This window comes from Nocardia sp. NBC_00565 (assembly GCF_036345915.1).
Taxonomy (GTDB): Bacteria; Actinomycetota; Actinomycetes; order Mycobacteriales; family Mycobacteriaceae; genus Nocardia.
On the sequence record NZ_CP107785.1, the window covers coordinates 5,622,774 to 5,680,133 of the forward strand.

A 57,360-nucleotide genomic window follows, 5' to 3' on the forward strand; every position below is an offset into this window, starting at 1 on the left:
CATCAACTGCCCTTGCCACGGCAGCAAATTCAACCTCGACGGATCTGTCGCCACCGGCCCCGCCAACGAACCACTGTCCCGGCGCGAGGTATCCGTACAGGGCGACTGGATCGTGGCAGGCGCACCGGCGACGCCGCCGGTGATCAAGCCGTGGTGGTGCGAGGTCCCGATCTTCGCCCCCGGCAGCGCGGGCTGTTGACGACCCGAACGGCTAGGTCTTCCCGGCCGTTCGGGTGGCCCCGATGGAGGCGGCGACCACGCAGATGACGCCCGCCCATTGACCGGGACGCATGATCTGGCCGAGCACGATCAGTCCGGCCAACGCGGCGGCCGCGGGTTCGAGGCTCATCAGCACACCGAACACGCGTGGCGGAATCCGCCGCAGTGCTTCGAGTTCCACCGAATACGGCAGCACCGACGACAGCATCGCGACCGCGAATCCGGCGGCGAGCACAGCGGGGTGGAACAGTTGGGTGCCCGCGTCGGCGATGCCGACCGGGATCATGAGCACGCCGCCGAAGGCCATCGCCAGGGCCAAACCGCCACCGCCACTGGTCCGGTCACCGAGGGCGGCGCTGAGCAGAATGTAGCTCGCCCACAGAACTCCGGCGGCCAGGGCGAACAACACCCCCGACCACCCGACCTGCCCGCCCGCCTTGGTCAGCAGCAGCACCCCGCCGCCGGCGAGCACGGCCCACACCGGATCGGTCCAATGCCGCGAGCCCGCCAATGCGACAGCGAGCGGCCCGAGGAATTCGAGGGTGACCGCCATACCGAGCGGAATCCGCTCGATCGCCTGGTAGAAGCATAGATTCATGGTCGCGAGCACGGCGCCGTAGCCGAGCACCACCGGCAGCGCGCGCCGTTCGATCCGCAGCGCCGACCGCCACACCACCAACAGCACGATCCCGGCGAAGAACAGCCGCAGCGTGACCGCGCCTGCGGCCCCGGTCGCGGTGAACAACTGTTTGGCCAGCGCCGCGCCGACCTGCACGCTGACGATCCCGACCAGCACCAACGCCGTCGGCGGCACCCCGCCGAGTCCACGGTGGCTCACCGCGCGCAGTGCCATCAGCGGCCATGCGGACTTCGGACTCCGTTCGAGATCGATCGCGACCACTCAGCACCCTCCAGCCGATAATCCCCGAAATCCCATCATCCGCACACTGTCAACGCCGGTGGGCGTCAAGCGGGCCGAGGACCTGCGAGATCGATGAGATCGGCATCCTGCGGCGCGGAATCCGCCTCGACCGCAAGCGACTTCGCACGCCTGCTGCTCACCAGATACACCGCGACGAGCAGCACGCTCAACCACACATAGGTGTTGCCCCACAGGTGTTGCCAAGGCGTCCACGATAATTCGCGCCGATTGTCACCGGGCATCCAGTTCTGCGGGCCGTATACGAACGCCGCGACGGTCAGCGCGATGGCCACATACCATCCGACGGCCTGGCGGCGCGGCAATGTGGTCGCGTAACAGACCATCGCGAACACGGCGGGCGCGATCATCACCCAGTGATGCGACCACGAGATCGGCGATACCAGCAGCGTGAAGACCGCATTGATGGACAGCGCCAGCGCGGGCTCCCGCGCCGCCTGCCGCATGGCCGCGACCACCAGCACGAGCAGTACCGCGCTCAGCAGCAGCCACAGCACGGTGAACAGCGGCTTCTCCACGCCGAACCGGGCCAGCACGGCCTGGATCGACTGGTTGGTGTGGAAGGAGGAGCCGCTCAGGCCGGAGACGTTGCCGAGTCCGCCGAACCAGTAGTTGACCGATTCCTTGGGCAGGATCGCGAAGCTGAGCGCGGTCGCCACCGCACCGGTGATCGCGGCCGTGGCTGCCGCGCGATAGTCCCGGCGCACCAGGAAATACAGCACGAACGCGGCCGGAGTCAGCTTGATCGCGGCGGCCAGCCCGACCAGCATGCCGCGCCGCCATTTCGGCTTCTCGGTCAGGCAGTCCGCGGCGACCAGCACCATCAGCAGCAGGTTCACCTGTCCGAAGTCCAGCGTCGAGCGGACCGGCTCCAGCAGCATGGCCAGCGGGGTCGCACACGAGGTGGCCAGCAGCGTCAGGCGCAACCCGCCCTGTTCGGGCCAGCGCCGCCGCGCGACGAGATACAGCGTGACTGCCAGCGCCAGCGTCGAGGAGATGAAGAAGGCGAAAGCCGCGGCATCCCAGGGCAGCAGCGCGAACGGGCTCAGCACCAGCGCGGCGAACGGCGGGTAGATGAACGGCAGACCGATGCCGATGGTGGTCTGCGGCAGCTGGCCGTACATATCCGCGCCATCGCGCAGCGCCTCGATCCCGAGCCGGTACACCTGCAGGTCGATGAATCCACCGGTGATCCGGTGGAACGGCCACAGCGGCATGGTCAGACACAAGGTGGCGAACGCGATGAGCAGCACCGGCACCAGCCACACCACGCGCCCGAATCGTCGGTTCACGGGCTTCGGCCTATCTGGGGTGGTGACACTACTCATCCGCGGCGACTATACCGACCCGCGCGAACGTCGCCGAATCGGCGTTCCTGCTCGTGGCAACCGCACGGCCTCAGGACGCCCCGAACAGGCTCAGCAGGTCGTTCTTGCCGAACATGGCGGCCGAGGCCCGCGCCGAGGGCGTACCGGCGTCCGGATCCGCGCCCGCGGCGAGCAGGGCCCGCAGAATCTCGGTCTCGCCCTTGAAGACCGCACCGGCCAGCGGGGTCTGGCCCTTGTCATTGGGCCGATTCGGATCGGCCTCGCGCGCCAGCAAGACCTGTACGGCGTCCTGATGACCGTGGTACGCGGCCAACATCAGCAGGCTGTCGCCGTGATCGTTGGTGAGGTCCACCGGGACGCCGGCATCGAGGTACGCCGTGAGCTTCTCGGCATCGCCATGTCGAGCGACATCGAAGATCTTGGTGGCAAGTTCGGCCAATTCCGCGTCCGTGTTGTCAGTGCCCATCTGCCAGTACTACCACCTGCGGTTCGCCGGAGACGGCAGTTGCGGCCGAATACTCGCACCGGTCTGTTCGTGGGCGGTCACCGTCGATAACAGTTTCATAACTCGACGATTGGGTACTCCCTCGTTATGACAGCGACGCAGAACCGAGACCACCGCATCGCCGGTGTCGATCGCGGAACCGCGCTGCTGGCCTCGGCAACCTGTTTGATTTTCGTGGCCAGCATCGCCACCATCACCCGATCCTTCCCGACCACCGCCGCCGCCGCCGGATGTCTCGCGGCCGGACTGGTATTGACCATCGGCATCCTGCCGCAGAGTCGCTAGCCGCGTAGTTCGAGCCGGCGACTCCACCGAATAATTCGACTCCCTTCCCGATACGGCAGGCTTAGTGCCGTGCGTGTGCTGATGTTGGGTCCCTTCGAGGTCCGCGATGATGAGGACCGGCCGATCCGGATCGCAGGCGTCAAGGTGCGCGCCCTATTGGCCCGGCTCGCCATGGCACCCGGCCGGGTCGTCCCGGCCGATGTGCTCGCCGACGCGATCTGGGACGATCGCCCGCCGGACAATGGCGCGAATGCGTTGCAGGCGTTGGTCTCTCGGGTCCGGCGTGCGGTCGGCACGACACGCGTCGAGGGCCGGCAGCCCGGCTATCGGCTGGTCATCGATCCGGTCGATGTCGATATCGTCCGGTTCGAACGGCTGGCCGCGGCGGGGCGCGATTCGGGCGATCTGGCGACGTTGCGCGAGGCCGAGTCCTTGTGGCGGGGTCCGGCGCTGACCGAACTGCTGGAGCTGCGGTTCGCGGCCGACGCGGCGGTGCGGCTGGACGAATTACGGTTCGCCGCGGCCGAACACCGACTTGGGCTGGAGGTCGCCGCGGGCAACGATGTCCTCGACGAAGTGCGCGGGCTGGCCGAGGCGCATCCGCTCACCGAAAGCTTTCAGGCCCTGCTGATCCGCGCCCTGTATGCGGCGGGCCGGCAGGCCGATGCGCTGGCGGCCTACGAGCGCATCAGGGAGCGGCTGGCCGATGAACTCGGCATCGACCCCTCCCCGGAGCTGACCGAACTACATCTGTCGATCCTGCGTCAGGAATCGACGGGTCCGCGCCGCCGCACCAACGTGCGCGCCCAGGTGACGAGTTTCATTGGGCGCGACGAGGATGTAGCCGAGCTGAGCACGCGACTGGAGACCGCCCGGCTGATCACCATCGTCGGCCCGGGCGGCGCAGGTAAGACCCGGCTCGCCGTCGAGGTTGCCCAGCGAGCGGGCGGTGTGGTCTGGATGGTCGAACTGTCCGCGGTGACCGATCGGGAACAGGTCGCCTCCGCGGTGCTCACTACGATCGGGGTGCGCGAGGTCGGTCTGCTCGAGCCGTCAGCGGGCGACCCCGTCGACCGATTGGCGGAATACCTTGCGCAACAACGTGTCCTGCTGATCCTCGACAACTGCGAGCATCTCGTCGACGCGGTGGCGGAGCTCGTCGACCGGCTGCTCGGCGCGGGTCCGGAATTGCGCGTGCTGGCGACCAGCCGGGAATCGCTGGCCATCGACGGCGAACACATCCATCAGATCGGTCCGCTGCGCTGGCCCGAGGATGCCGCCGAATCTGCCGAAAGCGGCCCTGCCGTACGCCTTTTCGTCGAACGCGCGCGGGCGGTCCGCCCCGATTTCGCGCTGGACGCCGGCACCGCCCTCGCCGTGGTCGAGATCTGCCGACGGCTCGACGGACTACCGCTGGCGATCGAACTGGCGGCGGCCCGGCTGCGGGCGCTCTCGGTCGGCCAGATCGTGGCGAAACTGGATGATCGGTTCGCCCTGCTCGGTCGCGCCAGCCGGACCGCGCAGGCCAGACATCGCACATTGCGCGCGGTCATCGAATGGAGTTGGGCGCCACTGGCCGAACCCGAACGGGAGCTGGCCATGTGGCTGGCGGTATTTCCGGCGGGCGCGACGCTCGACGCCATCGACGATCTCGACCTGCTCACCGGCCTGGTGGACAAATCGCTGGTGGAGCGCGGCGGCGAGCGGTACCGGATGCTCGAGACAATCCGGTCGTACGCGCTGGAACGGTTGGTGGAGTCCGGCCGGGAAACCCTGATCCGCGGCAAGCACGCACACTACTTCCTGGAGTTGACCGAATCCGCCGAGGCCGAGCTGCGGACCGCGGCGCAGCTCGACGCGCTCGCCCGGCTCGATGCCGAACGCGACAATATCTCCGCCGCACTGCGATTCGCGGTCGACAGCGGTGATGCCGAGTTGGGTATTCGGTTGATCGCGGCGATGTTCTGGTACTGGACGTTGCGCGGGATCCACAGTGAGCGGCGGCGCTGGACGCGGACGGTGCTGGAGATTCGGAGTGCGGTGCCGGATGAGCTGCGGGCACTGCATGACGTGCTCGACGGGTTGTCGCGGTACGAGGGTGGGGCGATCGGGGACGGGATTCGGGCGGTGACAGCCGGTCTCGAACTCGCCAGGAGTTCAGAGGATGTGCCCACCGGACCCGCTCGGTCCGTGCTGTCGGTCGCGCCCGCCTTCCTGGAAGGTCCTGCGCTCCTGGCGGATTCGGCCGCACGGTGGCCCGACCCCACCGCATGGGAGCGCGGGATGGCGTTATTGCTCACCGGCACCAGCATCGACGAATTGACCATGGCGAGAACCGAGTTCGAGGCGGTGGGCGAACGCTTCGGTCTGTCGACGACACTCCAGTCGATCGCCGATGACCAGATGCGCCACGGTGATCTACCGCAGGCGATCACCTCGCTCACCCTCGCCGCCGACGCCTTCGAGGAGCTGGGCAGCTCCGGCGATGCGGCGGCCGTCAGCGCCGAGTTGGCCATCGCACTGGCCCGCCTCGGCGAACTCGACCGCGCCGAAGCCGCACTGTCGCGGGCTCGACGACATGTCGAGGCGGCCGGTGAGCCCGGCACCGCCGCGTACGTCTCGCTCGCCCAGGCCGAGTATCTGCTGCGCCGCGGCGACCGGAAGGCGGCACTGCGGGAACTCGACCGCGCCGAAGCCGGTCTCGCGCGGACCGCCTACGGCACCCGAATCCGCGCCAGGAGTGCGGGTCTTCGGGCGCTCATTGCGATACTGGACGACGACGCGGCGGCCGCTCGACGGGTGCTCGACGCCGCGACCAGGGGTCTGCTCGGAACATCCGCCAGTTCAGACGGATCGTCAACAATCGGAGCGCAACCCGACGACTTGGCCATGTTCGCGCACCTCTATGCCGCGCTGGCGCTGCACGACGACAACCCGACCGCCGCGACCCATCTACTCGGAGCGGCAGCCGCCTTGCTCGGCACGGAAGACAAGCGCGGCTACGACAACCTCCTCGCTCCCGCCGCCCGAGCCCGCGAACTCCTCGGCTCCCCTGCCTTCACCGCCGCCTTTACCACCACCGCAACCTCGTCCCCCGCCGCCGCCCGCCAATCCCTCCGCGACCAAACCGAACACACCTGAGAATGCACCGGTGCAGGTGAACGTCGAGTGGGCCATGCATCAGCGCATTCTCGACCTTTGGCGGGTTATGCGGAATCGATCGCCCCAGCGGAACTGTGATCAGGGGGCGGAAGGTGACGTCGAGGACTCGGACCCACTGCTTGTCGGTCATATCGACGACTGGGCCGCCGCCCAGCACGGCATTGTTGACCATGATGTCGATGTGACCCAATGCCGGTGCGGCGCTGCGGATCAGCTCATCGACGTAGTGCGGTTGCGAGCTGGGCGAGGTAGTGGGCGACTGGTTCGAGGGTGAGCAAGCCGGTGGTTGCTCCGGCCAGTTCTCGTGCGGCGGGGAGTAATTGGTGGTGCACGCGTCGCATCGTCGGCTTGTCGTCGAGTGCGATGGCGGCTCGGGCGATCAGGCATAGGCGTAGTTCGAGAAGTAGATCGTGGGGGGATTCGGGGGCCGTGCGGAGAGCCTGCCGTGCGTCGTCGGGCCGGTTCTGGGCGAGTAGGACGAGGGGTCGCACCCAAGGCTCGTGCGGGCCGAAATCCGATGGGGTGCTATCGATCGAACATCCGTATCGCAGGCGCAGGCAGAGCAGGGCAAGGGGGAGGATGCCGTCTTCGAGGCCCGGCATCGCGGCGCCGCGCAGGTCGGCGGCGGCCGCGCGATAGGCCGCCTCAGCGTCCTCGAAGGTGCCGGAGTGGGAGTCGCGGAGCGCGGCGTACCAGTGGGTGAAGATCGGGACCAAGGGTAGGTCGTATTGCTCGGCCAGACGGTCGGCGGCACTGGCGTGGTGGTCGGCCGCCGCGAAATCGGCGATGGCGCAGTCGGATTGGATACCGATGAGGTGGCCGAGGACCTCGAAGGTGACGAGATTGTGGGCGGCGGCCAGATCGATCAGCTCGGCGGCCAATTGTGCGCGCTCGGGTGCCAGGCCCGCACGTTCGAAGGTCGACATGAACCGGCCGTTGAGCGCGAAGGCGAGCAGCGCGGGGTTGTCGAGCTGTCTGGCAATGGCCTCCGCTTCGGTCGCCGCTACTCGACCCCGCTTGTCATCGGTGGCGCGCAGTTCCAGCGCGATGGTGGTGAGGAGACGACTGCGGACCTCCAGTTCGCCGGCTGGTAGCGCCGCGAGGGTGCGTTCGGCCGCGCGAACGACACGCTCGGCCAGGTCGGGATCGTCGTTATCGGTCCAGAGCGCCGGGACGTCGAAGGCACTGATCACCCGTGCGGTCAGGGCCGGATCGGCGAGCGCTTCGGCGGTCGTGATGGCCTGCGCGCGTAGGGTTCTGGCTTCCGCAAGTTTGCCCGTGACTGCGAGTGCGCGAACCAGACCCATGGTGGCATCGAGGCGTCCGCGCACATCGTTGTCACCTGCACGGTCGTGGGCGGTAATCGTCGCGCGCCAGAGCCGAGCCGCCTCGTGTGGCGCGAAGACGCGTTCGGCGGCGAGGGCAGCGAGGCGCGCGTAGCGCGCGGCACGGCCCGCGGTGGCGCGACTGTCGGCGCGGAGAAAGTGGTAGGCGAGGACGGCCGGATCGCTGACCTCTGCCTGCTCCAGCAGCTCGCCGACCGCCGCATGCCAGGCGGCGCGGCGTGGGGCCGCGATGTCCAGATAGAGGACATCGCGGACTACTGCGTGTTCGAATCGGACTCCGCTGGAACCGGATTCGGTGAGAAACCCGGCGCGCACACCGGCCTCGATCGCATCGAGGACGGGCTCCTGCGCTCCCACCAGTCCGATGAGCAGATCGCGATCGATATCGCCGCCGACAACAGCCGCCTGTTGCAGCACCGTCCGCTCCGCCCGGGACAGTCCGGCCAGTCGATGACGGACGATATCGCGCACACCGACCGGCACCGCATCGAGCGACGCGGCGCCCTCATCGCGCAACAGGCGGGTGATTTCGCGGACGAAGAACGGATTTCCGTTGCTGCGCTGATGAATTCGCCGGAACACCGCGATATCGACCTGCTCCCCTGCCAATTCCCGTACCAGGCCGAGGGTTTCGGTCTCGGTCAACCCGCTCAGGTAGATCCGGGTCGGCTCGGCGCGCGCCAACCGCGCCAGCGCCGCGGTCAACGCGGTACCTACCTCGGTTGCGCGATAGGTACCGATGAGCAGCACCGACCCGTCGACGGGCGCAGTAGCCAACGTGGACAGCAGATCCACCGTCTCCTCGGCCGCTTGGTGCAGATCGTCGAAGACCAGCAGTACCGGGCGATCTCGTGCCACGACAGCCAGATATTCGGCCGCCGCGCGATGCGCACGGAACCGCGCGACCGCGGGATCCGCCTCCGGTTGGGCCACATCCGGACCTTGCGGATACCCCGCTGCCGCCAGTCCGGCCAGTATTCGCGTCCACGGCCAGTTGGACGGCGTCCCCCGATCGACCGGACTCGGACCCCAGGCGGTCGTCCACCCCTGCTCTGCCATCAACATCGAAAACTCTTCGGCAAGAGCACTTTTCCCGACACCTTCGGTACCGGAGATCAGCACGATCCCCGACCGACCACCGGCTGCACACTCATCGGCGGCGCTCCTGAGCCGCGCCAGCTCATCCGCTCGGCCGACGAACGGTCGCGCGAGCGTACTGCGCCGCGCGATCACCGCCGAATCGGTGCCGGTCGTATCGTCGCCTGGCATCAAATGCGGTGCGTGGGAGAGAATGCCGGCTTCCAGCCGACGCAGTTCGGGACCGGGGTCCACACCCAGCTCCATGCGCAGATTCCGGCGGACGCGACGCAATGCGGCGAGAGCCTCACTCTGGCGACCGGAACGATACAGCGCCAATACCATTAGCTGCCAGGCTTGTTCGCGCAGCGGGTGCGCGCCGAGATGCGAATCCAGCGTGCGGACCGCATCCCCGTGGCGCCGTAACGCCAGCAGTGCGCGTGCTCGCTGCTCGCTCGCGAGCGACCGATGTTCATCCAATCGGGTGATCTCGGCACGCGCCCAACCCGTTTCGGCGAATTCGGCGTAGGCCGGGCCCTGCCACAGCTCGAGCGCCGCGTCGACCTCGCCCAGCGCGTCGGCGGCTCGCCCCGCCGCGAGCAGTTCGTCGACGCGACCGACCGCCGCCTCGAACCGCCACGCATCCACCTGCTCGGACGCCGCGCGAATCGCGTACCCGGGCGGTTCGGTCACCAGCACGCGGGCGGGTTCGCGCGGTTTGCGGTCCGGCTCCAGCACCCGGCGCAAAGCGGCGACGAAGGTCTGGATCGCGCCGACCGCATCCGCCGGCGGCCGCTCCCACAGATCGTCGACCAGATGCGCGACGGGTACCACCCGCCCTCGCGCGACCAGCAATCGTGCGAGCACCGCCCGATGGCGCGGCCCCTTCAGCGGCAGCCGACCACGCTCGTCCTCGGCCCACACCGGACCGAGCACACCGAACGCTATGCCCACGACGCCGAAGACCTGGTCACGCCCACCAATCTAGCCGCTCAGCGGGTGCTGACCAGTTGCTCAGTGCGGCCGGGCAGGGTCGTCGAAGGCGGCCCACCGAGGCCCTGCCGGAAAGGACTCCCGATGACTCAGCGAATCGCCGGATTCGACTACCAGCGTGTGACCGTCGCCGACGAGGTGGCGCTCAATGTCGCCGTCGGCGGCAACGGAAGCCCCATCGTGCTGCTGCACGGCTTCCCGCAGACCCACCTGATGTGGCGGCATGTCGCTGCGGATCTGGCGGCCGACCACACCGTGATCTGCCCCGATCTGCGCGGCTACGGCGCAAGCGACAAACCCGCCGACACCGACGGACAGACCTACGCCAAGCGCACCATGGGCGCCGATATCGTCGCCCTCGCCCGCGCCTTCGGCCACGACCGATTCGCCCTCACCGGGCACGACCGTGGCGCCCTGGTCGCCATCCGCACCGCCCTGGACCATCCCGACACCGTCACGCACCTGGCAGCACTGGACGTCCTGCCTACCCTCGACATGTGGGAGGTCATGCACGGCACGACCGCCGCCATCGGCTTCCACCTCTACCTCATGGCCCAGCCGCCCGGCCTGCCCGAACAGCTGATCAGCGCGAGCGCCGACACCTTCTTCGGCCATTTCCTCGATATCTGGACCCGTGACCCGCGCGCCATCCCCGCCGACATCCGGGCCACCTACCTGGCCGCCTCGCGCAACGCCGTCGCCTCGATCGTCGCCGACTACCGCGCCTCCGCCCACATCGACGTCGAACACGACCGGATCGACCGCGCCGCGGGCACCGTCTTGCGCATGCCCGTCTCGGTCCTGCAACAGGATTGGGGTGCCGCCCTCGGCTTCGACGCCCGATCACTGTGGCGCGCTTGGGCACCCGATCTGCACCACGAAACCGTCACCTGCGGCCACTTCATGGCCGAGGAATCCCCCGCCGAGGTGACCAAGGCGCTGCGTGATCTGCTGAACCGCCAGTAGCGACTACCGAGCCTGGTCCGCGACCTCGGCGCTGCGGCGCGCGCGGTGGGCGCGGACCCGGCCGCGGCTCGCGCAGGCCGGCGCCGGGCACCAGCGACGGCGGTCCTGCGGGTCGAGAAAGACGCCACGGCAATCGTGTTCCGGGCAGCTCTTGAGTGCGGTGCGCTCGGCTCCGGTCAATTGGCCGACCGCTTCGCGAGCGATGCGCGCCAAGGCGTCGTCCACCGTCGCAGGCGGTTCGCGACGCAACCGTTCGTCCGCGGCCAATCGGATGGGGTCCGGGTGGTCGGCCACGAAGGCGGCCAGCTCAGCGACGGCGGCCGCGGGCGGCGGCTGCCGGTCGACGGTGGCCAATGCCAAGGCGCGCAAGGTTTCTCGCAGCTGCCATACGCGACGCAGATCATCGTCGTCCGGAGTGCGCTGCGGGGCCAGATCGACCCGTTCGAGCCAGTCGGTGAGCCGCTCGGGCGTGGCGAGCCGTTCCACCGGGTTCGCGCTGAACCTGCGGCCGGTCGTGGCGAGCAGGTTCAACCAGGTCGCGCCGCAGTCGAAGCGGAAGGCGAGCTTGTCCTCGGTAGTCACCGAACAATTGTAACGCCCATCCCGTTACCATATGCTAGCGTTCCGTAACGGCTAGAGCATTACGAGGAACGAGGGATGACAATGACCGAACTGTCACAGCAGATGACACCGGCGCATTTCGACCGCGCGCAGGGCTACCGGATGCTGGACCTGCTCCAGGACGAAAGCACCCAGCAGGCCGCGCTACCGAGCCTGGAGCAACTCGCGCCCGGCTTCGGGGACTGGATCGTCACGGCCCTGTTCGGCGGCACCTATCAGCGCCCTGGCCTATCGCTGCGTGATCGCCAGCTGGTCAATCTGGCCGCGCTGACCGCACTCGGCGGCGTCGACCCGCAACTGTCCGGTCACGTCAAAACCGCACTGCGCGTTGGTATGACCCGAGAACAGATCGTCGAGGTGTTCGTCCATCTGGCGCCCTACCTCGGCGTCCCGAAGGCACTGGCCGGACTGCGTATCGCCGCAGCGGCTCTCGCCGATGCCGAGCAGGAGGCCGGGAAGTGAGTGCGCAGATCCGCACCGTACTCGGCGATATAGCTCCGGCATACCTCGGCATCACCGACTCCCACGACCATCTGTTCTTCCGCTCACCCACACTGCCCGGCCAGGAACTCGACGACCCTGCGGCCGCCCTTGTCGAACTGAAAGCCTTTGCGGCACTTGGTGGCCGCGCAGTCGCCCAGTGGACACCCTGGGGCCTGGGACCCAGACTCGACGAATTGCCGGACCTGTCACGGCAATCCGGCGTACACGTCATCGCCGCGACCGGCATGCACCAGGCCAGGCACTACGACCCGACCGAACTGACACCCGTCTACGACGGTCTGACCGAGCTGTTCATCCGCGAACTCACCGGGCCGGGCATCCGTGCGGGCATGATCAAGATCTCCGGCGCCTACCACCATCTCGACGAGCACACCCGCCATGTCGCCCGCGCCGCCGCCGCGGCCCACCACGCCACCGACTCCCCCATCGGTATCCATCTCGAAGCCGGGTCCGCGGCATTGGAGATGCTCGAGCTGCTCAGCGATACCCATGGCATCCGACCGCAGCGCATCATCCTCGGTCACCTACATCGCTTCCCGGACACCAGAATTCACCGCCGAGCCGCCGAAGTGGGCGCCTACCTCGCCTTCGACGGCCCCTCCCGCGCACACCACAACACCGACTGGCGGCTGCTCGACATCCTCGCGGCGCTCACCGACGCAGGTCACACCCACCGCATCCTCCTCGGCGGCGATACCGTGACGGCGACGGCCAGATCCACCGCAGACGGCCCCGGCATGCCCTTCCTGCTGACCACGCTGCGCCCTCGGATCGAACGAGAGTTGGGTCCGGATATCGCCACCGCCATTTTCATCGACAACCCGGCCAGCGCCTTCGCGGCGAACTGGCGGTCGAGATAGCTGTTATCAGCAAAGCGGGGGCGATCCGTAAGCAGGTTCTCAGGCCCGACGGGTTATCTGGAATTCATGAGCGCCTGCTGGCACAGGTCAACGACACAGTCGTCAAGGCCGCCCGGCTAGCGGGCGAGTTCCCGTGGCATCACCACGACGCGGACGAACTCTTCCTCTGCTGGGACGGCACCTTTCGCATCGAACTCGAAGGCCGTCCGCCGGCAATTCTCGATGCGGGCGAAATCTTCGTGGTATCCAAGAGGATTCGGCACCGCCCAGTGGCGGACACACCGGCACACGTCCTGCTGGTCGAGCACCCCGAGACCAAGCAATACGGCAACTGAGCTCCCTACTGCTCTAAATCGACTGATATAGAAGCGGATTCGGGAATCTCACCCGCGGCGATCATGCCGAGCAGGGCAAGTGCGCGTTCCGCGGGCGAGCCCGGCTCGGCGTGGTAGGCGATGAGTATCTGCCCCGGAGCGCCGTTGACGGTGAGGGTTTCATAGGACAGGATCAGCTCGCCGACGAATGGATTGCGAAAGTGTTTGATGCCAGCGGTTTTCACGCGGACATCGTGGCGTGCCCAGAGCCGTCGGAAATCCTCACTCTTCAGCGATAATTCGCCGACCAGTTCGGTCAGGCGCGGATCGTCCAGATCGGCGCCCGCCGTGGCCCGCAGACTGGCGACGGTATCGGCGGCGATGGTCGGCCAGTCGACGTAGCAGTCGCGCGCCTGCGGGTCCAGAAAGATGGCCCGCACCATATTCACTCCGGGCGCCGAACAGGAATTGACCGCGGTGGCAAGGGGATTCGCGGCAAGCACATCCATATAGCGGCCGAGAACCAGCGCGGGCGTATTCGGCCACGCCGCCATCAGCCGCAGTAGTCCGGGCGCGACCCGCTCCGGCCGCCGCGACGTCCGCTTGCGCCGCGTGGTCGGTCGCGCCAACTCACGCAGGTGTGCCATCCCCTCCTCATCGAGGGCGAACACCCGGGCCAGCGCCACGACGACCTGCTCGGACGGATGCTTATCGCGCCCCTGTTCCAGCCGCACGTAGTAGTCCGCGCTCATTCCGGCGAGCAGTGCGACTTCCTCACGGCGCAGCCCGGCCACCCGCCGCTGCCCGCCGCCGGGAAGTCCGAACTCCTCGGGACGCGCGAGCTCGCGGCGTGCCCGCAGGAAAACGCCCAACTGATTCGCGGAGTCCATGAACCGAGGGTAAGGCCTCCAGGATGAGCCTGGGTGGCCCCGCGACTACCAGGAAGTCCGCAGCCTGGCAGGTGGCGACTCCGGGCGCGAACGTTGTGGTCATGACAAACACACTGGAAGGCCGCACCGCGGTAGTCACCGGAGCATCGAGCGGCATCGGCGCGGCAACCGCCCGCCAACTCGCGCACCACGGCGCGCGGGTCGCGCTGCTCGGCCGTCGCAAGGACCGGATCGAGGAGCTGGCGGGCGAGATCGGCGGGCAAACCCTCGCCGTGGTCGCCGACGTGGTCGATCAACAGTCGGTGCGCGACGCCGCGGCGACGGTGCGCGCCGCATTCGGCCCGGTCGACCTGGTGGTCGCGAATGCGGGCGTCATGCTCGCCGCGCCGTTCGAATCCGCGCATACCGACGAGTGGGACCAGATGATCGGCACCAATATCAACGGATTGCTCTACACCGGACGGGCTTTCATCGATGACCTGCTCGCCGCGGCGGGTGCCGGCCGACCCGCGGACCTGGTGCACGTCGGGTCGGTCGGCGGGCACCTCGTCTTCCCGAACTACGGCGTATACACCGCGACGAAGGCCGCGGTCGCCCACCTGACCCGGAATTTGCGCGCGGAACTCGGTCCGCGCGGGGTGCGGGTGAAGAATATCGAACCCGGGTTCGTCGAAACCGAACTCGGCGACGGCATGCAAGACGCGCAGCAGCGCGCCGGTCTCACGCAGATGCTCGGCGACCTGGAGATCCTGGGCCCCGGCGATATCGCCGATGCAATCGCCTACGCCGTGGCCGCGCCGCCGCGGGTAAATGTCGCCGAGCTCATTGTCGTGCCCACCCAGCAGGGCTGAAAACTGATGCGGTGGGCGCTCTTTCGAGCACCCACCGCATGTCTGGTCGCCAAGATCAGTCGGCCAGCGCCGCCCACCCGGCCCACGGCCGTGGGCCGATATCGCCGCGAATACAGGCCAAGCGGAGATCCGCCTGCTGCTGGTAGACCGGATTCGCGGCGGCCGCCTGCGCGGCCATCGTGGCCATCCGGAACTCACGGATATCGCGCAGCAGATAGAAGCCGTCCCAGCGCATCACATCCCGGCCGTAGCCACGGCAATACTGCGCATACAGCTCGTCGCTGATCCAACCGAAGGACGCGCATTCGATCGCCGCGTGCACCAGATCCCATTCCGGCGGACCGATCGACAGCTGGCCGGGATCGAGCAGGATCACGCTGCCGTCCTCGGCCACGACCACATTGCCACTCCACGCGGCGCCGTGGATCACGCACCAGGGTTGCCCGGTCGGCAGCGCCGACCACCGCCCGCGCAACTCTTCCAAATATCCACGCAGCCAAGACCTATCGTCCGCGCTCGAGGTGTGCGCGGCGGCAATGCGCTCATCGAGGCCGACGAACGGCGCCACCCGCCCGAGCTCCAGATCGGTGGGCGGTGACAATCCGTGCAGCCGCGTCAGCGCCGCGGCCACCTCGGCGGGCGTGCCCGCGCGGTGGGGCGGTAGTGCGTGCCAGAAGGTCACCGCGTGACCGTCCACCACCACCGGCTGCCGAATATCGGATACGGCCTGCACCACGGGAATTCCGGAAAACGCCAACCACCGCGCGACATCGACCGCTCGCTTGGCGGCGCCTTCCTGTCCTCGCGCGCCGATCCGGACCACCACACCGTCGGGCAACCCGTAATCGATATCCTGGGTCACCCGAAGCAGTTGAGCACCAGCGGCATTGATGCCAACACCCACACAGGCGGCCCGTAGTATCGACCACGTCCCATTACCCAGCCGCATAGTGGTCATGAGCTCATCGTAGTGCTTCTATCCGGCGAATTCCGTTGATTCACAAGCAGTCTGATGGCTCAACTACGTCCGTCCGGGATGGCACGGTATGCGCAGGCCCGCTCCGCGGCGGCCCATTGATCGGCGAGCCGCTCGATACGGCCCGATGACCAGCGAGTTTCGATCGACTCGCGGTCCGCTCGAGGTCCACGCCCAGGTGCACGGAGCAGAGTCGGTACATGACCGCCAAATAGCTTACAGCCGTGATCATGACGTCCGTCGCGGAGGCGATCGGCCTGGACGAAGCCGCATTCGTCCGAGATCGACACTGATCGTTTGGCGGTGCGGCCGAAAGCCGGGCGACGCCAGTTCGTCCTCGGCCCCGACCGAGTCCGCGCCGAAGAATAGGTCGTCAGCGCACTGACCCGCTGCTGCTCCGGCATCCCCTGGTCACGCGAGTCGTCGCAGCCCGCGTCTGCGCGCATACTGGACCATCGTCGAACAACTCGCCGGAATGTCCGACGAAGAACAACGCCTCAACGAATTCGCCTACGGCTCAATAGATATCCGCCGCAGCATAGCAATCACCGTAAACCGATCTCCCCCACCGAAGCCCTACTCGCCCTGACTCGGCGCGTGCTGAACTACCAGCCGTAGACCGAGAACGACACCTCGTCGGCGAGGTACCGCATAGCATTTCGGCAGTAGTCGATCATGTGATCAGGCAGCGCATCCAGCGCGAACCAGCCGAGCGCACTGCACTTCTCGGGCTCCCGATTAACGGGTTCGCCCTCCCAATCCGTCACAGTGAAGAAGAACGCCACCCGGCCTCCCGACGAAGAGCTGTGCATGACGTGACTGAACCGCACATCCTCCGCTCTGATCACCACTCCAACCTCTTCCTCGGCTTCCCGAATCAGCGCCGCGACAACGGATTCCTCGGCCTCCAAGTGACCCGAGGGAAGATGCCACGCCCCATCCCCGAACCCAGTGTTCTGCCGTCGACCGAAAAGCACATTGTCACCACAGCGCAAAACCAAGTGAACATCACCAGTCACCTTGTGCCGCTGCGTCTTTGCCGCCGGAACGATCCCAGTCGCACCCATAAGCATCCCCTCTGGAAATAGTCGGACTCGTTGTCCGAACGGAATCCATGCTGTTCCATCGGCCGTGTAAAGGTGGCCACCGCCGCGGCAGATCACCGTACGCCCCAGTTGCGGGCCGGTACGTTCCGGCTCAGCTAGCGAAATCAAGTCCGCGGTCGAGGACGTCATGATCCTCACCTGCGCCTTCTCGTCTTCGCGGATTCTCGGCGCGGCTTGCACCGATGTGATCCACGTCTCATGTACCGTGCGACACCGACGCCGGACCATGAGCGGTCCGGCCGGTACAGCGAAAGGCGGGCATGATGAGCGGACTCTCGCGCGGCGCGGCCGGTGCGGCGCTTGCGGCGGCGTGTCTGGCAGTGCCGACAACCTTGGCACCCCAAGCCAACGCGGCCATCGCCCCGACCCTATCGGTGGCGATGACCGGCTCGGCGCTCGGTCCGACCAATCTCGCGGCCGTCGGCTGCGGACAGACCGCACAGGCGACCGCGCAGCGCCCCGATGGCACCCCGGTACAGAGCGGTGTCGTCGAATTCACGAGCCGCCTGCCCGGCCTCGGCGGCAATATCGTTGGGACCGTACCGATTTCCAACGGCACCGCGACCATCCTGTGGATTCCGGATATCGCGGGCCAGCACATAGTCAGCGCCGTCTACTACGACGGCTTCCCCGACTACCAACCAGCAGCCGGATACACCACAGTCACCGCAGTAAACCTCGCCGGCGTCTGCATATAGCGCAAACCTTCACTCCTCCCAACGACAAAGGCCCGGTCCTCACTGGACCGGGCCTTTCGAGTGGACACGGGGCGCTACGGGATCATCGCGAATGCGCCGTCGATCAGGCCGAAGCCGGTACGACTCACCGCGCCGTCGACATCGAACTCGAACTCGATCCGGACCTCGTACAGGCCGAAGTGGCCCATCAACAGTTGCGGCTCACCGACATAGAGCGTGGAGATGCCGTGGTGGCGGAAGTAGCCGACCACTATCTCCCGCATCGTGCGATACCGGTTCCCCGAATCAGTCAGCGGATGTAGCAGATTCGCGGTCGAGTCGAACACCGCGCAGGCCAGGTCCGGATCCGTGCCGGGCCCGGTGATGCGTTCATCTCCCGGCGATGGCAGCGTTGCGGCTTGTCCTCGCTGCAGAGCAAGACCGCATTGTCGAGCAGTTCCCGTGGAATGATGTCCGCGATGCCCCATTGCTCCATCAGAAACCTGCCGTATCTACATGCTTGCGATCATGGCGCGGGCACATGACAGGATCGGGCCACCGCAGTCGCGATGGGTCGCGCCGGGTGATCACGCATCGTTGGTGCGGTGGTACCTCAGACTGTCGCGGGCACTGCCGGATGCGGGTCCGCTGCCGCGCCAGTGCCCGCGGCGCGGGTGATGCCGAAGCCGACGACCACAGTAGCGATCGCGAGGACCGCGGCGCTGACCAGAAATGTCAGCCGGAAGTCTTGTGTCAGTGTGGATTCCGGCTGCAGGCCGGAATCCACGAGTTGGGTGCTGCGGTGAATGGCGACCGCGCCGAGGACTCCGAGCGCGAGGGCGCCACCGAGTTGCTACCTGGCGAACGCGGCCACGCGCCACGTAGTGCCGCTGCAGGTGGGGATACGGGGTCTGACGCGCTGAATCGTGGCGACACAGGACTGCTCGCGGTTCGCTCTCGTCAAGCGTTCGGTTAGGGCACTTGGGTCAGTAGCGGATCTTTGCTCGCACATCGACGAGCGTGACAATGGCGGTGGCGACGACTGCACATATCACGGCTGCGACGCCACGCGATACATCGGTCATCGAGGGTAGAAGGAGTTCAAAGATCTTGCTGAGCGAAGCGATGCCCAGCAGGAAGGTGATGCCATAAACAGCGATACGGCGGCGCAATAGGTGAGAAACGCTGGGCCTGACCAGTACTGGCCAATTCAAGTACGAACCCGCCGTTCGAGACAAGCCGAGCTCGTCCCGGCACTCTCGGTCGAGATAGACGCAGTTGATCTCCGGGTACTCTCTCGCCTGTCCGTGCCGGCCCTCTGATGTGTACACGCGGTAGCGTCCCGTCTTCGTCGTGACCTTGCGGTTCTTCAGTGTCGAACATTCGATCTCGACGTGCTCGCCTTCCTCCAAGCCAAGAAGGACGATATTCTTCGGATGCAGCACGCAAATTCGCTTCTCACTGTCCGTCCAGTTCGTCTGCCGAACCGTGAGGCAGAGGTTGCGGGGTTCCACTAGCGCCGGCATCACCCGCTTCCGCTTGACCGACCGGATCATTACAGCTTGGCCGTAGCACTTCTGGCCTGTGATCCCGAATGCATGGCGAAGGTTTTGGTCCATCTCGCAAATTCCGTCCGGAACCTCAGCGCAGGCGTCGAAGCTCGCTACCGTTGCCTTGCCGTCGAATTCGACCATCACTCGCTTAGTGTTCTTCGGCAGACCAAGCGAGGCGGGGTTCGCACGAATCAGATATCGACCGCGGGAGTTGCCGCGGGCGGTAGTCGCCAGTACAAGGGTGCCGCGTCGGAATGTGTCAGGGCTGGATGATTCAATGCATCGCTTCAGCCACTTCAAGAACTCCAAGTAGGGCACGAAACCGCTTGAGCCCTCAAGCGTTTCGATCATGCCTTGCAAGTAGGTCGACGACGGAATCTGCTCGTTTGCTTCCGGTGCACAGACCACGAAGGTCGAAGCGTGATATTCGCGGCGCTCTTTGAAGGAGTACACGCTGACTGCCACTTCGCGGTAGGCAGGGGGCTTCAGTCGCAGTCCTTCCTTACGTTCCAGCGCCGGCCATTCGGCGTCGGGAACCTCGTAGAGCATCCCCATTACACAGAAGTCCTCGGCCGGAACAACATCGGCCACGCCGGTATGCGACTTGATCGAACGCCTGCTGAACCGCAACCGATAGTTCGACAGCCGTGCTTGGCCCACCCGCTGTACACCAGGACAGACTTTGGCCATCGCCTCGAACGCCATGTTGCTGCCGTACGCGAAGTAGAGTTTCATGTGCGCTGGTCCTCATCGATAGCACTCGGGGTGGGACATCCACAGCAGCAACCAGAACGAACCTACGGTGGATAACAGCCTATTTCAACTACGACCGCGATCGTGTGCACAGTTACGTCTTCGAAGTTTTCGAGCAATGATCAAAACCTGTGGATGACCGGGAAGGAGTACCTTCCCGGATGATCTGAAAGTCAACGGGTTTGATCAGTCCCGGCGCGCCAACGCCGGGCGGGAAGGTACGTCCCATGCTCAAAATAATCGACGGCGGCGCCGAGTCCAATCAAGGCGGTGTGGCGGCCGGTGAGTCGCGTTCACCGATCGACGAGATCGTGCGCGAGGGCGCCCGTCAGATGCTCGAAGCCGCGTTGCGCGCCGAGGTCGCCGCCTATGTCGAACGGTTCGCCGACCAGCTCGACGAGAACGGGCGAAAGCTGGTGGTGCGCAACGGGTATCACAACGAACGCCAGGTGTTGACCGCCGCCGGCGCGGTGACGGTGACCGCGCCACGGGTCAACGACAAACGTGTCGATCCGGAATCCGGTGAGCGGCAACGGTTTTCCTCCGCGATACTGCCCGCCTGGGCACGTAAATCGCCGCAGGTCACCGAAGTGTTGCCGCTGCTGTATCTGCACGGACTGTCCACCGGGGACTTCGGTCCGGCGCTGGAACAGTTCCTTGGTTCCGGCGCCGGACTGTCAGCGGCGTCGATCTCCCGGTTGACCGGTCAGTGGCAAGACGAAGCCAAAGCGTTCGCCGCCCGGGACCTCTCGGGCACCGATTACGTGTATCTGTGGGTCGACGGCATCCACGTCAAAGTCCGTCTGGAGCAGGAGAAACTGTGCCTGCTGGTGATGATCGGAGTCCGCGCCGACGGCCGCAAGGAGTTGGTCGCGATCACCGACGGCTATCGGGAATCGGCCGAGTCGTGGGCAGATCTGCTGCGTGATTGCCGCCGCCGCGGCATGACCGCCCCGGTGCTCGCGGTCGGTGACGGTGCGCTCGGGTTCTGGAAAGCACTACGCGATGTGTTCCCGCAAACTCGTGAACAACGCTGCTGGTTCCACAAATCTGCGAATGTCCTTGCCGCACTACCGAAATCAGCGCACTCCGGCGCGATCGCGGCCATGAAGGACATCTACAACGCCGAGGATATCGACAAAGCACAGCTCGCGGTCAAGGCATTCGACATCGACTACGGCAAAAAGTATCCGAAAGCGGTCGCGAAAATCGTCGACGACCTCGATGTCCTACTCGAATTCTTCAAATACCCGGCCGAACACTGGATCCACCTACGCACCACCAACCCGATCGAATCCACCTTCGCCACAGTGCGATTGAGGACGAAAGTCACCAAGGGGCCCGGCTCACGCGCGGCCGGAATCGCCATGGCCTACAAGCTGATCGAGGCCGCCCAGGCCCGCTGGCGCAAGGTCAACGCGCCCGAGCTGGTCGCGCTCGTCCGCAACGGTGCCCTGTTCCACAAGGGCAAACTCCTCGAACGACCCCGCGACATCACACCCGCCTCGTCACCCAACCCGGCCGACGCCACCGGAACGGAGGTCGCCTGAGAATTGCTGATCCACAGGTCTTGACAATATCTCGAAGTTTTCATGTGCGTCCGTTGCACACTCTTCGTCAGTAGCACGTGGCCGATATTTGAATCAGGTCGCAACCCACAGGTCGAAAATCCGGCCTTCAGCTGAGCGCTTCCGGCGGCCCTGCCCACGTCCGACATCGAAGCCCACGTCCGGTCGCCTCCTTGTGCACGGCTGCCTCTCAGATTGACGTCCGACGACCACCGTACAAGGCGGGGCAGACATGCCGGTCTTCTCAGCTGCCGGGATACGACAAAGGCCCGGTCTGTGTTGGACCGGGCCTTTTGTGGACCTCGCGGGAACTTACTCGAACCGGACCGATCTGCTCGAAGTCTTCGCTGAGCTTCGGGAACAGCTGGATCGAGGCGGACCGCGCAGGTCAGTACCATCACATCCGCGGACGTCAGGTGGACCGAAGAGGCAGCTGACCTCCGAGGAAGCTGCCGAGATCGTGGCCAAGTATTAAGCCGGCGCGGCGATGGCTCAGCTGAAAGCTGAGCATCACATGGCCAGGCGAAGCGTGGCCAAAGTGCTACGCGACAACGGTGTGGAGATCCGGCCACGCGGCGGGCATCGTCGCTAAGCAAGGGGCTTGCCGTTTACGCCCGCCGTCCTGACCTGGCAAATAGGCAAAGTCCGCTGAGTACCGCCCGGGCCGGACGACTTGCCGCATGTCGTTGACGACATATACTCTTGGCGTTGTGGGTGAACTGTTCACCATCGAAATCGAGCCCGAGGTGCCGGACTGGCTGCAAGCGCTACCAGCCAAGCACTTCCTCAAGATCGACGAGTACGTCGGCCTGCTCGCCGAACAAGCAGAGTCGCTGAGCGAGCCCTACGCCCGATACCTCGGCGACGGGGTCCGCGAGCTGCGCCCGACACTGGACGGTGCAGCCATCCGTATCACTTACTGGGTTGCACCTGAACGGCGAGTGATCCTGCTTACGGTGTTCCGCAAGACCCGAATGCGAGAAGACGCCGAGGTCAAACGCGCGAAACTCGCCCAACAGACCTGCCAGGCCGAACACGAACCCGCCCATCAAGAATTCATCCGCACAATCGAGAAGGGAGAACTGGACCGATGAGCCACGCACGCTGGAAAACCCTCCGGGAACGCAAACTCGCCGAGGGCTACACCGAACCCGACGACGTCACCGAGGCCCGCCGCGAAATCCAGCTCTCCATGGCACTGGCCAAAGCCGTCTATGACCGCCGCACCGAACTCGGATTCACCCAAGCCGACCTTGCCGAACGCGCCGGCCTGACCCAAGCCAAAATCTCGCGCATCGAAGGCTCCGACACCGTGCCAACCCTCCCCCTACTCGCCAAACTCGCCGACGCCCTCGACGCGACGCTCAATATCGCCCTCGACGCCGACGACACCCGAGTCAACTTCACCAGTCACCGCACCGACGCAGCCTGAACACAAACAGTCGCTGCGGAACTACCTGCGCACGACCGTTCCCGAGGCGAACCACTGGACGAGGGTCACGGCAAGAGGCACTGCCATCTGCGCGGCCTCGTTCGTGATCGGAAGCGCTGGAGTAACCCCTTCGTGCCGATCCGTGTGCCCCTCCCAAAGCATCCGAATCATCTGCACCACTGCTGTCAGGGGGAGTGACACTCCCGCCCGGTCGCGTATGGCGACCTTGTACAAGTATCCCTGCCGGTCGAGTTGTGCCACGGGAAGCAGGAGCGACAATTCGGCAAAGGGGCGGGCAGCGACGACTGCCAGATCCACGTCGGTGTTTGCGGTCGACAGCGGACAGCTGATCGAGGCGATCGAACAATCGCCGTACCGGATCAAGGATCGGCTCGCCGCTGCGCAGTCTGCGCCGCACCAGCACAGCCACCGCGTAGTTAGGTGTCATACAAAAAGTATTGGGCCAAAACTTCACACGTCTGGCCCACATGCGAAGTTTCTTTCCATATGCCTTCTAGTCGGCAGGTTCGGTCCTGACCAGCAGTTTCAGGAACTCGCGGTTGATGAACAGCCGGTCGCGGCCGATCTTCGCGTCCTGAAGCAGGCCTGCTGTCACAAGGTCTTGAAGCCAAGCGGTCGCGGTCGGTCGTGAAACCTTGCAGCGCTCAACCACGGTCTTGATCCGGCAGTAGGGCTGCTCGAACAGGATCGACTGCAACTCTGAGTCGGAACCACCCTTCGAGGCTTCACGGGCCCGCTTGTTGAACTCATCCTGCAGCGAGCGGATGTCATCGATCTTCCGCAGAGTCGCGCGCGACGTCCGCTCGATTCCGGTCAGGATGTACAGAATCCACTCTTCCCAGGAGCCCTCAGCGGTCACACTGCGCAGGAGCCGGTAGTAGTCCTGCTTAGTGTCGATGATGTATCGGGACAGGTACAGCAGGGGCAGACGCAGCAACCCCGCCTCTACCAGCATGAGCATGTTGAGGATTCGGCCCGTCCTGCCGTTGCCGTCGCTGAACGGGTGGATCGCCTCGAACTGGTAATGCGCCACCGCCATACGAACAAGGGCGTCCATCCCGTCGTCAGCGTGGATGAACCGCTCCCACTCGCTGAGCTTCTCAATGATCAGATCCTGGCCTTCTGGCGGACTGTAGGCGATATTTCCCGTAGCCGTGTTACCGATCCGCCTTCCCGGCATCGCGCGGACCTTCATCTCCCGGTCCTTGATTGTGCTGCACACCGCTGCGGCCGTTGCGGCGGTGAGGCCACGATCGAGAGTCGTCTCGAATCCGACCCGCAGCGCAGTTCTGTAGCGCAATGTCTCCCGCGTCGCCGGGTCCGCACCCGCGTCATCCTCCAGGTGCCGGAACAGTGCGTCGGTAGTCGTCACGATGTTCTCGATCTCGGAACTTGCCTGCGCTTCCAGCAAGGGGATCGTGTTGATCAGGACTGTGGGATTCGGGATCGACACAACAGCTTGGTCAAGTTGGGCCAGTGCCGCGTTCGCACCGATCGCTGCCTTGAGCACGGCTTTCGTCTCAAGTTCGTCTACCGTGGTGCTTGGTTGCGCGAGAGATCTGCTCGGCAGCTGTGCACACCTCCGAACAAATGACCTTGGCCTGCAGCGTGAGAACTGATTTGAGATCCTTGGCCAGTTTGGAGGCATCGGAGCGCGCTGAGGTGCCACTCAGCTGCGGCACTGCCCGGAAGGCGTCGAGCTCGGCGCGTGCATCAGCAATGTCGAGGCCCATCGTCAACGTCGACACGGAAATCCATCGACTTCAGTTCGGCTTCAACGTCTTTGGCGAAGTCGCGGAACAACGGGCGAACTTTGACGCTTGCCTCGTTGACCCGTACCGGAATCCGGTACCATTGCGAGTGACACCGCGAAAGGGCCCGCCATGACCACCTTCTCTGCCAGCGAGGCACGCGCCAAGCTATACCCGCTCATCGAGCAGGTTAACGACGATGCCGTAGCAATCCACATCACCGGCCGCAAAGGCAACGCCGTTCTCATCTCTGAGGACGAATACAACGCCCTACGCGAGACGCTCTACCTGCTGCGTTCCCCCGCCAACGCCGCGCGACTCGCCCAGGGCATCGCGCAGGCCGAAGCGGGTGACGTGATCGAGGTGGACATGGATCGGCTCGCGAAAGGGCTTGAATGAGAGTAACTTTCGTCAAGGTCGCATTCGAGGACTTCGAGCATTGGGTCAGCACCGACCGTAAGATGGCGTTGCGGATCATGCGGCTGATCGGCGATATCCAGCGCGACCCGTTCAACGGCCTCGGCAAGCCCGAGCCCCTGAAAGGCGACAAGTCCGGCTATTGGTCGCGGCGGATCAACGACGAACACCGCCTGGTGTACTCGGTCGCAGGCGACACCATCACTATCGTGCAGGCCCGCTACCACTACTGAACAGACACGACAAAAAGGCCCGGTCCAGGTGGACCGGGCCTTTTCAGTGGAGCTGCCGGGAATCGAACCCGGGTCCTCCGCCGCGTCTTCAGGGCTTCTCCGTGTGCAGTTCGCTAGGTCTCTACTTGGATCTCCGGGTCTCGCGAACAAGCCAGGATGACGATCCCAGTCGCTGTTCGATGTCCCGTCCGACTCCGCGACCGAGCCGGACGGTAATTCCCTCTAGCTGATGCCAGTACCCGGGTCGAGGGACGAACCCGGACTGACAGAGACGACCTGCTACTTAGGCAGCGAGGGCGTACTCGCGCTGATTGGAATCGGCGCTTAATTGGTTGCAGCGACGCTTACGGTGGTCTCTTGCCTGCACCGACACGCTTCCCCTAAATCTACGTACGCAGTCGAAACCGTTCAGCCCCGTACGTCCCGACACCTTGTCGGGCTAGTTATGTTAACACTCGGCCACGCCAGGTTCATTCCATTATCCCCGTACCCGATTTCAGAGCTCTGACCTGCGCAGCAGCCGGGCCGGGTGCGCATCGGCGTGGTGGCACCGCCGCACATCCAGCCCCACCAGTCGCTCCGGCACGAGTTGTGCAGGAACGGACCCGGGCCGTAGCGAAATTGCCGATCACGCCGCCGCGATCAACCCGACCGAAGCAAGCGCCAGCACCATTCCGACCTGCTGCTGGCGACCGACCCGCTCACCGAGCAGCACCATCGCCAGCAGGACGGTCGCGGCGGGATACAGCGATCCGATCACGCTCACCAGCGACAACATCGACCCGTGGAACGCATACAGCAGTGCGGCATTCGCGATGACATCCAGCACCGCGATATACGCCGCCAACCGCAGCGGCTCACCGTGCAGCGGCCGGAACTCTCCGGTCGACAATGCGATCAACCACACCATCGGGCTCGCCGCACCACGCTGAGCGAGCAGCGGCCATACTCCCGCGCTCGCGTGCGTTTCGTGCAGGAAGACGAAGGCGAGTCCGAAGGCCGCACCCGAGCCGATGGTGAGCAGCGCAACCTTCCGGGTGAAGCGCAATTCGCGCCCACCGGTGATCTCCTCGGTGACGTCATCGGGTGATTCCCGGCTGACCAGGTACACCGCGCCGAGCGCGAAGGCGATTCCGGCGAAGGCCAGCGGCCCGGGACGCTCGCCGATCACCAGACCGACCAGCACCGGAATGCCCGCGACCAATATCGCCGTCAACGGCGACACCACCGCCATCGGACCGCTGGCCAGCGCGGCATAGAACCACCACACCGCCAGACCGCTCGCCACACCGGCCGCGAAACCCCACAGCATCGATGCCATGTCCGGAGTCCCGCCGATCAGCGGTAGCAGCACGAGGATGAACAGCACCGACATCGGATAGGAGACGATCACGACCCGCAGGGCGGTCACTCGCCGCGATGCCACACCGCCGAAGAAATCACTCACGCCGTAGCCGACCGCGGCCACCAGCGCCAGTAGGACAGCGGTCAACGCATACCTTTGATACGCCGTCCTAGTTCACGGGTGACCTCGCGCTCTGCCGTGCGCTTGGCCAGATCCTGTCGCTTGTCGTAGTCCTGCTTACCCTTGGCGAGCGCGAGTTCGACCTTGACCTTGCCGTCGGAGAAGTACATCGACAGCGGCACCAAGGTCTGGTTGCCCTCGCGTGACTTGCCGACCAGTCGCTCGATCTCGCGCTTGTGCAGCAGCAGTTTGCGCACCCGGCGCGGCGAGTGGTTGGTCCAGGTGCCGTGGCTGAATTCGGGAATGTGCAGGCCCCGCAGCCACACCTCGCCGTTGTCGACGGTCGCGAAGGCGTCCACCAGCGAGGCCTTACCCTCGCGCAGACTCTTGACCTCGGTACCCACCAGCGCGATCCCGGCCTCGTAGGTGTCCAGGATCGTGTAGTTGTGCCGCGCCCGGCGGTTGGTCGCGATGACCTTGCGCCCCGTTTCCTTCATAACGGTCAACTTTAAGTGACTCGGCAACCGGATTATTCCGCGCCTGCTCCCCGATCGGCTCAGCCGCCCGGCCGGACCGCGAGATACAGCACCAGTACCGCGATGAAGGCCGCGACCAGCAACACCGTGGTCATGCGCGGCACTCCGCGTGGACGCGGCGGTGGCGGCGGGCGGTGACGCAGCCAGCCCGAATCCACCGCGGGGTCGTGTGGGCTGCGCCGATACGGCGGTGCGTCGCCGGGGTCGCTCGTCGGGGAGCTGCCCAGGTCGGGCCCGTCGGTAGGACCATCACCCGATGCCATACCGTGCACGGTAGCCGCAGAAACGGTCCCATGCCGGGCAATTCCATTGCGATTCAGGCACGTTGGCGTGTGCGGCGTCCGGTGGCATCGCTGATCGCGAGATCGACGGCGACCACTGGTCCGGCGCCCATCCTCACCCACGGGAGCGAGGATGGGCGACGCGGTATTCGGCACCGGCGATCGGCAGGGTGTCCAGTCCTGGGACCCCGGCGCTCACCGGAGTTTGCACCCCCTACTTTCCGGCCGTCGTCTTCTTGGTTCGGTCCAGGCCGAGCGAATCGGAGATGGTGAAGAACAGGTCCGTCTGATCGGTCAGGCCGACCACATTCGCCGCGCGCGGGCCGTAGGCGGCAACACGCAGCTGGGTACCGGTGTGCTCCTGCGATCCGCCGTCCTCACCGTTGCCGTAGGAGATGCCCATCTCGGCACCGTCCTTGGTCACCACCTTGCTGGTCAGCGATGCCGATTTGGTGTCGAGCGGGACGATCTGACTGCTGTGCGCGTGGTCCGCGGTCACGATGACCAGGGTGTTGCCGTCCTGCTCGGCGAATTCGAGCGCGGCCTGCACCGCCTCGTCTAGGTCGACGGTCTCACCGACCTGTCCGCACGGGTTCGCGGCGTGGTCCTGCTTATCGATGGACGCGCCTTCGACCTGTAGGAAGAACCCGTCCTTGCGGTCCTTCAGCAGGTCGATCGCCTTGGTCGTCATACCGGCCAGCGTGGGCGCGGTGGCGGCGCGGTCGGGATTGGGGCGGCAGGTCTGGGCCGGGAGGTTGAGTCCGTCGCGTACGGCCTTCTCGCCGGCCCAGCGGACCGGCATATTGCCCGGTGCGAACAGACCGAGCACCGGAGCGTCTTGGTCCGCCTTCGAAACCCCTTCCAGGCCACTGCGATCCGTAACGAGGTGGTAGCCGCGCGCCTTGGCCTGGTCGCTGAGGGTCTGACCCTGCCACTGGCCCGCGGTCGCCTGCTGCGCGAAGCTCGTCGAACCGCCGCCGAGCGTGACATCGGCGCGGGTGTCGAGCAACTGCTCGCTGATCGAGCCGAGCCCGCCCTTCTCCGAGGCGTTGGTCGGGCATTTCAGCGCGGTCTCTTCGGGCCCGTAGCACTTGCGGTCGGTCACGTGCGCGGCGAGCCCGGCCGGGGTCGCGTCCTGGAGCTCGGCCGTGGTCACATTGCCGGTGGCCTTGCCGTTGGCCTTGGCGATCTCCAGCAGGTTGGCCTGCGGCGCACCCTTCAGGTCGACGCCGATCGCACCGTTGTAGGTCTTGGTGCCGGTCGCCCATGCGCTGGCGCTGGCCGCGGAATCGGTGACGTAGTCCGGCTTTCCGGTGGTCTTGTCGAGCGAGTAGTGCGTGTAGGAGCCGGTGAGCGGCAGCGCGTCGATGCCCTTGAAGTAGCCGCCCGCGCCCTCGGCGACATTGCGCGCGACGGTGATCTCGGAGTCGCCCATGCCGTCGCCGATCAGCAGGATCACGTTCTTGGCCTGGCTGCCATTGATGGACGCGCGCAGTGCGTCGGTCCGGTCGCCGATGGTGCGACGGGCGCCACCGTTCTGACTCACCTCACCCTGTGCCTTCGGGCTGATGAGATCGCCGTTGCCCGGGGTCGAGCCCGAAGACCCACAAGCGGCCAGCGCTGCGACCAACATGGCGGCACCCAACGCGGCACCCGCGCGTAAACGGATCTTCGACCGAGACGACATAAGCGAAACTCCATTGTTCTCGTAGCTACACATCTCGAAGCCTTCTGGGGACTTCTGAACAAAAAGGACACGAACGGCAACCAGCCGATTACCGCCACGCGTGCGAAATGTCACTCTCCGGCTAGTACCGCCAGCACACCCTCGCCGTACTTCGCCAGCTTGTTCTCACCGACACCGCCGACCGTTCCCAGTTCGGACAGGCTCGCGGGCTTGCGCGCCACGATCTCGCGCAACGTCGCGTCATGGAATACGACATAGGCGGGCACACCCTGCTCCTTGGCCGTCGCGGCACGCCATTCGCGCAACTTCTCGAACAGCGGCACATCCGCAGGCGCCAGATCGGCGGCCGGGGACTTGCCCTTCGCGGTCTTGGCCACCCTGGCCGGTTTCGTCGCCCGCTCCGGCTCGCGGCGCAGCAGCACTTCCCTACCATCGAACAGCACCTCATTGCTGGCGTCGGTAAGGGTGAGTACCCCGTAGTCGCCGTGTACGGCGAGCAGCCCTTGGGCGAGCAATTGCCTTACGACACCGCGCCATTCGACATCACGCAGATCCGTGCCGATCCCGAACACCTTCAACTCATGGTGATCATGTTGCAGCACTTTGGGATTGGACTTGCCGAGCAGGATGTCGACGATATGACCGGCACCGAAGCTCTGTCCCCGTTCACGTTTCAGCCGCAGCACCGTCGAGAGCACCTTCTGCGCGGGCACCGTACCGTCCCAGGATTCCGGTGGGGTCAGGCAGGTATCGCAGTTGCCGCAGGCCTGGCCGGGCTGTCCGAAGTACCCCAGCAGCTGAGTGCGGCGGCAGGCCACCGTTTCGCACAGCGCCAGCATCGCGTCCAGATGCAACTGGAGCTGTCGGCGATGGGTGGCGTCACCGTCGGAGGAGTCGATCATCTTGCGCTGCTGCACCACATCGTTGAGCCCGTAGACCATCCACGCGGTCGAGGGCAGGCCGTCGCGCCCGGCTCGTCCGGTCTCCTGGTAGTACCCCTCCACCGATTTGGGCAGGTCGAGGTGGGCGACGAAGCGCACGTCGGGCTTGTCGATGCCCATGCCGAAGGCGATCGTCGCGACCACCACGAGGCCGTCCTCGCGCAGGAACCGTGACTGGTTGGTGCTGCGGGTGCGCGAATCCAGACCCGCGTGATACGGCACCGCGCTGACGCCGTTCTCGGTGAGGAAGGCCGCGGTCTTCTCCACCGAATTGCGCGACAGGCAATAGACAATGCCCGCGTCACCCGCGTGCTCGGTCTTGATGAATTCCAGCAGCTGGCGCTCGGGCCGGTTCTTCGGTTCGATCCGGTATTGGATATTCGGCCGGTCGAAGCTGGCCACGAAGCGCCGGGCCGCGCCGAGATCCAGGCGCTCGACGATCTCGTCACTGGTTTTGGCCGTCGCGGTCGCGGTGAGCGCGATGCGCGGCACATCGGGCCAGCGTTCGTGCAGCATGGACAGGCCGAGATAGTCGGGCCGGAAGTCGTGGCCCCACTGCGAGACGCAGTGCGCCTCGTCGATCGCGAAGAGCGCCACCTTGCCGCGATCCAGTAGGGCGGCAGTTGTTTCCAGCCGTAGCCGCTCCGGCGCGAGGTAGAGCAGATCCAGCTCTCCCGCGACGAACTGTGCCTCGACCATCCGGCGCTCATCCGGGAACTGGGTGGAGTTCAGGAATCCGGCGCGCACGCCGAGTGCACTGAGCGCGTCCACCTGATCCTGCATGAGCGCGATCAGCGGCGACACCACCACGCCGACACCGGGACGCACCAGCGACGGGACCTGATAGCAGAGCGACTTGCCGCCGCCGGTCGGCATCAGGACCAGCGCGTCCCCGCCACCGACCACGTGCTCGACGATCTCCCGCTGGTCGCCGCGGAAGCTGTCATAGCCGAACACCCGGCGTAGAACCTCTTGCGCCGCATCGGATTCGGTGCGTGTGTCGCCGTCGGTCAGTACATCCGCGAAAGTTTCGGGGGAGTCCACGCGGCCCATCCTACGAGCGCGGGCGGACAACGGAACCCCTACACCGATGCGGATCGCAGGTGGTGGCCCGACTACTCCACATGTGGATAAAGAAAATCGCTAATCGCGAACGTAGTAGCGCAACGTGCCGTAGGCGGTGATCGCCGCGAAGACGATGCCGAGCGGCGCGATGGTCAACGACACCAACGCGATGTCCTCATTGGTGATATGCGGAAAGACGTTGCTGTTGAACAACGCACCGAGCCCACGATTGACCACCAACGGCTGTGCGAGGAACAACCCGACGACCGCCAGAACCGAGCCGGCCAGCGCCGCGACGACCGCCTCCAAAAGGAATGGCAACTGGGTATACCAGCGCGTCGCGCCGACCATCCGCATGATGCCGACCTCTTCGCGCCGACTGAATGCCGCGATCTGCACCATATTCGCAATCAGCAACAGCGCCGCTAATGCCTGCAACCCCGCCAACCCGAATGCCGCGTTCCGCAGTCCGTCGAACACCCCGACCAACCGGTCCACGGTGTCCTTGTCATTGAGCACGCTCTGGATGCCCGGCTTGTCGCGGAACGTCTGGTAGATCCTCGGGTACTGATCGGCATCGGTCATCTTCACCCGCAGCGACGCGGGCAGCCGGGTGTCCTTGATCATATCCAGCATCTCCGGCTGATCCTTGAAGGTCACCTCGGTGGCTTCCTGCATCGCCTCGTCGCTGTTGATGAACTGGACCGAGACCACGCCGTCGGTCTTCTTCAGATCCGACATCAGCAACTGACACGGCTGTTCGGAACAGTCGGTATCCGTCGCGGAGACCAGGTCGGTGAGATAGAGCCGGATCTCGACTCGATCCATGAAGTAATCCTGGGTCTTATCGGCGATCCGCAAGGCGAGCAGACCGCCGCCGAGCATGGTCAGCGACACCGCGGTGGTCAGGATCATCGCGATGGTCATGGTGACATTGCGACGCAGACCGGTGAAGACCTCGTCGAACAGAAATCCGAGGCGCATTACCGGCCCACCCCGTAGACACCGGTGGCGTCATCACGAATCAGGCGGCCGCGGTCCAATTCCACCACTCTCTTTCGCATCGCGTCGACGATGTGATTGTCGTGCGTCGCCATCACCACGGTGGTGCCGATGCGGTTGATCCGCTCCAGCAGCAGCATGATGTCGCCGCTGGTGTCCGGATCGAGATTGCCGGTCGGCTCGTCGGCGAGCAGGACCAGCGGCCGGTTCACGAAGGCCCTGGCGATCGCCACGCGCTGCTGCTCACCACCGGACAGTTCGTGCGGCAACCGGTCGGCCTTGCCACCCAGCCCGACCATATCGAGCACCTCGGGCACGGTCCGGTGGATGAACTGGCGCCGCTTGCCGATCACCTCCAGCGCGAACGCCACGTTCTGCGCGACGGTCTTCTGCTGCAGCAGCCGGAAATCCTGGAAGACGCACCCCATGCGCTGACGCAACTTCGGCACCTTCCGCCCGGGCAGCCGGTCGACCTGGAAGTCGGCGACCTGAATCTCGCCCGCGGTCGGGGCTTCCTCTTTCAACAGCAGTCGCATAAAGGTCGACTTGCCCGAACCGGACGGTCCGATGATGAAGACGAATTCGCCTTTGCCCACATCGACGGTGATGTTGTCCAGCGCGGGTCGCGTCGAGGTCTGATACGACTTTGTCACGTTCCGCATGGTGATCACGGGTAGCCAGTGTAACCAGCAACCGCCGTGCAGCCAGTAGCTACCGGCCGGTCAACGCGGGGTCGTTGCCGTATTCACCGCAGCTGGAACGGTGTTCACCGTCAATTCGGGTCGCGATACCGCCGCGTTATCGGGCTTGACGAACAGGTACAACACAAACGTGACGATCCAAGTTGTCATCAGGATCGCCGTGGATCTACGTGGTCTCACTGATTCCCTCCCGGCGCAATGCCGCGGCGACTCGCACCCGCAACTCGCGACCGACTTCGAATTGCTTGCCTGGCAACGTTCTGGCAACCATTCGAATGTTCATCTGGTCCACTGTCAGGTCTTCGACACCCATCACGCTGGGTTCGTCGAGCAGCAGCGGCCGCAACCTTCGGTCCTCGTACGCCGTTGTACCGACCTCGTGCAGGATCTCGTTGATCCTGGTGATATCGACACTCGCCGCGACCGGAACATCGATCGCGGCGCGCGCCCAATCCTTCGACAGATTCGTCACTTTGACGATCTGACCATTGGGCACGGTGATCACCTCACCATCTGCGTTGCGCAGTGTGGTGATCCGCAACGTGACGTCCTCGACGGTACCCTCGGCCTGCTCCGCGGATCCAGTGACCGCGATGCGAACCACATCACCAAATCCGTACTGCCGCTCGGTGATCAGGAAAAATCCGGCAAGAATGTCCTGCACGATCCGCTGCGCGCCGAAGCCGAGCGCGGCGCCGAGCACCGCGGCGGGCGCGACCAGACCGGTGACCGCGAAACCCATCCGCCGCAGCACCTCCATGCCCACCAGGACATAGACAATGGTCAGCACCACCCAGGTGACGACCTGTGCCAGCGCGTGCCGATGCTTGGCCGCCTCGGAGCGCACCAGCGCGTCACTGCTACGGAACTGGGCATCGATCTTGCGGGTGATCCGGTCCCGGACGAAGGTGGCGAAACGGCTGCACAGCACCGCCCCCAGAACCAGCAGGACGATCTCTAAGCCGGATGAACGCAGCCAGGTGGTGAAGTCGGTGGACGTGGAGAAGGCCTGGGGTACGTCCAACTAGCTCGCCTGCTCTCGCATTCGCCAACGAATTCCGGATTCGATGAAACCATCGATATCGCCGTCGAGCACGGCACTCGGGTTGTTGACTTCGTAGTTGGTGCGCAGATCCTTGACCATCTGGTACGGATGCAGCACGTAGGAGCGCATCTGGTTGCCCCAGGACGCGCCCTCGTTGGTCTTGAGCGCGTCCATCTCGGCGCGCTCCTCCTGCCGCTTGCGCTCGAGCAGTTTGGCCTGCAGTACGCGCATGGCCGAAATCTTGTTCTGCAGTTGGGATTTCTCGTTCTGACAGGTGACGACGATGCCGGTCGGGACGTGGGTGAGCCGCACGGCCGAGTCGGTGGTGTTGACGCTCTGACCGCCGGGACCCGACGAGCGATACACATCGACGCGGACCTCACCCTCGGGAATCTCGATGTGGTCGGTGGTCTCGACCACCGGCAGCACCTCGACCTCGGCGAAGGAGGTCTGGCGGCGGCCCTGGTTGTCGAACGGGCTGATCCGGACCAGTCGGTGGGTGCCCATCTCGACGCTCAACGTGCCGTAGGCATAGGGCGACTTCACCGCGAAGGTGGCGCTCTTGATGCCCGCCTCTTCGGCGTAGGAGGTGTCGTAGACCTCGACGGAGTACTTGTGCCGGTCGGCCCAGCGGATGTACATGCGCATCAGCATCTCGGCCCAGTCGGCGGCGTCCACGCCACCCGCGCCGGAACGGATGTTGACCAATGCCTCGCGCTTGTCGTACTCGCCCGAGAGCAGGGTGCGGACCTCCATGGCCTCCACGTCACCGTGCAGCGCGGCGCGCTCGGCGTCGGCGTCGGCGAGCGCGGCCACCCTGGCCTCGCCCTGCTCGTCCTCGGCCAGTTCGTAGAGGATCGATAGATCGTCGAGCCGCTGGCGCAGCTCCTCGACCCGGCGCAACTCGCTCTGGGCATGCGACAGCTCACTGGTGACCTGCTGCGCGTGCTCCTGGTTGTTCCACAGATCGGGATCGGCGGCCTGGTGCTCGAGCTCATCGATCCGTCGCCGCAGCTCCTCGACATCGAGGACCGACTCGACGGTCTTGAGAGTGGCGTCGAGTTCGGCGATATCAGCGGAGACGTCAGGATGCACGATGCTCAAGCCTACTGGGCTCCGCCGCCTGCGCTCCCCCGCCTCCCCGGAACTTTTGCCGGTCGCGGCTTCATCACCGGCCCCGGCGGGTGGTGCATCTCATCTAGTTCTTGGCGTCGAGGCGATCGATCGGTAGCGGGCAGCCCGGCCGAGCGACGATCGGCCATTGCACGCTCAGGCAGGTGCGGTGCGGCGGCGGATCGGACCGGTGGTCAGCCGGTGACCATGCGGAGGCCGCCGGGACGGCGACCGGCCAGTGCGTCGAGGGCGGTCGCGGTGGACTCATCCGCGGGTAGATAGATGAGCAGCTGCTGGTCGTCGTCGGCGGAGAGATCAAGGGTTTCGTAGGTCAGGCGTAGGTTTCCCGCGTCGGGGTGGGTCAGGCGGGTGATGCCGGTGGCCGCGGCGAGGCTGGGAACGGATTCGACCCGGCGGGTGAACTCCGCACCCGCGGCAATGGTGAGTTCGTCGGCGAGTGCGGCGATATGCGGGTCGGTACGGAACGGACCTGCCTTCAGCGCGGCGACCGTTTCGTCGGCGACGTGGTCCCAGTCGGGGTACGCCGTGCGGGCGTGGGGGTCGGTGAAGACGAACAGTGCCAGGTTGCGGTGCTCGTCGTCGAGAAGTCCGAGCGGAGCCATCAGGCGTTCGTAGCCGTCGGTCCAGGCGAGCACCTCACGCAAACGGTTGACGACCAGCGCGGGTGCGGGTTCCAGGCGATCGAGGATGGCGCGGACCGCGGGACGAACCTCGCGCGGTGGTTGCGCACCGCCCATACAGCTGAATCCGGCATCGGCGGACTTGGTGAGCCGGTGCAGGTGGATCCGTTCACTCGGCGCCAATCCGAGTGCGTCGGCGAGGGCGGACAGCACCGGCGGTGAGGGTCGGCGATCGCGGCCCTGCTCGAGGCGGGTGATGTATTCGACACTCACTCCGGCCAGGGTGGCCAGTTCGGCGCGGCGCAGTCCGGGAGTCCGGCGGCGCGGACCGGTGGGCAACCCGACCTGGGCGGGCGTCACCGCTTCGCGACGAGTGCGCAGGAACAGACCCAGCTCGTTATCACTCACTCCTCGACGGTACAAGCGCGGGCGTCGCCGAGGGTGACCCTGCCACTACCACTCTTCGCGCGGTCTTCCTGGTCGCGACGCCGGGCAGCAGATTGGGACTTGCGCAACCGACCCCGGTCACGCGGATACCGAAGGAGAACACCATGTCCAGTACACCCTTGAGGCTCGCGGTGATCATCGGCAGCGTTCGGGAGGGACGCTTCGCCCCCGCGGTCGCCAGCTGGTTCGTCGAGCAGGCGGCGCGCCACGGCGAGTTCGAGATCGACCTCATCGATCTGGCCGAGGCCGAACTGCCGTTGGCGCTGCCCGCGGTGTCCCCGATGCTCGAGCCCGATCCGGAACGTCCCGCCGGAATGGTCGACCTCAGCAGGCGGCTCAGCGCGGCCGACGCGTTCGTGATCCTCACTCCCGACTACAACCGCAGCTATCCGGCATCACTGAAGGCGGCCATCGACTGGCACTTCACCCAATGGGACGCGAAGGCCATCGGGTTCGTCGGCTACAGCGGCGCGAGCGGCGGCCTGCTCGCCATCGAACACCTGCGCCAGGTCTTCAACGAACTCAACGCCCACACTGTCCGCAACTACGTCAGCTTCCCGCGCTACTACCTCCTCTTCGATGCCGAGGGCAAGCTGCGCGAACCCGAGGAGCCGGCCGCCGCCGCCCAGGCCATGCTCGACCAATTGCACTGGTGGGCAAGCGCCCTCACCGCCGCCCGCGCCGTCCCCGCCGCCTGATCGACACGAACGACCATGCGGCGGCCGCGCTGGCGCACATCTAGTGGGCGTCGCGGCAACTAGATGTGCGAGCTCGCGCGCACCGGCAGGGGCGTCGAGGGTGGGTGGTGGCGTCGCGTCGGGAGGAAGTGGGTGGGCGATAGGGTTCGGGGGTGGCTGTCTACTCCTCGGATCTGGAACTCGCGCTGCGGTTGGCCGATGCGGCTGATGGGATTACCCGGGCGCGGTTCGGTGCGCTGGATCTGAAGGTCGATTCGAAGCCGGATCTGACGCCGGTGTCGGATGCCGATCTGGCGGTGGAGCAGGCGATCCGGCAGGTGCTCGGTCAGGAACGACCGCAGGATTCGGTGCTCGGTGAGGAGTTCGGCGGTGACGTCGAACTCAGCGGACGGCAGTGGGTGATCGATCCCATCGACGGCACCAAGAACTTCGTGCGGCGGGTGCCGATCTGGGCGACGTTGATCTCGCTACTCGACGATGGTGTGCCCGTGGTCGGCGTGGTGAGCGCGCCTGCACTGACTCGGCGGTGGTGGGCGGCCGCGGGATCCGGCGCTTGGGCGAGCTTCGATTCCGATGCGCCGACCGCGATTTCGGTCTCCGCAGTGAGTGAGCTCGGCTCCGCGAGCCTGGCCTTCTCCAGCCTCTCCGGCTGGCGCGAACGCGGCCTGCGCGAGCATTTCCTGAACCTCACCGACGAAGTGTGGCGGGTCCGCGGCTACGGCGACTTCTTCAGCTACTGCCTACTCGCCGAAGGCGCGGTCGATATCGCCACCGAACCCGAAGTATCCCTATGGGATCTCGCCGCCCTCGACATCCTGATCCGCGAAGCGGGCGGCCACTTCACCTCCCTCAACGGCACCCCAGGCCCCCACGGCGGCGACGCCATAGCCACCAACAGCCTCCTCCACACCAAAGTCCTCACCCACCTGCACCCGTGAAAGCGCTGGTGCGGGTAAACGGCGACCTGCATCAATGCATTCTCAGGAGTTTCTCCATGAGGACTACGTGGGATGTGCCGTGGAATTGCGGGGGTAGTTCGGTTTCGCGGATCTCGGTGAAACCCTGTGCGGTGTAGTACTTGCGGAGTACGGAGTTGTCGGCGGCGGTGTCGAGGCGTTGTCGTGCGATGCCGTTGGCGAGAGTGCGGGCGGCGCAGAATTGGATGATTCGGGTGCCGAGGTCGCGGCCGCGGAATTCGGGGGCGACCATGAGGCCGTGGATGTATCCGGCTGGGGTGTCGTCCTCGCCCCAGAATTCCGGGTCGCGCCAGACCAGGCGGACGGCCGCGGTCAAGACTCCCGGGCTGTCGCGCCAGACGAACCATTCGCCGCGGGCGGCCTCGCTGGCCACCGTCGCGGCAGGGTATTCGCCGGGCAGCCACTGGCCGATGCCGTTGTCGATCATCCAGTGCGCGAGGCGATCCCGCAGTCGAGCGATATCGGCGGCGTCGGCGGGTGTGGCCGCGACCATCGGGGCGGGTTCGGGGACCATCGGATCTGGTTGAGGCACAGATCCTTTCTATCGCCTCGGGGGACGCGCGTCGGTGCGAGGGCGACCGGCTGGATTCGGGTCGACGGCGTCTGGGATCAAGGCCGACCAACTCGAGTCGACCGGGATCGGCGGCCGCAGTGTCGCAGGCGCACTGATGCGCTATCGCCTCGGATCGGCGGGGGTCAGGTCGATACCTGCGGGTGGGCGTAGCCGATGGAGGGTTCCGTCCATGCTGGTGACGTACAGCGCCCAGGCGTCGCCGTCGCGCGCGATGCGCACGGAAGTCGCGCCGTCCGGTGGATTGCGCATCGGGCCGGGCTTGATGAGGCCGGTGATGATCGTGCATCCGGCACCGGTGGCCGGATCGATCTGGTAGACCGCGCCCTGGATGTGGTCGGCGACGAAGAGTTGGCCTGCCCGAGTCGCCTCCATATCGTCGGGCAGCACGATCAGATCGGGCGCCCCTGCCACCACGGTCGGATTATCGGGATCGTCGAGCGGCACGCGGAAGATACGCAGGGTGAGATTGTCGGCATAGATCGATTTCCCGTCGGGGGCCAGCGCCAGGCCATTCGACCACGGCAACGTGGACCAGGTCTTCGTGTACTCACCCGTGGACGGCCGGTAGCGCGAGATCCCGGTCGGCGGGCCGGTGATGCCGATGGTGCTGAACAGGAGGTCGCCGTTGGGCAGCTCCAGCAGCCCGTTCGGGCCGGCCAGCTCGGTGAGCAGAATCGTGACCGCACCGGTATCGATGTCGTAGCGGCGCAGGGTGCCCGGTTGTTCGGCCACGCCGTCACCGGTGAGGAAGTAGACCGACCGGCCGACGACCCGCACCCCCGCCGGATGGTCCAGCCCGGTCACCAGCTTCTGGAACTTCCCATCGGCATCAATGTGGGCCAGGAATCCATCCGCAATTCCAGTGACGTAGAAACCGCCGGCCCCGTCGGTATCGAGATTCTCCAGATTCCCGACCCCGCTGACGATCGTCGAAGCCTCCCACCCATCCGCACACGACCCCGAGGGCGTCTCCGCCGCCGCGGTCGCCCCGGTCACGACAGTGCCCGCCACAACCGCCACGGTCAGCGCCACCGCCCGAATCCGCCGACTCGCCAGCCCGTTCGCCATGCGGCACAACCTAACAGCCGCTCCGACCCGTCGCACACCACGTAAGCGCCAAGTGTTGCCGGCCGCGTCAGACAGCCGGTCTCCCATATCCACGCACGTCAGTGCCCGACAACAGGTGCTCAACGAGGGTGCAGCCGTGTCGTGCGCGCGCCGCGTCGGTACATCGTCGATCCGCCGCCCATGGGTAGCCGGCCCCTGAAGTCCATATCCCGGGCGGGTCAGCGGCTCAGGCCCGGCGACCAGTCCGGGGCGGAGGTCCGCCCCGGACTCCTCGACTCACGGAATGAACAGCATGCCGATCATGTTGACGATCCCGGAGACGAACTGATCGATAGTGCGAATAACCATGGCATCTCCTTACTTGTGTAGTGAGAAAACAGCCTCGACCGGATCCACGCGCCGAGCGCTGTGGGACGGCACCTGCGAATAGGCGTCGATCAATCTTCGTTGCGGCAGGCGATGGGGATTGCTCGCTATTTCCCCAATTTTCTTGCCGATCAAGATCATTCATCGTAAAGCGGGCAATTCGGCCCACGCTGACCCACGGCGCGGGCGGCACAGCCCGTCCTTCGTCAACAACCTGCCCGCCGATATCGCCGACAGCCTGGTCCAGCAGACCGCGGCGGCCATTCCCGGCGGCACCGTTGCGCAGAGCATGCTCGCCGAATCCATCGATATCACCGACGATCTGGCGCGAATCACCGTGCCGACGCTGATCGTGAACGCCACGCAGGACCTCCTTGGTGGATCCGGCGAATTCACGGCTGCTCGCGTCCGCGATTCCCGGAGGCGAGTACACCGAGATCGCCGCCGGGCACGTTCTCATGGCCGAACAGCCCGAGTTGTGGTGGCAGACCATCGTGGACTTCCTCGACCGCCATCAGCTCTGACCGCGGCGATCGAGGCTGCCGGTCAGCTAAGTTGTTTCGCCTGTGGCCACAACTGCGCCAACGAGGCGCGCGGCGCCCGACAGATGAACAGCGGTTGGCCTTGTTCGTCGTTGTCGATGCCGAGACCGTTGTCGATATGACCGGCGGGTTCGATCTCGCCGAAAACGCCCGCCAATTGGTCGCGACCGATCCCGACTGTCAGCACGGCCGTCGCGGAATCGCTCGGCGGACCCCACCACCAGTAAGAGTTGTGGCCCGAATGCGGAATCGGCAAATCGTAAGCGGCACCGAAGCGTTCGATGGCGCCCGCCTCCCCATAATTGTCGGTGAGAATCGCGACGTCGGGCCCTAGACGCGCGCGGACTTCGCCTATCCTGGCGACGAATTCGGGCCATCCGATGGTTTCGCCCGCGTCGTAGTTGATGGCGAGCACCGGCGAATCCCGCAGCGTCGAAACGGGTAACACCGGCAGAAACAGCACAGCCGAGGCGACGCCGTTGACAGTGAGCACCGAACCGACTGCCGCCCAACGGATTCGCCGATCCCCGAGCCGTGCGGCGACCGGCACCGCACCGGCGGCCAGCAGCACTGGATACATCCCGCCCAGGTAGTAGGCCTTACCGCCGCTGGCCGCGAACACCACGAACAGCACCGCATACGCGACAACGAAGGCGCGCCGGCGCGCGTCCCGCCACAGCCGCCAGAGCCCGAATCCCCACAGCGGCGCCAGCAATGGACCCATCAGCCCGAATTGCGACAGGACGAACGCGAACAGCGAATCCGAGGTCCCGGAGGATCCTCCCGCGATCGCCCGGCTCAGCTCCCATTGCGGCCAGTCATTGTTCGCCTGCCACACCAGATATGGCAGCCAGATCGCTACGGCAAGCCCGACCGCCATCGGAAAGTATCTGGTAGCGAAGACCTTTCGTGGACCGACCAGAATCAGCGCCAGCACCAACGCCGCCACGGGAAAAATCAGCAGCAGCTTGTTCTGCAACCCGATGCCGACAACCAGTCCCGCCGCGAGCCACCACTGCGGAGCAATCGGCCGATGCTCATCCGCTCGATTCCGCTCGACATGGCGCGCTTCGGAGTCGCGCAGCAGCAGCAACACCAGCAGGCAAACCAACGCCACCGCCGCCATATCGAAACTGGCGGTGGACAGCAGATGCCCGATACCCAGCACCATCGCCGCACTCGCGACCGCTACCGACGCCAAGATCTGCGCCCCACGCCCGCCCCCCAGTTCACGCGCCATCAACCCCGCGCACACCACAACGAACGTCGCCGCCAGGATCGACGGAAGTCGCAGCAGCAGTAACGAATCGGCATCGATCGCAGACATCGCGCGAGCCAGCAACGGCACCAAGGGCGGCTGGTCCGCATACCCCCAATCCAGATGCTTCCCCGCCGCTAGAAAGTACAACTCGTCCCGGTGGTAGCCATAGCGCGTCGCGCAGGCAGTCAGTAGTGCGGCAAACAGGACGGCGACTATGCACAGTTGTCGCCCCATAACTTTGGGCACTTGTCCAGCCTGACACACTTCCGCAGCGTATGCTGCACCTCGACGCCCTTCTTACTGAGGAGTAAGATAGACTTACTCTGGAGTAAGATAGCTGGGACAAGACCTCACCCCACCCACCCGAGAAAACAGGTGATGATGAGCACTCGAGACAGCGCAACGACGCGACGTCCGGATACGTCCGCGGTCGGCCTGAGCCATCCCAAGCGGGACTGGATGGGCGCGGCCATGCGGGTGATGACGACCATTACCGGGTCCGAGCTCGCCGAGAAGTACAACCTGCGCAAGCCGATCGAGCGGGTCACCTACGAAGGCACCAAGACCGGTTTCCGCACCCTCGGTGCCGCGACCCGCGCGTTCGGCAAGGTGGCCGGTGGCGGAGCACCGAAGCGCTTGGCCGACAACGAGTCCAAGAACAAGAACTTCTTCGACCTGACCCCGAGCGACGAGCAGCAGATGATCGTCGAGACGGTCCGGGAATTCGCCGCCGAGATCCTGCGCCCGGCCGCCTACGAGGCCGATAACGCCGCTAAGGCGCCGCGGGATCTGCTCGAGCGCGCCGCCGAACTCGGCATCACCCTGATCAATGTGCCCGAGGAACTCGAGGGTGCGGCCGCCGAGCGCGGCGCGGTGACCAACTCGCTGGTCGCCGAGGCCCTCGCGCATGGCGATATGGGCCTGGCCCTGCCGATCCTCGCGCCGAGCGGTGTCGCAGTCGCCCTGTCCCAGTGGGGCACCGACGCGCAGCAGCAGACCTACCTGCCCGCCTTCACCGGCGAGAATGTGCCGCAGGCCGCGGTCGTGATCAGCGAGCCGCGCGCCCTGTTCGATCCGTTCGCGCTGCAGACCAAGGCGACCCGCTCCCCCAGCGGCTACCGCCTCAACGGCGTGAAGAGCCTGGTCCCGGCCGCCGGTGACGCCGAGCTATTCATCGTGGCCGCCGAACTCGACGGCCGCCCCGCCCTGTTCATCGTGCCGTCCGATAGCGCAGGCCTGGTCGTGGAGGCCGATCCGAGTATGGGTCTGCGGGCCGCGGGTCTGGGTCGCCTACTGCTCAACAATGTCGCGGTCGGCACCGACGCCATTCTCGGTGACGGCGATGCCAAGCAGCGCGCCGAAGAGTACGCGGACGCGGTGCGGTTGGCTCGCCTCGGTTGGGCTTCGCTCGCCATCGGCACCGGTCAGGCCGTGCTGGACTACGTGATTCCGTATGTGAACGAGCGCGAGGCGTTCGGCGAGCCGATTTCGCACCGCCAGGCGGTCGCGTTCATGGTCGCGAATATGGCGATCGAACTGGACGGCCTGCGCCTGGTGACCCTGCGGGGTGCCTCACGCGCGGAGCAGGGTCTGTCCTACGCCCGCGAGGCGGCACTGGCTCGGAAGCTGGCCGTGGACAAGGGCATGCAGATCGGCCTGGACGGCGTACAGCTGCTCGGCGGCCACGGCTTCACCAAGGAACACCCGGTCGAGCGCTGGTACCGCGATCTGCGGGCCATCGGCGTCGCCGAAGGTGTCGTGCTCATCTAACCGGCTGGTTCCTTCACTTCCAGGAGATATTCCATGATCAACCTCGAACTCCCCAAGAAGCTGCGGGCCAGCGCCAACCAGGCCCACCAGGTCGCCAAGGAGATCTTCCGGCCGATCTCGCGCAAATATGATCTCGGTGAGCACGATTACCCGGTCGAGCTCGACACGATGGCGGCCATGGTCGAGGGGCTCGCCGACTCCGGCACCCAGAAGATCGGCGGCGCGGCCGGTGGCCGCTCCGATGGCGACGAGCATGCCACCGAGCTGCTCGGAAACAGCAACGGCGGCAATATGTCCGCGCTGCTGAACGCCCTCGAGACCTCGTGGGGCGACGTCGGCCTGATGCTCTCGATCCCCTACCAGGGGCTGGGCAATGCGGCCATCGCGGCCGTCGCCACCGACGAGCAGCTGAAGCGCTTCGGCAAGGTGTGGGCCTCGATGGCGATCACCGAGCCGTCCTTCGGCTCCGACTCGGCCGCCGTCACCACCACCGCCGTACTCGATGGCGACGAGTGGGTCCTCAACGGCGAGAAGATCTTCGTGACCGCGGGGCAGCGCTCCACGCACATCGTGGTGTGGGCCTCGGTCGACCGCAGCCTGGGGCGCGCGGCGATCAAGTCGTTCGTCGTGCCACGGGACGCTCCGGGTCTGTCGGTGGCCCGGCTCGAGCACAAGCTCGGCATCAAGGCCTCCGACACCGCGGTACTGCTGTTGCAGGACTGCCGGATTCCGAAGGACAACATTCTCGGCAGCCCAGAGGTCAACGTGGAGAAGGGTTTTGCCGGGGTCATGCAGACCTTCGACAACACCCGCCCACTGGTTGCCGCGATGGCCGTCGGTGTCGCGCGTGCGGCGCTGGAGGAACTGCGCGCCATCCTGACCGACGCCGGTGTCGAGATCTCCTACGACATCCCGGCCAACAACCAGCACGCCGCGGCCGCCGAATTCCTGCGCATGGAAGCCGATTACGAGTCCGCGTACCTGCTGTCCCTGCGCGCCGCGTGGATGGCCGATAACAAGAAGCCGAACTCGCTCGAGGCCTCGATGTCCAAGGCCAAGGCGGGGCGCACCGGCACCGACGTGACGTTGAAGGCGGTCGAGTTCGCGGGTGCGATCGGCTACTCCCAGCGCACTCTGCTCGAGAAGTGGGGCCGCGACTCGAAGATTCTGGATATCTTCGAAGGCACCCAGCAGATCCAGCAGCTCATCGTCGCCCGCCGCGTCCTCGGGAAGACCAGTGCCGAGCTGAAGTAGCAAGTGCCACAACGGTAATCCGGTGCGAGTCGGTTCGTGACCCGCACCGGATTTCTGTTTGCCGAGGATCTGGACGCCACTGCCCACCCGAGTTCGGCCACCGCGATCTGAGCCCCTATTATCTGTGACCTGCCGCACAACAAACGTAATGGCCTGTATGTTCGCTCCGAACAATTCAGCGGACGAATTATCCATCGAGCTGTACCAAGAACCCCTTCAAGGAGACTGGTTATGCACAGGTTGGGCTTGATACGTCGCTTCACCGCCGCACTCGCGGCCTCGACCGCGATTGCGGTCGTCTTCGCAGGTCACGCCACCGCCGAACCGACGGCGATCGACTGGAACGTGGCCACCCAGAAGTTGCGGGCGGCCGCCAGTGGCAACCCCGCGGCCGAGCAGGCCGTTGACCGGCTGCTGGCATCCGGACATATCGCCACACAAGTTGCCTTGCCCCCGCAGCCGTTCCAGTACCCCGCGCAATCCGATATCGGCCGCGGCGCGGGCCCCGGCGTCTACGGATCCGGTATCGCACTCGGGCTCGACGGCTTCCGCCTCGGCTTCTTCGGCGGACCCGGCACCATCGCCCCGAACCAGGACGGAGCCAGGCTCGAGGTGCTCTGGATCAACCTGTCCAACGGCCGCAGTGGCACCGAGGCGCTCTACGAACACGAGGATGCCCCGATGGACACCACCATCCGCACACGCGCCTTGGACACCGGCGGCGGCCTGGTCGTCGCGGCGGTCTACGGATCACTGCGGCACCGCTCGCCGGTTCCGGTGAGCGATGCCAATCCCGATGGTTTCCAGTACCAACTCGGCACCATCTCCGTCCCCTCCTTCGGCGCCATCTACAACTAACCGCCGACTGACGCGAAAGCCCGGCACCGCATGCTGTGCCGGGCTTTCGCGTAGCGAAACCCCGATGCTGAACCATTGCCAGCAATTACGTAATTCCGTAAATTTGCCCTCGTGAGCCTGGAAGAACGACTAGCGGAGCTGGAACGGCGACTCGCGGCCCTGGAGCTCGCCCGGGATGGCAATGGGCCAGCGAATGGATCCGCCGCGCCGGAGGGTTGGGCGTTGCGAGGTCTCCACGAGGAGTTCGCGGACGAGCGCAACGGCGGGGTGATGTTCGCCGGATCGGGTCGACTACCCAGCGATGAGCAGTTCGGCTGGCAGGTCCAGTTCAGTACCGACGACATCGTCGCCTACGACTGGGACGACGCCGCCGAATGCCTTGCCGCCCTTGGCAGTCCGGTCCGACTACGAATCCTGCGAGAAATCATCCGCGGCAGCCGAACCGCCGCCGAACTCACCGACCTCGACGAGGTCGGCACCTCCGGCCAGATCTACCACCACCTACGCCAACTAGCCGCCACCGGCTGGCTACACACCGTAGGCCGAGGCCGCTTCGAAGTCCCACCCAACCGCGTCGTGCCGCTACTGGTCGCCCTCGCGACGGCCCGGCGGTAGGGATCATGCTGGGGGATAGGGTTCGAGATGGGATGAAATGCGGGTGAGATGTCGGTGATAGGTGCGGGGCGGAGCGTGGTCGGCACAGTCAACTGACCATGGAAAGAGCTCGACATGACCACTCCTCTTGTCCGCCCTGTTCTGACGATTGCCTTCGCGACCATCGCGGTATTCGGTGCGGGTAGTGCCGCGGCGGAACCGACCTATACGCCCGAGGGGTTCCGGTCGCCCTCCGGCAATATCACCTGCGTGTCCGGTGGTGGGGCGGTCGCGTGCGAGATCAATGATCACGCCTATGCGAACCCACCGCGCCCCGAGGATTGCCACGGCAGCTATGGCGACCGGTTCGCTATGCGCAACGGCGCGATCCCGATCATCGTGTGTCACAACGACACCATCCGCGACGAGAGCCTGCCGATTCTGTCCTATGGCGAGGCCTACGTCCGGGGTGATCTGCGCTGTGTGAGCTCGACCTCGGATGTCACCTGCACCAACACGCGCACCTACCACGCGTTCACGCTCTCGCGCGATAGCTACGAGCTGCGCTGACCGGCGGCCGCGCGGCCCGATCCGAGCCACGATCGGGACGCGCCGCCACCCACATCTCCGCAGGCCGGGCGCGATTCGGCGGCAATGTGTGATCCATGACACTGCCGCTGATACGGTTGAGCAACAGAAACGCATGTTCGATATCGCTAGGTCGTGTGCCGACGCGAGTTCCTGGTGGAGGTGTTCGACGATGAAGTTGGCGCACGCGCTGGAGGTTGCGAAGGCATTCGGGGTATTGCGCTCGCGCGGGGTCAGCGATCCCAAGAAGCCGCTGGAGACGCTGCGGACGGTCAAGGAATCACAGGTCTACGGCCCGCAGGCGACGCTGATCCGGCATTCGGCCCGCGTCGCGCCCAACTCCCCCGCACTGGTCGACGAACGCGGTGAGCTGACCTACCGCCAGCTCGACGAGCAGTCGACCGCGATCGCGCGCGGACTGCGGCAGGCGAATCTGACCGAAGGGTCCGTGGTCGGCGTGCTGGCGCGCGATCACCGCGGCCTGATCCTCGCGATGGCCGCCGCGGGCAAGCTCGGCGTGCGGGTCGCGCTGATGAACACCGGATTCGCCAAGCCGCAATTCGCCGAGGTCTGTGCGCGCGAGAAGGTCAAGGCCGTCCTGCATGACAGCGAGTTCCTCGGCCTGCTCGACGCGTTGCCCACCGATCTGCCGCGCTACCTCACCTGGGTCGACGAGGGCACCGAATTACCCGATGGCGCACAGACTCTCGACGATCTGATCGCCGCCAACTCGACCGCGGAGCTGCCCGCGCCGTCCAAGCCGGGCGGGTTCGTCATCCTGACCAGCGGCACCACCGGCCTGCCCAAGGGCGCACCGCGCAGTAAGGTGACCCCGTTGGCGACCGCCCAGATGGTGGACCGAATTCCGTTCCCGGTCAAGGGAACTCAGGTCATCGTGTCGCCGATCTTCCACAGCACCGGCCTCGGCACCTACCTGGTCGCCTCCGCGATGGGCAACAAAGTGGTGGTGCGGCGCCGCTTCGACGCCGAGGCGACGCTGAAGATGGTGGCCGACCACAAGGCCGAGATGCTGGTCGCGGTGCCGACCATGCTGCATCGGATGACCGAACTGGCTCCGGAGATCCGCGCCAAATACGACACCACATCGCTGACATGCATTCTGCTCGCGGGTTCGGCGCTCGCACCGGAACTGTGTGTCAAGGCGACGCAGATCTTCGGCCCGGTCCTCTACAACCTGTACGGGTCGACCGAATGCGCCGTCGCCACCGTCGCGAGCCCGGAGGATCTGGCCATCGCACCCGGCACCGTCGGGCGCGCGCCGATCACCTGCGAAGTTCGGCTCTACGACGATAACGACAAGCAGGTCACCGCGATCGACACCACCGCGCGCATCTTTGTGCGCAGCGGCGCGCCGTTCGAGGGCTATACCGACGGCAGGCAAAAGCAGATCATCGATGGCTACATGTCCAGCGGCGACGTCGGGCACTTCGACGAGCACGGTCTGCTGATGGTGGACGGTCGCGACGACGACATGATCGTATCCGGCGGCGAGAACGTCTTCCCGCAGGAGGTGGAGAACCTGCTGCTGGAGCGCCCTGATGTGTTCGACGCGGCGGTCGTCGGCGTCGACGACGTCGAATTCGGCAAGCGCCTGCGCGCCTTCGTCGTCCCCGAACCCGGTCACGCCCCCGACGGCGAGGAGATCAAGGCCTACGTCAAGGAGAACCTGGCACGCTACAAGGTGCCGCGCGAGGTCGTCTTCCTCGATGATCTGCCGCGCAATCCCACCGGCAAGCTGCTGCGCCGCGTACTGGTCGAGTACGACGTCACGGCGTAGTCGAGTCCCCGGCCGAAACCGGGGCTTACCAGCGGCTTCCATGCTTTCCCACGGCTGGCGAGACCACCCGGTGAGATACATGACACACCCGGTTACAGATGCTTGCTATTGTTAGCGGCAGCACTGGATCTCGTAGTTGCGGTCCACACCACCCCCGGTCCCGGTGGGCGGACTGCGGAAGGCGTTGTCGAATGTCTCTATCTCTGCCCGCGTTACATGGCCCCGTCCGGAAGGCGGGCGATCTCGCCCAAGGCGTGAATGTCATGGTCAAGCGGCGGTTGTTCAATCCGCTCCGACCCGATCACGCGGCCAGGTCCGCGTTCAACGTGCTGAAGTTCGGCCCGTTCGCCGGTGTCGTCATGCACGCGGCACAGACCAGGCCGACCGCGGCCGCCATCGTCGATGAACGCGGCGAGGTGAGCTTCGGCCAACTCAACGAGCAATCGAGTGCGCTGGCGCGTGGTCTCGAAGCGCAGGGCATCAAGCCCGGTGATGTGGTCGCCCTGTTGGCGCGCGATCACCGCGGCATGGTGCTGAGCCTGCTCGCGACCGGCAAGCTCGGCGTCCGCACGGTCCTGATGAATACCGGCTTCGCCAAACCGCAGTTCGCCGATGTCGCCGAGCGCGAGAACGTCAAGGCCGTACTGCACGACAGCGAATTCCTCGACCTGATGAGCGCGATCCCGGCCGAGATCCCCCGCGTGCTCACCTGGGTCGACGAGAAGGACAACGTCGATCCGACGGTCGCGACCATCGAATCGCTGATCGCGGGCCGTTCCACCGCGCCGGTGCCCGCGCCCGCGAAGCCGGGCGGCATGGTCATCCTGACCAGCGGCACCACCGGCACCCCGAAGGGCGCACCGCGCGATCGGGTCAGCCCGTTCGCCTCGGCCCAGTTCGTCGACCGGGTTCCGCTGCCGAACAACGGCACCATGATCATGGCCGCGCCGATCTTCCACGGCACCGGCCTGTCGCAGTTCACCCTTGGTCTGGCACTCGGCAACCGGGTGATCTTCCAGCAGCGCCGGTTCGATCCGGCGCAGACGCTCGCCAATATCACGCAGTACCAGGCGGATTCGCTGGTCGTGGTGCCGACCATGCTGCAGCGCATCCTCGACCTCGGCGACGACGTACTGGCCGAGTACGACCCCAGCACCATCAAGGTGATCTTCGCGGCGGGTTCGGCCATCGCGCCCGACGTCGTCACCCGCACCCTCGACTACTTCGGCGACAGCCTCTACAACCTGTACGGCTCCACCGAATGCGCGGTCATGACCGTCGCGACCCCCGACGATCTGCGCAAGGCGCCGACCACCGCGGGCAAGGCGCCGGTCGGCATCCGGATCGTGCTGCTGGACGAGAACCGCAAGCCGATCACCGCGCCGAATGTCACCGGCACCATCTTCGTCGACAATGGCTTCGCCTTCACCGGCTACACCGACGGCCGCACCAAGGAGATCGTGGACGGCATGATGTCCAGCGGCGATGTCGGGCACTTCGACGCCGACGGTCTGCTCTACATCGACGGCCGCGACGACGACATGATCGTCTCCGGCGGCGAGAACGTCTTCCCGCTCGAGGTGGAGAATCTGATCGCGGGCCGCGAGGACATCTTCGAGGCCGCGGTGGTCGGCGTGGACGACCGGGAATTCGGAAAGCGGTTGCGCGCCTTCGTCGTTCCGGGTCCGGAGTCCAAGCGCGACGCACAGGAGATCAAGGATTACGTCAAGGCGAATCTGGCGCGGTACAAGGTGCCGCGTGAGGTCGTCTTCCTGGACGAGTTGCCGCGCAACGCGACCGGCAAGCTGTTGCGCAAGCCGTTGATCGAAATGGAAATCGACGCGACCTAGTTCACTCCGCCGCCAGCCGCACACCCTTTCGAATTTCCGGGCCGGATTCCCGCGTGATCGCGGTCCGTGGGAAATCGAGAGGTGTGCGGCTTTCGTTTTCCTTCCATGTGGAAACTCGACGCATCCTGTGATTGCGGCCGCAGTACGGGTCGGCAATCCGCCGCAATTGGTCCGCTATCATCAGCGCGTGAGTATCGAGTTCGGCCCGGCCGCTGCGGGGCAACGCAGCGCCGTCGCGCGGGTGCGCGGCGCGGGTGCCGGTTCGATCTCCGGTGCGATTTCCGTTGCGGCCCATGGGTGGGCCTCCGGTGGGATGCCGCCGAGCGGGACCACGCTCGTTCTCCTCGCGGCGGCCTGCGCCGTCGTCGGCGCGCTGGTCGCCGGCCTCGCGCCGCTGCGCGAGACCTCGGTCGGGCTGATCGCGGTGCTCATCGCTGGTCAGCTGCTCGGCCACCTCACCATGGGCTGGAGTTCGGGGCAGATGCATCACGGTGATGCCCAGCTCGGTCCCGGCATGCTCACCGCGCACCTGGTCGCGGCCATGCTCGCGGCCGTGGTGATCCGCGGCGCGGAAGCCGCCTATCGGATCGGTTGCGCGGTGCTGTCGCGGGTGCTGCCGATGCGCTATCACCCGCCCGCGATCGCGGGCCCGGTACCGCCGTTCCTGACGCATCGCGATCGGGTCGTCCTGCGGATCTTCGCCGCGGAATCGCTGCGTACGCGCGGTCCGCCGCTCGCCATTCGTCTCTGACATCCCTTACCCGATGCACCAGCCACGCTGGTGCGTCGTCGTCACCGCGCGAACATCTTCGGTGGTTCGGGTTTCGCACCAACGATGTGAAATCGGCTCCCCCGAAGCATGATTCGCCGACTGTCGCCTGCCGACCGCAGGATTCGCCCAGGCCCCACCGTCGTCCATGAATACGGCGTTCGACGACGGGCCGGATTCCGATGATCCGCGCGGCAACGGCGAAAGTCCGACGACTTCCGGGTTCTCCGCACTCCAGAAACGAATCACCATGAGCATTACCGATATCGATCCACCGGATGCCGAATCACCGGCTCCGGCAACGGAAACGACCAAACGGCCGCGCAACGGCCTCTACCCCCTCGCGATGCGTCTGCATTTCTATGCCGGCATCTTCATCGCACCGTTCATCCTCATCGCCGCGGTCACCGGAGCGCTCTACGCGATCTCCCCGACGCTGGAATCCATCACCTCGCACGACCTGCTGAAGGTCGAGCCGAACGGCGCAACGCGGTCGCTCGCCGAACAGGTCACCGCGGCCGTCGCCACCCAGCCGAATCTGCAGTTGGCCGCGGTGGCTCCGGCGCCCGAGGCCGATGACACCACTCGGGTGCTGTTCGACGACCCGTCGCTCGGCGAGTCCGAGCGGCGCGCCGTATTCGTGAACCCGTACACCGCGCAGCCGGTCGGCACCGATGTCGTCTACGGCAGTTCGGGTGCACTGCCGCTGCGCACCTGGATCGACCGGCTGCACCGGGATCTGCATCTGGGCGAGCCCGGGCGCATCTACAGCGAGCTCGCCGCCTCGTGGCTGTGGGTTGTCGCACTGGCCGGTCTGGTGCTGTGGATCCGCCGGGTTCGCGGCCGCCGCAACCGGAACTCGGCGGCCTGGCTGCTGGCGCCGGATGGCTCGCAGCAGGGACGCGGCCGGTCGATGAACTGGCATGGGGCCGTTGGCATTTGGATCCTGCCGGTGATCCTGCTGCTGTCGGCGACCGGGATGACCTGGTCGACCTACGCGGGTGAGAACATCACCGAGTTGCGCGAGCAGCTGAGTTGGACCACGCCTGCGGTGAGCACCGCTATGCCTGGCGCGAAGGCACCTCAGCACGCTGAACACCACGACGGTGCGGCCACGCCCGCGCCCGCGCCGGTCGATCCACAGACTCGGATCGCTCAGCTCGACGGGGTGTACGCCGCGGCGCGCGCCAATGGCGTTACCCAGGGCGCCGAGATCAGCATCCCGGCCGAGTCCGGTGTGGCGTTCGCGGCGAAGGAGCGGCGCATGCCCGGCACCTACACCGTCGACGCGGTCGCCGTCGACGGCGCGACCGGCGCGGTCACCGATAAGTTGGCCTATGCCGACTGGCCGCTCATGGCCAAGCTCACCAACTGGGGCATCCAGTTCCACATGGGCTTGATGTTCGGACCGCTCAACCAGTTGCTGCTGCTGGTCGTGATGATCGGCCTGATCACCGTGCTGGTGCTGGGCTATCTGATGTGGTGGAAGCGGCGGCCGACCCGCGGCACATCGCGGTTCGCGATCGGGCGCGCACCCCGTCGGGGCGCATTGCGGCAGACCTGGCCGTGGCCGGCGCTGCCCATCGTGGCGGCCGCGCTCGTTGTCGGCTGGTTCGTCCCGCTGGTCGGGCTGAGTCTGCTCGCCTTCCTCGCCGTCGATGTCGTCGTCGGCGGCATCGGACGCAAGCGCACCACGGTCTGACGGATCCCGCCGGGGCGTGAGGGGCTCCGGCGGTTACCGATCGACCTACGGCACGTCAGAGGTATAACGTCTATCCGCGCGAAATCGAGGAACTACTCTACGAACATCCGGATGTGGTGCAGGCCGCGGTGATCGGCGTTCCTGACACCCGGCCTCGCATCGCACTACCTTGTGGCCTGGCTGATCGCCCGCCTGGAAAGTGTCGAAGCGGCCGAAAGCGCTCTGCACTACGTCGCTCCGGTCGGCGAGAAGGAAGACTACGTGGCACGTGCGATGCGCAACATCAGCCCATACCTGCACGAGGAACTGGCCACCGTGTCGAAATAACCTGCCCCACAACAGAATACGCTCCCTCTCCGGCGATCGGGGCGAGGGGCGTCGCTTCCTACCGTCATCGAATCCGCCGATCACCTGTGGGTCCAACCGGGCTAGCATGCTCAGCGGGGATTTCCCAGGGGATGAAGTGGCCGCCGTGCGGGTGGGCGTTGATCGCGGCTTCGGCCGTGCGCCAGTCGTAGTCGGTGTGCCAGTACTCGACGAGTTCCCGCAAGTAGCGGCGGTCGATGCCGTAGTATCCGTCGTCGTTGCCCGCATCGTCGGGCCAGCGCGTCGATGCGAGTCGTTGCCGGAGATCGGCGAGCACCGCATCGGGCACGTGGATCGGCGTCGCCTGCAGTGGGAACGGCCGGGGCTCGACAAAATCAGCTCGACTCAATCGTCATCTCCTGCAACCGCTTCGCGACGTCTCGCAATGCTCCGACCGTAGCATTGCGCGATCTCGCCCCCGAGCTGGTCAGGATTCGGGGGCCGAATCCGACTCGGCGGCAGGCGCATCGCCCTTCGTCGGCACGGCAACCGGGCGCAACAGCACCCAGACCAGGAAGGCGATGGCCACCGCGCCCATACCGAGACCCGCCCAGAGGTTCACGTTCACGCCACCGGTCTTGGCCTCCTCGGCGGCCGTATCGTGCACCAGCCCGGTTACGATCAGGATGACCGCATAACTGCCGAGCAATGTGCCGACGATGGTGCGGATATCGAAAAGCATCGGCTGGCCTCCTTATCCGACGAAGATGTTGAGGGCGATGACCAGGACCAGGGCAATGCCCGCGAGCAGTACCGGACGCTGATACCAGGGCAGGCCGGCCTCGTCCGGATCGTGACGCATTTCCTTCGGCGTCTCCGAATACACGAGACCGACGAGTTCGGCATCCGGTTTCGACTGCGTCACCTGGGTGACCGCGACGCTCACGACGATATCGACGACGAAGGCGACACCGGCCGCCACGAAACTCGAACCCTGGCCGGACAATTCGAAGACTTCGGTTTTATGCAGAATGAAAACGATGATGGCCGAAACGGTTCCGCAGACCAGACCCATCCAACCCGCGGTCGGCGTCATCCGCTTCCAGAACATACCGAGGATGAACGTCGCGAACAGTGGCGCGTTGAAGAAGCTGAACAGCGTCTGCAGATAGTCCATCATATTGCTGAAATTGCCCGCGATGAACGCGGTTCCGATCGCCGCGACGGTCGCACCGACGGTGGCCAGGCGACCGACGGTCAGGTAATACCCATCGGGCCGATCGCGGCGCACATATTGCTGCCACAGGTCGTAGCTGAACACTGTATTGAAGGCCGAGATATTGGCCGCCATACCCGCCATGAACGCCGCGAGCAATCCGGCGAGCCCGACGCCGAGCAGACCATTCGGCAGCACATCCTTCATCAGATACAGCAGCGCCTGGTTATAGGTGACATCGCCGGAGAAGTTCGGATCGGCCGTCACCGCCGCCTTGTACTCGCGCATCTGCGGCACCAGCACCGCGCTGATCATGCCGGGAATCACCACGATCAACGGAATGAACATCTTCGGGTACGCACCGATGATCGGAGTGCGTCGCGCGGCCGAGATGGAATGCGTCGCCAGCGCGCGCTGTACCTCGACGAAGTTGGTGGTCCAGTATCCGAACGAGAGCACGAACCCGAGCCCGAATACGAGGCCGATCACCGACAGGAAGTTATTGGAGAACCCGCTGAGCGCATTGCCCGGCCAGGACTCCAACTGTTCGGCACCGCCCGGTGACGCGGTCACCTTGTCCCGCAACCCTTCCCAGCCACCCGCCTTGTGCAGGCCGACCAGGGTCAGCGGCAGCAGCGCGGCGACGATGACGAAGAACTGCAGCACCTCGTTGTAGATCGCCGCGGACAACCCGCCGAGGGTGATGTAGGAGAGCACGATGACCGCGGCGATGATCACCGACAACCACAGCGGCCAGCCGAGCAGCACATTCAGGATGGAACCGAGCAGATACAGATTCACCCCGGCAATGAGCACCTGCGCGATCGCGAAGCTCAACGCGTTGACCAGATGCGCGCCGGTGCCGAAGCGCCGCCGCATGAACTCCGGCACACTGCGCACCTTGGAGCCGTAGTAGAACGGCATCATCACCACGCCGAGGAACAGCATGGCGGGCACCGCGCCGATCCAGAAGTAGTGGAAGGTCGGGAAGCCGTATTCGGCGCCGTTGGCCGACATTCCCATGATCTCGACCGCACCCAGGTTGGCGGAGATGAAGGCGAGGCCGGTCACCCAGGCGGGCAGCGACCGCCCGGATAGGAAGAAGTCGATACTCGAAGAGATCCGCTGCCTGGCCAAGAGGCCGATGCCGAGTACGAACAGGAAATACAGCGCGACCAATGCGTAGTCGACAGGCGCCGCATCCAGCCGCAGGGTCGTTGAAGCCTGTACCGTGGCCCGGTCCAGCGCTGATATGAAAACGGTCGAATCGGCAAGCGGCACAGCGTTGTCCCTCCAGGCGATGAACCGGGCGTCGAGCAAGTCGTGCGTTTCTACTGTGCGTGATTGTGCCGCACGCGTGTGGCACAATCACGCACAAAATTTGGTCGGTCGCTCAGCCGACACGGTGCGCACCGGCCCCCGGCAGGACCACGAACATGCGCGGTGCATCGAAACCCGATCGCGCGAACCGATTTCGCACCGCGTCCGCGACCGTCGCGGTGCGCTCCCGGTCGACGAGCGCGATGACACTGCCGCCGAACCCGCCGCCGACCATGCGCGCGCCGTGCGCCCCCGCCGCCAGCGCGGCGGCCACCGCGGCATCCAGCGCCGGTGTCGAGACCTCGAAATCATCACGTAGCGAGGCGTGCGCCGCGGTCAGGATCGGCCCGATCCCGCGCGGATCCGCACCGCCTCGCAACTTTTCAGCAATCGAGAGCACTCGGGCATTCTCGGTCACCACATGCCGCGCCCGCCGCCGCAGCACCGCATCGCCGATGCCGTCGAGGGCGGCCACCGATTCGATATCGCGCAGCGCGGGCACGCCGAGTGCCTCGGCGGCCGCCTCGCATTGCGCGCGCCGACGTCCGTAACCGCCGTCGATCAATGCGTGCGGCTGCCCGGTATCGATCACCAATAGCTCGAGTCCGAAGCGATCCAGATCGAACGGAATCTGTTCGTGCGCGGTCTGCTCCGCAGCGACGAACCCGCGCACATCGAGGAACAGCGCATGCCCTTCGGTGCACAGAATCGCCGCCGACTGGTCGAGCAGTCCGGTCGGCACCCCGGCGTAGTCGTTCTCCGCGGCACGCGCCAGGTCGATCAACTCCCGATCGGTGACACTGGGCGCGAACAGATCTCGCAGTGCGATCGCCACCGCACAGGACAGCGCCGCCGAGGACGACAACCCGGCGCCGATCGGCACCGCACCGTCCAGCCGCAGGTCAACGCCGTCACGCAGATATCCGCGCCGGGCGAATTCGAAGACAACGCCCAACGGATACCGAGACCATCCGGGCACCCGATCCCGTTCGGCGGCAAGCTCGCTCACCGCGACCAGCACCGGCTCCCCCGGCCGCTGCCGCGAGACCACCCGGACCCGGCCGTCGGTCCTCGCCTCGGCCAGACACTCGACTACCAGCGGCAATGCGATGGGCAGCACGAAGCCGTCGTTGTAATCGGTGTGCTCACCGATGATGTTGACCCGCCCTGGCGCCACCCACTTCGGCACGGATTCCTCACTTCGTCGCATCGCAGTGCCCACACTCGTCATCCCAGCAACCAGCAAGGGTCAACCCTACGAGACACGCCGCCGGAGCAGTGCTTTCGGTTGTCGAAGGTGCGCGATCGATCGCCTTGACGCAGAGTCGAATTTGACGCAATACCGGCCTGCAAAATCGGCCGACGGTTTCGGGAGGGCATTATGGTTCTTACGACCCCACGCGGCGGCCTGCTCGGGCTGCAGTGGATCGATCGACTACTCCCGCCCATGGGCAGGCCGGAACGCGGCGATCAGCGTAACTCCGGAGCTCCACTGACGATCGAGATCGGCGCGGCGACAGGGGTGGGCCCGACGGCTATGTCGGCCTTCGATGCGGCACTGCGTGACCTGGGAGTAG

The 57,360-nt window shown here is 65.7% G+C and carries 60 protein-coding genes, 1 other RNA gene and 1 pseudogene (2 of these 62 running past the window's edge); 29 read left to right on the top strand and 33 right to left on the bottom strand.

Translation table 11 applies throughout. From position 1 onward, the window contains the following. Positions 1-199, top strand: partial view of a Rieske 2Fe-2S domain-containing protein gene (locus OG874_RS44865; protein WP_442943107.1) — the end only. Its footprint begins 737 nt before the window's first position; 199 of the gene's 936 nt are visible here — the last part of the coding sequence; its start codon lies off the left edge, out of view; its stop codon occupies positions 197-199. Between the two features lie 12 nt (positions 200-211). Here the strand turns inward: OG874_RS44865 and OG874_RS26265 are convergent, their stop codons facing one another. The 3 genes from OG874_RS26265 to OG874_RS26275 all read right to left on the bottom strand — a co-directional run bounded on the left by OG874_RS26265 (position 212) and on the right by OG874_RS26275 (position 2,953). Continuing rightward, the gene (locus tag OG874_RS26265; RefSeq protein WP_330249804.1) at positions 212-1,120 is read right to left on the bottom strand and encodes an EamA family transporter; all 909 of its coding nucleotides are present in this window, start codon (positions 1,118-1,120) and stop codon (positions 212-214) included. 65 nt (positions 1,121-1,185) lie between these two features. Further along, positions 1,186-2,487 (bottom strand): glycosyltransferase 87 family protein, encoded by a 1,302-nt coding sequence (locus OG874_RS26270; protein WP_330249805.1) that lies wholly within the window; start codon positions 2,485-2,487, stop codon positions 1,186-1,188. A gap of 70 nt (positions 2,488-2,557) precedes the next feature. Next, on the bottom strand, positions 2,558-2,953 hold the full coding sequence (locus OG874_RS26275; RefSeq protein WP_330249806.1) for an ankyrin repeat domain-containing protein: 396 nt from the start codon (positions 2,951-2,953) through the stop codon (positions 2,558-2,560). 126 nt (positions 2,954-3,079) lie between these two features. On the opposite strand from OG874_RS26275, the gene OG874_RS26280 reads away from it, so the two are divergent. Continuing rightward, on the top strand, positions 3,080-3,277 hold the full coding sequence (locus OG874_RS26280; RefSeq protein ID WP_330249807.1) for a hypothetical protein: 198 nt from the start codon (positions 3,080-3,082) through the stop codon (positions 3,275-3,277). Positions 3,278-3,346: 69 nt separating this feature from the next. After that, positions 3,347-6,418, top strand: a complete 3,072-nt coding sequence (locus OG874_RS26285; RefSeq protein WP_330249808.1) for a BTAD domain-containing putative transcriptional regulator — start codon at positions 3,347-3,349, stop codon at positions 6,416-6,418. Between the two features lie 236 nt (positions 6,419-6,654). On the opposite strand, the gene OG874_RS26295 is transcribed toward OG874_RS26285, so the two are convergent. Continuing rightward, positions 6,655-9,816, bottom strand: coding sequence for a BTAD domain-containing putative transcriptional regulator (locus OG874_RS26295; RefSeq protein ID WP_330249809.1), 3,162 nt, complete (start codon positions 9,814-9,816; stop codon positions 6,655-6,657). 123 nt (positions 9,817-9,939) lie between these two features. Between OG874_RS26295 and OG874_RS26300 the strand changes: the two genes are divergently transcribed. Next, positions 9,940-10,821 carry an alpha/beta fold hydrolase gene (locus OG874_RS26300; protein WP_330249810.1) on the top strand — a complete coding sequence of 294 codons (882 nt, stop codon included), beginning with the start codon at positions 9,940-9,942 and terminating at the stop codon, positions 10,819-10,821. Between the two features lie 3 nt (positions 10,822-10,824). Here OG874_RS26300 and OG874_RS26305 read toward each other — a convergent pair whose 3' ends face one another. Beyond that, entirely contained in the window at positions 10,825-11,403 is a 579-nt protein-coding gene (locus tag OG874_RS26305) for a CGNR zinc finger domain-containing protein (protein WP_330249811.1), read from the bottom strand. A gap of 75 nt (positions 11,404-11,478) precedes the next feature. On the opposite strand from OG874_RS26305, the gene OG874_RS26310 reads away from it, so the two are divergent. The 3 genes from OG874_RS26310 (at position 11,479) to OG874_RS26320 (ending at position 13,141) form a co-directional block, all read left to right on the top strand. After that, on the top strand, positions 11,479-11,904 hold the full coding sequence (locus OG874_RS26310; protein ID WP_442943108.1) for a carboxymuconolactone decarboxylase family protein: 426 nt from the start codon (positions 11,479-11,481) through the stop codon (positions 11,902-11,904). Further along, a complete protein-coding gene (locus tag OG874_RS26315) occupies positions 11,901-12,806 on the top strand; it encodes a phosphotriesterase family protein (RefSeq protein WP_330249812.1) in 906 nt (301 codons plus the stop codon). Before OG874_RS26310 ends, OG874_RS26315 begins: the two co-directional genes overlap by 4 nt. Before the next feature lie 77 nt (positions 12,807-12,883). Next, positions 12,884-13,141 carry a cupin domain-containing protein gene (locus OG874_RS26320; protein ID WP_330257411.1) on the top strand — a complete coding sequence of 86 codons (258 nt, stop codon included), beginning with the start codon at positions 12,884-12,886 and terminating at the stop codon, positions 13,139-13,141. Between the two features lie 5 nt (positions 13,142-13,146). Here OG874_RS26320 and OG874_RS26325 read toward each other — a convergent pair whose 3' ends face one another. Then, a complete protein-coding gene (locus tag OG874_RS26325; protein ID WP_330249813.1) occupies positions 13,147-14,010 on the bottom strand; it encodes a helix-turn-helix transcriptional regulator in 864 nt (287 codons plus the stop codon). A 101-nt stretch (positions 14,011-14,111) separates the two neighbouring features. Between OG874_RS26325 and OG874_RS26330 the strand changes: the two genes are divergently transcribed. Further along, on the top strand, positions 14,112-14,861 hold the full coding sequence (locus OG874_RS26330) for an SDR family oxidoreductase (protein ID WP_330249814.1): 750 nt from the start codon (positions 14,112-14,114) through the stop codon (positions 14,859-14,861). 55 nt (positions 14,862-14,916) lie between these two features. Here OG874_RS26330 and OG874_RS26335 read toward each other — a convergent pair whose 3' ends face one another. Next, entirely contained in the window at positions 14,917-15,819 is a 903-nt protein-coding gene (locus OG874_RS26335; RefSeq protein WP_330249815.1) for an aminoglycoside phosphotransferase family protein, read from the bottom strand. Positions 15,820-16,442: 623 nt separating this feature from the next. After that, positions 16,443-17,072 (bottom strand): NUDIX hydrolase, encoded by a 630-nt coding sequence (locus OG874_RS26340; RefSeq protein WP_330249816.1) that lies wholly within the window; start codon positions 17,070-17,072, stop codon positions 16,443-16,445. A gap of 134 nt (positions 17,073-17,206) precedes the next feature. On the opposite strand from OG874_RS26340, the gene OG874_RS26345 reads away from it, so the two are divergent. After that, a complete protein-coding gene (locus OG874_RS26345) occupies positions 17,207-17,641 on the top strand; it encodes a hypothetical protein (RefSeq protein ID WP_330249817.1) in 435 nt (144 codons plus the stop codon). A 74-nt stretch (positions 17,642-17,715) separates the two neighbouring features. Here OG874_RS26345 and OG874_RS26350 read toward each other — a convergent pair whose 3' ends face one another. The 3 genes from OG874_RS26350 to OG874_RS26360 form a co-directional block, all read right to left on the bottom strand. Beyond that, positions 17,716-17,904: a hypothetical protein gene (locus tag OG874_RS26350; RefSeq protein ID WP_330249818.1), complete on the bottom strand. Its 189-nt coding sequence runs from the start codon at positions 17,902-17,904 to the stop codon at positions 17,716-17,718. Between the two features lie 329 nt (positions 17,905-18,233). Continuing rightward, a complete protein-coding gene (locus OG874_RS26355) occupies positions 18,234-18,407 on the bottom strand; it encodes a hypothetical protein (RefSeq protein ID WP_330249819.1) in 174 nt (57 codons plus the stop codon). A 199-nt stretch (positions 18,408-18,606) separates the two neighbouring features. Beyond that, positions 18,607-19,908: a gamma-glutamylcyclotransferase family protein gene (locus tag OG874_RS26360; RefSeq protein ID WP_330249820.1), complete on the bottom strand. Its 1,302-nt coding sequence runs from the start codon at positions 19,906-19,908 to the stop codon at positions 18,607-18,609. Between the two features lie 245 nt (positions 19,909-20,153). Here OG874_RS26360 and OG874_RS26365 point away from each other — a divergent pair, with 245 nt between their 5' ends. The 3 genes from OG874_RS26365 to OG874_RS26375 all read left to right on the top strand — a co-directional run bounded on the left by OG874_RS26365 (position 20,154) and on the right by OG874_RS26375 (position 22,926). Beyond that, positions 20,154-21,476, top strand: a complete 1,323-nt coding sequence (locus OG874_RS26365) for an IS256 family transposase (protein WP_330249821.1) — start codon at positions 20,154-20,156, stop codon at positions 21,474-21,476. A gap of 728 nt (positions 21,477-22,204) precedes the next feature. After that, positions 22,205-22,588: a type II toxin-antitoxin system RelE/ParE family toxin gene (locus tag OG874_RS26370; protein ID WP_330249822.1), complete on the top strand. Its 384-nt coding sequence runs from the start codon at positions 22,205-22,207 to the stop codon at positions 22,586-22,588. Then, entirely contained in the window at positions 22,585-22,926 is a 342-nt protein-coding gene (locus tag OG874_RS26375; protein ID WP_330249823.1) for a helix-turn-helix domain-containing protein, read from the top strand. The genes OG874_RS26370 and OG874_RS26375 overlap by 4 nt, the downstream gene beginning before the upstream one ends. Positions 22,927-23,440: 514 nt before the next feature. On the opposite strand, the gene OG874_RS26380 is transcribed toward OG874_RS26375, so the two are convergent. Both OG874_RS26380 and OG874_RS26385 read right to left on the bottom strand, forming a co-directional pair. Beyond that, positions 23,441-24,574 carry a Fic family protein gene (locus tag OG874_RS26380; RefSeq protein WP_442943426.1) on the bottom strand — a complete coding sequence of 378 codons (1,134 nt, stop codon included), beginning with the start codon at positions 24,572-24,574 and terminating at the stop codon, positions 23,441-23,443. Beyond that, the gene (locus OG874_RS26385) at positions 24,468-24,695 is read right to left on the bottom strand and encodes a hypothetical protein (protein WP_330257702.1); all 228 of its coding nucleotides are present in this window, start codon (positions 24,693-24,695) and stop codon (positions 24,468-24,470) included. Before OG874_RS26385 ends, OG874_RS26380 begins: the two co-directional genes overlap by 107 nt. Before the next feature lie 135 nt (positions 24,696-24,830). Between OG874_RS26385 and OG874_RS26390 the strand changes: the two genes are divergently transcribed. Together OG874_RS26390 and OG874_RS26395 are read left to right on the top strand one after the other, a co-directional pair. Beyond that, positions 24,831-25,097, top strand: coding sequence for a type II toxin-antitoxin system Phd/YefM family antitoxin (locus OG874_RS26390; protein ID WP_330249824.1), 267 nt, complete (start codon positions 24,831-24,833; stop codon positions 25,095-25,097). Next, the gene (locus OG874_RS26395; RefSeq protein ID WP_330249825.1) at positions 25,094-25,348 is read left to right on the top strand and encodes a Txe/YoeB family addiction module toxin; all 255 of its coding nucleotides are present in this window, start codon (positions 25,094-25,096) and stop codon (positions 25,346-25,348) included. The genes OG874_RS26390 and OG874_RS26395 overlap by 4 nt, the downstream gene beginning before the upstream one ends. Positions 25,349-25,392: 44 nt before the next feature. Here the strand turns inward: OG874_RS26395 and ssrA are convergent. The 12 genes from ssrA to OG874_RS26455 all read right to left on the bottom strand — a co-directional run bounded on the left by ssrA (position 25,393) and on the right by OG874_RS26455 (position 36,233). Beyond that, positions 25,393-25,764, bottom strand: a transfer-messenger RNA (tmRNA) gene (gene ssrA, locus OG874_RS26400). A 212-nt stretch (positions 25,765-25,976) separates the two neighbouring features. Next, positions 25,977-26,840, bottom strand: a complete 864-nt coding sequence (locus tag OG874_RS26405) for a DMT family transporter (RefSeq protein ID WP_330249826.1) — start codon at positions 26,838-26,840, stop codon at positions 25,977-25,979. Beyond that, positions 26,837-27,310, bottom strand: coding sequence for an SsrA-binding protein SmpB (gene smpB, locus OG874_RS26410; protein ID WP_330249827.1), 474 nt, complete (start codon positions 27,308-27,310; stop codon positions 26,837-26,839). The genes OG874_RS26405 and smpB overlap by 4 nt, the downstream gene beginning before the upstream one ends. Positions 27,311-27,369: 59 nt before the next feature. Beyond that, on the bottom strand, positions 27,370-27,612 hold the full coding sequence (locus tag OG874_RS26415) for a hypothetical protein (RefSeq protein ID WP_330249828.1): 243 nt from the start codon (positions 27,610-27,612) through the stop codon (positions 27,370-27,372). 232 nt (positions 27,613-27,844) lie between these two features. Further along, positions 27,845-29,317, bottom strand: coding sequence for an alkaline phosphatase (gene phoA, locus OG874_RS26420; RefSeq protein WP_330249829.1), 1,473 nt, complete (start codon positions 29,315-29,317; stop codon positions 27,845-27,847). 110 nt (positions 29,318-29,427) lie between these two features. Beyond that, positions 29,428-31,311: a DNA helicase RecQ gene (recQ, locus tag OG874_RS26425; RefSeq protein ID WP_330249830.1), complete on the bottom strand. Its 1,884-nt coding sequence runs from the start codon at positions 31,309-31,311 to the stop codon at positions 29,428-29,430. A gap of 90 nt (positions 31,312-31,401) precedes the next feature. Next, positions 31,402-32,307 carry a permease-like cell division protein FtsX gene (ftsX, locus tag OG874_RS26430; protein ID WP_330249831.1) on the bottom strand — a complete coding sequence of 302 codons (906 nt, stop codon included), beginning with the start codon at positions 32,305-32,307 and terminating at the stop codon, positions 31,402-31,404. Further along, positions 32,307-32,996 carry a cell division ATP-binding protein FtsE gene (gene ftsE, locus OG874_RS26435; RefSeq protein ID WP_330249832.1) on the bottom strand — a complete coding sequence of 230 codons (690 nt, stop codon included), beginning with the start codon at positions 32,994-32,996 and terminating at the stop codon, positions 32,307-32,309. Before ftsE ends, ftsX begins: the two co-directional genes overlap by 1 nt. Positions 32,997-33,047: 51 nt before the next feature. Next, positions 33,048-33,176, bottom strand: a complete 129-nt coding sequence (locus tag OG874_RS26440) for a hypothetical protein (RefSeq protein ID WP_330249833.1) — start codon at positions 33,174-33,176, stop codon at positions 33,048-33,050. Between the two features lie 16 nt (positions 33,177-33,192). Beyond that, positions 33,193-34,050 carry a mechanosensitive ion channel family protein gene (locus OG874_RS26445; protein ID WP_330249834.1) on the bottom strand — a complete coding sequence of 286 codons (858 nt, stop codon included), beginning with the start codon at positions 34,048-34,050 and terminating at the stop codon, positions 33,193-33,195. Then, complete coding sequence (prfB, locus tag OG874_RS26450) at positions 34,051-35,166, bottom strand: peptide chain release factor 2 (RefSeq protein WP_330257413.1); 1,116 nt, start codon at positions 35,164-35,166, stop codon at positions 34,051-34,053. A 212-nt stretch (positions 35,167-35,378) separates the two neighbouring features. Then, on the bottom strand, positions 35,379-36,233 hold the full coding sequence (locus OG874_RS26455; protein WP_330249835.1) for a helix-turn-helix transcriptional regulator: 855 nt from the start codon (positions 36,231-36,233) through the stop codon (positions 35,379-35,381). 143 nt (positions 36,234-36,376) lie between these two features. Between OG874_RS26455 and OG874_RS26460 the strand changes: the two genes are divergently transcribed. Both OG874_RS26460 and hisN read left to right on the top strand, forming a co-directional pair. Continuing rightward, complete coding sequence (locus tag OG874_RS26460; protein ID WP_330249836.1) at positions 36,377-36,970, top strand: NADPH-dependent FMN reductase; 594 nt, start codon at positions 36,377-36,379, stop codon at positions 36,968-36,970. Between the two features lie 152 nt (positions 36,971-37,122). Continuing rightward, positions 37,123-37,908 carry a histidinol-phosphatase gene (gene hisN, locus OG874_RS26465; protein ID WP_330249837.1) on the top strand — a complete coding sequence of 262 codons (786 nt, stop codon included), beginning with the start codon at positions 37,123-37,125 and terminating at the stop codon, positions 37,906-37,908. Between the two features lie 31 nt (positions 37,909-37,939). On the opposite strand, the gene OG874_RS26470 is transcribed toward hisN, so the two are convergent. The 3 genes from OG874_RS26470 to OG874_RS26480 form a co-directional block, all read right to left on the bottom strand. Continuing rightward, positions 37,940-38,479 (bottom strand): GNAT family N-acetyltransferase, encoded by a 540-nt coding sequence (locus OG874_RS26470; protein ID WP_330249838.1) that lies wholly within the window; start codon positions 38,477-38,479, stop codon positions 37,940-37,942. Between the two features lie 141 nt (positions 38,480-38,620). After that, on the bottom strand, positions 38,621-39,589 hold the full coding sequence (locus OG874_RS26475; RefSeq protein WP_330249839.1) for an SMP-30/gluconolactonase/LRE family protein: 969 nt from the start codon (positions 39,587-39,589) through the stop codon (positions 38,621-38,623). A 507-nt stretch (positions 39,590-40,096) separates the two neighbouring features. After that, complete coding sequence (locus tag OG874_RS26480; RefSeq protein WP_330249840.1) at positions 40,097-40,318, bottom strand: hypothetical protein; 222 nt, start codon at positions 40,316-40,318, stop codon at positions 40,097-40,099. 14 nt (positions 40,319-40,332) lie between these two features. On the opposite strand from OG874_RS26480, the gene OG874_RS26485 reads away from it, so the two are divergent. Continuing rightward, positions 40,333-40,479: an alpha/beta fold hydrolase gene (locus OG874_RS26485; protein ID WP_330249841.1), complete on the top strand. Its 147-nt coding sequence runs from the start codon at positions 40,333-40,335 to the stop codon at positions 40,477-40,479. 22 nt (positions 40,480-40,501) lie between these two features. Here the strand turns inward: OG874_RS26485 and OG874_RS26490 are convergent, their stop codons facing one another. Next, positions 40,502-42,004: an ArnT family glycosyltransferase gene (locus tag OG874_RS26490; protein WP_330249842.1), complete on the bottom strand. Its 1,503-nt coding sequence runs from the start codon at positions 42,002-42,004 to the stop codon at positions 40,502-40,504. A gap of 129 nt (positions 42,005-42,133) precedes the next feature. Between OG874_RS26490 and OG874_RS26495 the strand changes: the two genes are divergently transcribed. The 11 genes and pseudogenes from OG874_RS26495 (at position 42,134) to OG874_RS26545 (ending at position 53,268) form a co-directional block, all read left to right on the top strand. Continuing rightward, positions 42,134-43,528, top strand: a complete 1,395-nt coding sequence (locus OG874_RS26495) for an acyl-CoA dehydrogenase family protein (RefSeq protein WP_442943109.1) — start codon at positions 42,134-42,136, stop codon at positions 43,526-43,528. Between the two features lie 33 nt (positions 43,529-43,561). After that, positions 43,562-44,782, top strand: coding sequence for an acyl-CoA dehydrogenase family protein (locus OG874_RS26500; protein ID WP_330249844.1), 1,221 nt, complete (start codon positions 43,562-43,564; stop codon positions 44,780-44,782). 231 nt (positions 44,783-45,013) lie between these two features. After that, on the top strand, positions 45,014-45,640 hold the full coding sequence (locus OG874_RS26505) for a hypothetical protein (RefSeq protein WP_330249845.1): 627 nt from the start codon (positions 45,014-45,016) through the stop codon (positions 45,638-45,640). Positions 45,641-45,751: 111 nt separating this feature from the next. Then, positions 45,752-46,255, top strand: coding sequence for an ArsR/SmtB family transcription factor (locus tag OG874_RS26510; RefSeq protein WP_330249846.1), 504 nt, complete (start codon positions 45,752-45,754; stop codon positions 46,253-46,255). A 114-nt stretch (positions 46,256-46,369) separates the two neighbouring features. Next, positions 46,370-46,804 carry a DUF6636 domain-containing protein gene (locus OG874_RS26515; protein WP_330249847.1) on the top strand — a complete coding sequence of 145 codons (435 nt, stop codon included), beginning with the start codon at positions 46,370-46,372 and terminating at the stop codon, positions 46,802-46,804. A gap of 190 nt (positions 46,805-46,994) precedes the next feature. Continuing rightward, the gene (locus tag OG874_RS26520) at positions 46,995-48,620 is read left to right on the top strand and encodes an acyl-CoA synthetase (protein WP_330249848.1); all 1,626 of its coding nucleotides are present in this window, start codon (positions 46,995-46,997) and stop codon (positions 48,618-48,620) included. 191 nt (positions 48,621-48,811) lie between these two features. Then, the gene (locus OG874_RS26525) at positions 48,812-50,470 is read left to right on the top strand and encodes an acyl-CoA synthetase (RefSeq protein ID WP_330249849.1); all 1,659 of its coding nucleotides are present in this window, start codon (positions 48,812-48,814) and stop codon (positions 50,468-50,470) included. A 187-nt stretch (positions 50,471-50,657) separates the two neighbouring features. Beyond that, positions 50,658-51,221, top strand: coding sequence for a hypothetical protein (locus OG874_RS26530; protein ID WP_330249850.1), 564 nt, complete (start codon positions 50,658-50,660; stop codon positions 51,219-51,221). A gap of 268 nt (positions 51,222-51,489) precedes the next feature. Beyond that, on the top strand, positions 51,490-52,941 hold the full coding sequence (locus OG874_RS26535) for a PepSY-associated TM helix domain-containing protein (protein ID WP_330257414.1): 1,452 nt from the start codon (positions 51,490-51,492) through the stop codon (positions 52,939-52,941). Positions 52,942-52,994: 53 nt separating this feature from the next. Next, positions 52,995-53,087: pseudogene (locus OG874_RS26540) on the top strand (AMP-binding enzyme); the annotation flags it as partial. 25 nt (positions 53,088-53,112) lie between these two features. Then, positions 53,113-53,268, top strand: coding sequence for a hypothetical protein (locus OG874_RS26545; RefSeq protein WP_330249851.1), 156 nt, complete (start codon positions 53,113-53,115; stop codon positions 53,266-53,268). Positions 53,269-53,332: 64 nt separating this feature from the next. Here the strand turns inward: OG874_RS26545 and OG874_RS26550 are convergent, their stop codons facing one another. The 4 genes from OG874_RS26550 to galK form a co-directional block, all read right to left on the bottom strand. After that, on the bottom strand, positions 53,333-53,656 hold the full coding sequence (locus tag OG874_RS26550; RefSeq protein ID WP_330249852.1) for an epoxide hydrolase N-terminal domain-containing protein: 324 nt from the start codon (positions 53,654-53,656) through the stop codon (positions 53,333-53,335). Between the two features lie 78 nt (positions 53,657-53,734). Continuing rightward, positions 53,735-53,989 carry a hypothetical protein gene (locus OG874_RS26555; RefSeq protein ID WP_330249853.1) on the bottom strand — a complete coding sequence of 85 codons (255 nt, stop codon included), beginning with the start codon at positions 53,987-53,989 and terminating at the stop codon, positions 53,735-53,737. 12 nt (positions 53,990-54,001) lie between these two features. Beyond that, positions 54,002-55,708, bottom strand: coding sequence for a sodium:solute symporter family protein (locus OG874_RS26560; RefSeq protein WP_330257415.1), 1,707 nt, complete (start codon positions 55,706-55,708; stop codon positions 54,002-54,004). A 148-nt stretch (positions 55,709-55,856) separates the two neighbouring features. Continuing rightward, positions 55,857-56,972, bottom strand: coding sequence for a galactokinase (galK, locus tag OG874_RS26565; protein ID WP_330249854.1), 1,116 nt, complete (start codon positions 56,970-56,972; stop codon positions 55,857-55,859). A gap of 192 nt (positions 56,973-57,164) precedes the next feature. Here galK and OG874_RS26570 point away from each other — a divergent pair, with 192 nt between their 5' ends. After that, a protein-coding gene (locus OG874_RS26570) for a pyruvoyl-dependent arginine decarboxylase (RefSeq protein ID WP_330249855.1) crosses the window boundary here: on the top strand, positions 57,165-57,360 show its start. It continues 395 nt past the right edge of the window; the window shows 196 of its 591 coding nt (coding positions 1-196); it begins with the start codon at positions 57,165-57,167; the stop codon falls past the right edge of the window.

Coding starts and splice junctions, on each gene's coding strand:
- OG874_RS26340 (WP_330249816.1), bottom strand. CDS start 17,072: ATGACGTCCTCGACCGCGGACTTGATTTCGCTAGCTGAGCCGGAACGT.
- recQ (WP_330249830.1), bottom strand. CDS start 31,311: ATGGGCCGCGTGGACTCCCCCGAAACTTTCGCGGATGTACTGACCGAC.
- OG874_RS26515 (WP_330249847.1), top strand. CDS start 46,370: ATGACCACTCCTCTTGTCCGCCCTGTTCTGACGATTGCCTTCGCGACC.
- OG874_RS26350 (WP_330249818.1), bottom strand. CDS start 17,904: ATGCGGGAGATAGTGGTCGGCTACTTCCGCCACCACGGCATCTCCACG.
- OG874_RS26360 (WP_330249820.1), bottom strand. CDS start 19,908: ATGAAACTCTACTTCGCGTACGGCAGCAACATGGCGTTCGAGGCGATG.
- OG874_RS26535 (WP_330257414.1), top strand. CDS start 51,490: ATGAGCATTACCGATATCGATCCACCGGATGCCGAATCACCGGCTCCG.
- OG874_RS26365 (WP_330249821.1), top strand. CDS start 20,154: ATGCTCAAAATAATCGACGGCGGCGCCGAGTCCAATCAAGGCGGTGTG.
- OG874_RS26555 (WP_330249853.1), bottom strand. CDS start 53,989: ATGCTTTTCGATATCCGCACCATCGTCGGCACATTGCTCGGCAGTTAT.
- OG874_RS26310 (WP_442943108.1), top strand. CDS start 11,479: ATGACAATGACCGAACTGTCACAGCAGATGACACCGGCGCATTTCGAC.
- OG874_RS26325 (WP_330249813.1), bottom strand. CDS start 14,010: ATGGACTCCGCGAATCAGTTGGGCGTTTTCCTGCGGGCACGCCGCGAG.
- ftsX (WP_330249831.1), bottom strand. CDS start 32,307: ATGCGCCTCGGATTTCTGTTCGACGAGGTCTTCACCGGTCTGCGTCGC.
- OG874_RS26500 (WP_330249844.1), top strand. CDS start 43,562: ATGATCAACCTCGAACTCCCCAAGAAGCTGCGGGCCAGCGCCAACCAG.
- OG874_RS26345 (WP_330249817.1), top strand. CDS start 17,207: ATGAGCGGACTCTCGCGCGGCGCGGCCGGTGCGGCGCTTGCGGCGGCG.
- smpB (WP_330249827.1), bottom strand. CDS start 27,310: ATGAAGGAAACGGGGCGCAAGGTCATCGCGACCAACCGCCGGGCGCGG.
- OG874_RS26300 (WP_330249810.1), top strand. CDS start 9,940: ATGACTCAGCGAATCGCCGGATTCGACTACCAGCGTGTGACCGTCGCC.
- OG874_RS26330 (WP_330249814.1), top strand. CDS start 14,112: ATGACAAACACACTGGAAGGCCGCACCGCGGTAGTCACCGGAGCATCG.
- OG874_RS26280 (WP_330249807.1), top strand. CDS start 3,080: ATGACAGCGACGCAGAACCGAGACCACCGCATCGCCGGTGTCGATCGC.
- OG874_RS26415 (WP_330249828.1), bottom strand. CDS start 27,612: ATGGCATCGGGTGATGGTCCTACCGACGGGCCCGACCTGGGCAGCTCC.
- OG874_RS26275 (WP_330249806.1), bottom strand. CDS start 2,953: ATGGGCACTGACAACACGGACGCGGAATTGGCCGAACTTGCCACCAAG.
- OG874_RS26460 (WP_330249836.1), top strand. CDS start 36,377: ATGTCCAGTACACCCTTGAGGCTCGCGGTGATCATCGGCAGCGTTCGG.
- OG874_RS26505 (WP_330249845.1), top strand. CDS start 45,014: ATGCACAGGTTGGGCTTGATACGTCGCTTCACCGCCGCACTCGCGGCC.
- OG874_RS26440 (WP_330249833.1), bottom strand. CDS start 33,176: ATGACAACTTGGATCGTCACGTTTGTGTTGTACCTGTTCGTCAAGCCC.
- OG874_RS26475 (WP_330249839.1), bottom strand. CDS start 39,589: ATGGCGAACGGGCTGGCGAGTCGGCGGATTCGGGCGGTGGCGCTGACC.
- OG874_RS26270 (WP_330249805.1), bottom strand. CDS start 2,487: ATGAGTAGTGTCACCACCCCAGATAGGCCGAAGCCCGTGAACCGACGA.
- phoA (WP_330249829.1), bottom strand. CDS start 29,317: ATGTCGTCTCGGTCGAAGATCCGTTTACGCGCGGGTGCCGCGTTGGGT.
- OG874_RS26390 (WP_330249824.1), top strand. CDS start 24,831: ATGACCACCTTCTCTGCCAGCGAGGCACGCGCCAAGCTATACCCGCTC.
- OG874_RS26375 (WP_330249823.1), top strand. CDS start 22,585: ATGAGCCACGCACGCTGGAAAACCCTCCGGGAACGCAAACTCGCCGAG.
- OG874_RS26335 (WP_330249815.1), bottom strand. CDS start 15,819: ATGACCACTATGCGGCTGGGTAATGGGACGTGGTCGATACTACGGGCC.
- OG874_RS26395 (WP_330249825.1), top strand. CDS start 25,094: ATGAGAGTAACTTTCGTCAAGGTCGCATTCGAGGACTTCGAGCATTGG.
- OG874_RS26525 (WP_330249849.1), top strand. CDS start 48,812: ATGTCTCTATCTCTGCCCGCGTTACATGGCCCCGTCCGGAAGGCGGGC.
- OG874_RS26520 (WP_330249848.1), top strand. CDS start 46,995: ATGAAGTTGGCGCACGCGCTGGAGGTTGCGAAGGCATTCGGGGTATTG.